The 50,049-nt window shown below is 61.9% G+C and carries 40 protein-coding genes; 27 read left to right on the top strand and 13 right to left on the bottom strand.

Features of this window, described 5'->3' with window-relative positions; all coding sequences use genetic code 11:
- Both VIM98_RS06065 and VIM98_RS06060 read right to left on the bottom strand, forming a co-directional pair.
- Nucleotides 1-1,704, bottom strand: a 1,704-nt coding sequence (locus VIM98_RS06065; RefSeq protein ID WP_331992201.1) for a S53 family serine peptidase, incomplete at its 3' end; no start/stop codon positions are given.
- A gap of 320 nt (nucleotides 1,705-2,024) precedes the next feature.
- Nucleotides 2,025-2,774 (bottom strand): SDR family oxidoreductase, encoded by a 750-nt coding sequence (locus VIM98_RS06060; protein WP_331992200.1) that lies wholly within the window; start codon nucleotides 2,772-2,774, stop codon nucleotides 2,025-2,027.
- 96 nt (nucleotides 2,775-2,870) lie between these two features.
- On the opposite strand from VIM98_RS06060, the gene VIM98_RS06055 reads away from it, so the two are divergent.
- A complete protein-coding gene (locus VIM98_RS06055; protein ID WP_331992199.1) occupies nucleotides 2,871-3,788 on the top strand; it encodes a LysR family transcriptional regulator in 918 nt (305 codons plus the stop codon).
- 26 nt (nucleotides 3,789-3,814) lie between these two features.
- On the opposite strand, the gene VIM98_RS06050 is transcribed toward VIM98_RS06055, so the two are convergent.
- Nucleotides 3,815-4,546, bottom strand: a complete 732-nt coding sequence (locus tag VIM98_RS06050; protein ID WP_331992198.1) for a YdcF family protein — start codon at nucleotides 4,544-4,546, stop codon at nucleotides 3,815-3,817.
- A gap of 184 nt (nucleotides 4,547-4,730) precedes the next feature.
- On the opposite strand from VIM98_RS06050, the gene VIM98_RS06045 reads away from it, so the two are divergent.
- From VIM98_RS06045 to VIM98_RS05995, 11 genes are all read left to right on the top strand, one after another.
- The gene (locus tag VIM98_RS06045) at nucleotides 4,731-5,357 is read left to right on the top strand and encodes an XrtA/PEP-CTERM system exopolysaccharide export protein (RefSeq protein ID WP_331992197.1); all 627 of its coding nucleotides are present in this window, start codon (nucleotides 4,731-4,733) and stop codon (nucleotides 5,355-5,357) included.
- A gap of 54 nt (nucleotides 5,358-5,411) precedes the next feature.
- A complete protein-coding gene (locus tag VIM98_RS06040) occupies nucleotides 5,412-6,950 on the top strand; it encodes an XrtA system polysaccharide chain length determinant (RefSeq protein ID WP_331992196.1) in 1,539 nt (512 codons plus the stop codon).
- A complete protein-coding gene (locus VIM98_RS06035; RefSeq protein ID WP_331992195.1) occupies nucleotides 6,947-7,729 on the top strand; it encodes a polysaccharide biosynthesis protein in 783 nt (260 codons plus the stop codon). The genes VIM98_RS06040 and VIM98_RS06035 overlap by 4 nt, the downstream gene beginning before the upstream one ends.
- Nucleotides 7,730-7,779: 50 nt before the next feature.
- Entirely contained in the window at nucleotides 7,780-9,114 is a 1,335-nt protein-coding gene (locus VIM98_RS06030) for an outer membrane beta-barrel protein (protein ID WP_331992194.1), read from the top strand.
- Nucleotides 9,115-9,128: 14 nt separating this feature from the next.
- Nucleotides 9,129-9,887, top strand: a complete 759-nt coding sequence (locus tag VIM98_RS06025) for a serine aminopeptidase domain-containing protein (RefSeq protein WP_331992193.1) — start codon at nucleotides 9,129-9,131, stop codon at nucleotides 9,885-9,887.
- 132 nt (nucleotides 9,888-10,019) lie between these two features.
- Nucleotides 10,020-10,850: an alpha/beta fold hydrolase gene (locus VIM98_RS06020; RefSeq protein ID WP_331992192.1), complete on the top strand. Its 831-nt coding sequence runs from the start codon at nucleotides 10,020-10,022 to the stop codon at nucleotides 10,848-10,850.
- Nucleotides 10,847-11,848 carry a UDP-glucose 4-epimerase GalE gene (gene galE, locus VIM98_RS06015; RefSeq protein ID WP_331992191.1) on the top strand — a complete coding sequence of 334 codons (1,002 nt, stop codon included), beginning with the start codon at nucleotides 10,847-10,849 and terminating at the stop codon, nucleotides 11,846-11,848. The genes VIM98_RS06020 and galE overlap by 4 nt, the downstream gene beginning before the upstream one ends.
- A 26-nt stretch (nucleotides 11,849-11,874) precedes the next feature.
- The gene (locus VIM98_RS06010; RefSeq protein ID WP_331992190.1) at nucleotides 11,875-13,512 is read left to right on the top strand and encodes a hypothetical protein; all 1,638 of its coding nucleotides are present in this window, start codon (nucleotides 11,875-11,877) and stop codon (nucleotides 13,510-13,512) included.
- Nucleotides 13,509-15,056: an oligosaccharide flippase family protein gene (locus tag VIM98_RS06005; RefSeq protein ID WP_331992189.1), complete on the top strand. Its 1,548-nt coding sequence runs from the start codon at nucleotides 13,509-13,511 to the stop codon at nucleotides 15,054-15,056. Before VIM98_RS06010 ends, VIM98_RS06005 begins: the two co-directional genes overlap by 4 nt.
- Nucleotides 15,053-16,183 carry a GNAT family N-acetyltransferase gene (locus VIM98_RS06000; protein ID WP_331992188.1) on the top strand — a complete coding sequence of 377 codons (1,131 nt, stop codon included), beginning with the start codon at nucleotides 15,053-15,055 and terminating at the stop codon, nucleotides 16,181-16,183. The genes VIM98_RS06005 and VIM98_RS06000 overlap by 4 nt, the downstream gene beginning before the upstream one ends.
- Before the next feature lie 85 nt (nucleotides 16,184-16,268).
- Nucleotides 16,269-16,451: a hypothetical protein gene (locus VIM98_RS05995; RefSeq protein ID WP_331992187.1), complete on the top strand. Its 183-nt coding sequence runs from the start codon at nucleotides 16,269-16,271 to the stop codon at nucleotides 16,449-16,451.
- Nucleotides 16,452-16,660: 209 nt separating this feature from the next.
- Here VIM98_RS05995 and glgX read toward each other — a convergent pair whose 3' ends face one another.
- The 8 genes from glgX to VIM98_RS05955 form a co-directional block, all read right to left on the bottom strand.
- A complete protein-coding gene (glgX, locus tag VIM98_RS05990) occupies nucleotides 16,661-18,871 on the bottom strand; it encodes a glycogen debranching protein GlgX (RefSeq protein WP_331992186.1) in 2,211 nt (736 codons plus the stop codon).
- Nucleotides 18,861-19,049, bottom strand: a complete 189-nt coding sequence (locus VIM98_RS05985; RefSeq protein ID WP_331992185.1) for a DUF2934 domain-containing protein — start codon at nucleotides 19,047-19,049, stop codon at nucleotides 18,861-18,863. Before VIM98_RS05985 ends, glgX begins: the two co-directional genes overlap by 11 nt.
- Nucleotides 19,046-21,634, bottom strand: a complete 2,589-nt coding sequence (gene treY, locus VIM98_RS05980) for a malto-oligosyltrehalose synthase (protein WP_331992184.1) — start codon at nucleotides 21,632-21,634, stop codon at nucleotides 19,046-19,048. The genes VIM98_RS05985 and treY overlap by 4 nt, the downstream gene beginning before the upstream one ends.
- Complete coding sequence (gene malQ / locus VIM98_RS05975; protein ID WP_331992183.1) at nucleotides 21,627-23,573, bottom strand: 4-alpha-glucanotransferase; 1,947 nt, start codon at nucleotides 23,571-23,573, stop codon at nucleotides 21,627-21,629. The genes treY and malQ overlap by 8 nt, the downstream gene beginning before the upstream one ends.
- On the bottom strand, nucleotides 23,570-25,330 hold the full coding sequence (gene treZ, locus VIM98_RS05970) for a malto-oligosyltrehalose trehalohydrolase (protein WP_331992182.1): 1,761 nt from the start codon (nucleotides 25,328-25,330) through the stop codon (nucleotides 23,570-23,572). The genes malQ and treZ overlap by 4 nt, the downstream gene beginning before the upstream one ends.
- Nucleotides 25,327-27,513 (bottom strand): 1,4-alpha-glucan branching protein GlgB, encoded by a 2,187-nt coding sequence (gene glgB, locus VIM98_RS05965; protein ID WP_331992181.1) that lies wholly within the window; start codon nucleotides 27,511-27,513, stop codon nucleotides 25,327-25,329. The genes treZ and glgB overlap by 4 nt, the downstream gene beginning before the upstream one ends.
- A gap of 31 nt (nucleotides 27,514-27,544) precedes the next feature.
- A complete protein-coding gene (glgA, locus tag VIM98_RS05960) occupies nucleotides 27,545-28,984 on the bottom strand; it encodes a glycogen synthase GlgA (RefSeq protein ID WP_331992180.1) in 1,440 nt (479 codons plus the stop codon).
- 494 nt (nucleotides 28,985-29,478) lie between these two features.
- On the bottom strand, nucleotides 29,479-29,847 hold the full coding sequence (locus VIM98_RS05955) for a response regulator (protein ID WP_331992179.1): 369 nt from the start codon (nucleotides 29,845-29,847) through the stop codon (nucleotides 29,479-29,481).
- An 87-nt stretch (nucleotides 29,848-29,934) separates the two neighbouring features.
- Between VIM98_RS05955 and VIM98_RS05950 the strand changes: the two genes are divergently transcribed.
- The 8 genes from VIM98_RS05950 to VIM98_RS05915 all read left to right on the top strand — a co-directional run bounded on the left by VIM98_RS05950 (nucleotide 29,935) and on the right by VIM98_RS05915 (nucleotide 39,298).
- Complete coding sequence (locus tag VIM98_RS05950; protein WP_331992178.1) at nucleotides 29,935-30,390, top strand: response regulator; 456 nt, start codon at nucleotides 29,935-29,937, stop codon at nucleotides 30,388-30,390.
- A 3-nt stretch (nucleotides 30,391-30,393) separates the two neighbouring features.
- Nucleotides 30,394-31,959 carry a PAS domain S-box protein gene (locus VIM98_RS05945; RefSeq protein ID WP_331992177.1) on the top strand — a complete coding sequence of 522 codons (1,566 nt, stop codon included), beginning with the start codon at nucleotides 30,394-30,396 and terminating at the stop codon, nucleotides 31,957-31,959.
- 132 nt (nucleotides 31,960-32,091) lie between these two features.
- Nucleotides 32,092-32,268 (top strand): hypothetical protein, encoded by a 177-nt coding sequence (locus VIM98_RS05940; protein ID WP_331992176.1) that lies wholly within the window; start codon nucleotides 32,092-32,094, stop codon nucleotides 32,266-32,268.
- Nucleotides 32,269-32,347: 79 nt separating this feature from the next.
- Nucleotides 32,348-32,578, top strand: a complete 231-nt coding sequence (locus VIM98_RS05935) for a hypothetical protein (RefSeq protein WP_331992175.1) — start codon at nucleotides 32,348-32,350, stop codon at nucleotides 32,576-32,578.
- A 170-nt stretch (nucleotides 32,579-32,748) separates the two neighbouring features.
- Nucleotides 32,749-34,551 (top strand): assimilatory sulfite reductase (NADPH) flavoprotein subunit, encoded by a 1,803-nt coding sequence (locus VIM98_RS05930; RefSeq protein WP_331992174.1) that lies wholly within the window; start codon nucleotides 32,749-32,751, stop codon nucleotides 34,549-34,551.
- A gap of 4 nt (nucleotides 34,552-34,555) precedes the next feature.
- Entirely contained in the window at nucleotides 34,556-36,220 is a 1,665-nt protein-coding gene (cysI, locus tag VIM98_RS05925) for an assimilatory sulfite reductase (NADPH) hemoprotein subunit (protein ID WP_331992173.1), read from the top strand.
- A 69-nt stretch (nucleotides 36,221-36,289) separates the two neighbouring features.
- On the top strand, nucleotides 36,290-37,702 hold the full coding sequence (locus tag VIM98_RS05920) for a hypothetical protein (RefSeq protein WP_331992172.1): 1,413 nt from the start codon (nucleotides 36,290-36,292) through the stop codon (nucleotides 37,700-37,702).
- Between the two features lie 45 nt (nucleotides 37,703-37,747).
- On the top strand, nucleotides 37,748-39,298 hold the full coding sequence (locus VIM98_RS05915; RefSeq protein ID WP_331992171.1) for a hypothetical protein: 1,551 nt from the start codon (nucleotides 37,748-37,750) through the stop codon (nucleotides 39,296-39,298).
- 55 nt (nucleotides 39,299-39,353) lie between these two features.
- Here VIM98_RS05915 and VIM98_RS05910 read toward each other — a convergent pair whose 3' ends face one another.
- Nucleotides 39,354-40,349 carry a LysR substrate-binding domain-containing protein gene (locus tag VIM98_RS05910; protein WP_331992170.1) on the bottom strand — a complete coding sequence of 332 codons (996 nt, stop codon included), beginning with the start codon at nucleotides 40,347-40,349 and terminating at the stop codon, nucleotides 39,354-39,356.
- A 291-nt stretch (nucleotides 40,350-40,640) separates the two neighbouring features.
- Here VIM98_RS05910 and cysG point away from each other — a divergent pair, with 291 nt between their 5' ends.
- The 6 genes from cysG to VIM98_RS05880 all read left to right on the top strand — a co-directional run bounded on the left by cysG (nucleotide 40,641) and on the right by VIM98_RS05880 (nucleotide 48,049).
- Nucleotides 40,641-42,089, top strand: a complete 1,449-nt coding sequence (gene cysG / locus VIM98_RS05905) for a siroheme synthase CysG (protein WP_331992169.1) — start codon at nucleotides 40,641-40,643, stop codon at nucleotides 42,087-42,089.
- A 30-nt stretch (nucleotides 42,090-42,119) separates the two neighbouring features.
- Nucleotides 42,120-43,058: a cysteine synthase A gene (cysK, locus tag VIM98_RS05900; protein WP_331992168.1), complete on the top strand. Its 939-nt coding sequence runs from the start codon at nucleotides 42,120-42,122 to the stop codon at nucleotides 43,056-43,058.
- Between the two features lie 112 nt (nucleotides 43,059-43,170).
- The gene (locus VIM98_RS05895; protein ID WP_331992167.1) at nucleotides 43,171-43,506 is read left to right on the top strand and encodes a hypothetical protein; all 336 of its coding nucleotides are present in this window, start codon (nucleotides 43,171-43,173) and stop codon (nucleotides 43,504-43,506) included.
- 72 nt (nucleotides 43,507-43,578) lie between these two features.
- The gene (locus VIM98_RS05890) at nucleotides 43,579-45,093 is read left to right on the top strand and encodes an efflux transporter outer membrane subunit (RefSeq protein ID WP_331992166.1); all 1,515 of its coding nucleotides are present in this window, start codon (nucleotides 43,579-43,581) and stop codon (nucleotides 45,091-45,093) included.
- Nucleotides 45,090-46,508 carry an efflux RND transporter periplasmic adaptor subunit gene (locus tag VIM98_RS05885; RefSeq protein WP_331992165.1) on the top strand — a complete coding sequence of 473 codons (1,419 nt, stop codon included), beginning with the start codon at nucleotides 45,090-45,092 and terminating at the stop codon, nucleotides 46,506-46,508. The genes VIM98_RS05890 and VIM98_RS05885 overlap by 4 nt, the downstream gene beginning before the upstream one ends.
- A 2-nt stretch (nucleotides 46,509-46,510) precedes the next feature.
- Nucleotides 46,511-48,049, top strand: coding sequence for a DHA2 family efflux MFS transporter permease subunit (locus VIM98_RS05880; RefSeq protein ID WP_331992164.1), 1,539 nt, complete (start codon nucleotides 46,511-46,513; stop codon nucleotides 48,047-48,049).
- Between the two features lie 3 nt (nucleotides 48,050-48,052).
- Here VIM98_RS05880 and VIM98_RS05875 read toward each other — a convergent pair whose 3' ends face one another.
- The gene (locus tag VIM98_RS05875; RefSeq protein ID WP_331992163.1) at nucleotides 48,053-48,664 is read right to left on the bottom strand and encodes an alpha-ketoglutarate-dependent dioxygenase AlkB; all 612 of its coding nucleotides are present in this window, start codon (nucleotides 48,662-48,664) and stop codon (nucleotides 48,053-48,055) included.
- Between the two features lie 93 nt (nucleotides 48,665-48,757).
- Between VIM98_RS05875 and VIM98_RS05870 the strand changes: the two genes are divergently transcribed.
- Nucleotides 48,758-49,984, top strand: a complete 1,227-nt coding sequence (locus tag VIM98_RS05870) for an FAD-dependent oxidoreductase (protein ID WP_331992162.1) — start codon at nucleotides 48,758-48,760, stop codon at nucleotides 49,982-49,984.
- Nucleotides 49,985-50,049 lie beyond the last annotated feature (65 nt).

Raw genomic sequence — 50,049 nt, 5'->3', positions numbered from 1 at the left:
GATGAAGGCAGCCCCGATCGGGCTGCCCCAGCCAGTCACCAGGTCGAAGCCGGCGACCGCATTGAAGGTGGTGCCGCTACCGGACGAAGGCTTGTTGCTGCCGCTGGTGATGTCGTGGAACAAGCTGTGATAGCTGGCGCTCAGTCCCAGCTGGTAGAGCTTGGGATTGACGAAGCCGACCGTGCCATGGCCTGCCGCCACTGACTGCTGATTGGCGAGGGCGAGCAGGCCTGCCCAACGCGGGGCTGCATAGCTGGTACCTGCTACGCCGGTTTCCACCGAGCCCTGGCTGACGGTGATGTTGTCGAAATCGCCTTCCATGGACAGATCCGGGTCGTTACGCAGCGTGGTCGAGCCCTTATTGGTGCTGGTGATTACGCCGGCCGCGCTCTGGTAGGACGGAATCGAATAGCCGGCCTTGCTGTAGAAACCGCCGCCGCTGGCGCCATAGATCCCTTCGAACGTATCGCCCCAGCCGGTCTCCGATACCCAGGCGCCGCCCGCGCCGTTGGTCACCAGCGACGTACCGCCGACATCTAGGATGTTCGGATCGAGCGAGGGCGGATCCCAGGTGCGGGAGTTGTATGAGCCGTCGTCGCCGCTGGCGTTGAGGAAGGTCTGGCCTTGTGCGGCGAATTGCTTATAGATGGGATCGTCCGCGCTGCCGAAGTCGCCACCGCCCCAGGAGCTGCTGATGACCTTGGCGGTGTTGTCGGTCGCCATCTGGTTGAGCACGTCGGTGGCGCTGTCGCCCTCGTAGAACAGCACCTGCGAAAGTCCCGGTGCCATGCCGACCACGTTACCGATGTCGAGCACCTGCTCGCCATCGTCGCAACGCGAGTTGCAGGTGCCGCTGAAGCCGTTCACCAGCACGTTGTGCACCGGTACGGACGATGTCGTGCCCGTCTTGCTATAGAACAGCGCGAGGTCGCTGGCCTTGTAGCCTTCGAAGGAGAAGATCGCCACCGTCTGGCCGGCGCCTGTGAGCGAGCCTGAGCCGTAGTAGGCAGCGCGGATATCGCTGGGCACATAGTTGCCCGACGGACCGGATCCTTCGGCATGGGCCAGCGCCTTGATCTGCTGCATCACGGTGCCGCGGCGCATATGGTTGTGCGGCAGATTGACATCGGTCAGGCCGGTAATCTTCAACAGCGGCACGCCAAGATCGACCGTCGGCTCGCGGTCGGGTGCAAAGAAGCTGCGATCTTCGGTCGGGTGCCTATAATCAGTCAGCTTGATATGTAATGCACGATCGATCGTCTCTACGGGTGCCTGCACGTCGACGAGGCGACGATTAGGCACGATACGGGTGACGGTAAACCCATTGACCTGGGCCCAGCCCACCACTGCGTCGTAATCGGCTTGGGTCGGAGCGAAACGATCGGCAAATTCCTGTGCGCTCAGGTAATGGTGGTAATTAGGACTGTGCGGGTCGTAGATCTGCTGGATGAGGCTGTCCAGTTCGGCTTCGTTGCGTAGCGGCAGATTGAGCGCCAGTTTCTTGACTTGAGCGGTCTGTGTATCGCCCAGGCGTGCGGCTTGGCCGCTGCTTACCGCGTCGGGCACTTGAGTGCGCATGATCCGGTTGATGCCGGTGCCGACATCGGCGGCATGTGCATCGACGCCGACGGCAACGACGGTGGCGAAAATAAAGGCGGGCACGAGCTTGCGGGCCAACACCCGGCGGACAGGGACAAACTTCATATCGGCGACTCTCCAGTAAGTGGGTGAACCTTTCGACCGCTTATGAAAAACCGAATATCGTGCATCCTTGCGACGCGTTGCGGTGGCGCGTCATGCATGCATCGTTTTGAAAGACGAATGCGCGCGTGAAAACCCCACCTGCAGATGCGAATTTTTTGCGTGCCGCAATTGAAGTGTGACGAGCAAACCAAATTGCGCTCCATTTCATTCATCAACTTCTAAATTGCGTAAAGAAGAAAATGAAAAGCCGCAAGCTTTATGAAAGCTCGCGGCTAATGAAAGCGATTTTCCTAACGTAATTTCTTTCTGAAATTTCGAAATCAGAGTTGGCTCATGCCGCCATCGACGATAATCTCGCTGCCGACGATAAACGCCGACTCGCGGGCGGACAGATGCAGCACCGTGCTCGCCAGTTCCTCCGGACTGCCGAAGCGACCGAGGGGCACCTGCGCCTGAATTTGCGCCGCTGTAGCTTCGAGCGTGGCGGCGTCCATACCCAGCTTGCTGTAGAGCGGTGTGCTGATGGGCCCGGGGCTGACCACATTGACGCGAATGCCACGCGGCAACAACTCGGCAGACAATGTCTTGGCGAGCGAAATCAGCGCCGCTTTGCTTGCCGCGTAGACGGAAGAGCCTGGCATGCCGATGTGGGCGTTGATCGAGCCGTTGATCACAATGGCCGCGCCGTCGTTCAAGCGGGGCAGCAGCGCCTGAAGCTGGAAGTAAGCGCCCTTGACGTTGACATCGAAGTTGGCGTCCCAGAGGGTTTCGTCGACTTCGGCGAACGGCGCGAATTTGGCTGCGCCTGCGTTGATAAAGACGGCATCGAGGTCGATGCCGCGTGTGGCCAGCTCATCGGCTAGTGTGCGGGCCGCCGGCAACGAGGCGGCATCGTTGCGCAGAGCGACAGCCGCAGGGCCGAGTTCGGCCTGAGCCTGCGCCAGGGAAGCGGTGTCGCGACCGGTGATGACCACTCGCGCGCCTTCGTCCGCATAGGCTTTGGCGGCGGCCAGGCCGATGCCGCTGTTGCCGCCGGTGACCAGGACGGTTTTGCCGGTAAAACGTTGCATGGGTTGTCTCCTTGGGTTTGGGTTGGACAAAGCTTGCGCCCCGATGGAGGGTTTGCCGTACCATTCTTTCGACGCACTCGTTCGAAAGGTTCGAATATGTTGTCCGATGACGAATTGGCCTTGCTGCAAGCTATCCAGGGCAGTGGCAGCCTCACTCGGGCGGCAGCCCGGCTAGGTAAAGCACCCTCGACCGTTTCGCATGCGGCCCGGCAATTGGAGGCGCGTTTCGATGCTTTGTTGTTCGACCGGCGGCGCTATCGCCTGCAACTGACTCCGGCCGGTCGCCTGTTGGCCGAGGAGGCGGGCAGGCTGGCCCTGGACGTGTCCCGTCTGACCCGACGGGTCAAACAGGTGGCGCATGGCTGGGAGGACCGCTTGTGGATCGTTACCGATGAACTGCTCGAGTACGAACTCCTGTTGCCGGTCATTCGCTCCTTCGACGTACTGGACTCGGGCGTGGCTTTGCGCGTGACTCATGAGGTGCTTGGGGGCACCTGGGAGGCCTTGCTGGACGGGCGCGCCGACCTGGTGATTGGCGCTACCAACGAACCGCCCTCGATGCCGCGCTTGCAATGGTTCGAACTCGGGGTGATCGAGTGGGTATTTGCCGTGTCGCCACGGCATCCACTGGCGAAGGTGACGGAGCCTCTTCAACAGGAGCAGTTGTTGCCCTACCGGGCGGTGGTGGTAGGGGATTCCTCGCGAGCGGCGCGTCATCGCGGGTATGGGGTCTTAGGCGGGCAGGCGACGCTGGCGGTGCCGACCATGCGAGCCAAGATGCTTTCGCAGCGCGAAGGTTTAGGCATCGGTTGGTTGCCGCGCGAAAGAGTAGCGCCGTGGTTACGGAGCGGGGCGCTTGTAGAAAAGAAGATGGCTGAGCGGCGCGAGCCGAATACGCTGTACGTCGGATGGCGTGGGGATCATCAGGGGCGTGCGTTGACATGGTGGGTAGAGCAGCTGCGGCAGCCGAGACTGGCCAAGCGGTTGACGCAGGGAGTCGCCGTTCCGCCCTAGTCGCGAAACTGGTTGCGAAACGTGGCTTATGTCCACCCTCGCCATCGGTAGACCCACAAACCCAGGTGCTCCCGCAGGCATTGTGCGGTCACCGTCAGCGCCGCACGTCGCGGCCACCAGGAGTTCGCGGCGCCGATGTAGCCATCGGGCGTTGGCGCGGCGATGACATTCAGGCCTTGCCGTGCAAAGCTGGCCTGCGCGCGCGGCATGTGAATCCCCGATGTCACCAACAAGATGCTTTGCAGGTTCTTCTGCCTGAGCAGAATCGCAGAATGGACAGCGTTCTCCCGCGTGTTGATGCTGGTATCTTCCACTAATAGCGCTGCAGCCGGCACGCCGCGTCGTGTAAGCCGGTCCGCCATCTTGCTCGCCTGGTCTGCGCCGGACACTAGCAGCACGGTGGCTCGACGCTGGCGAAATAGTTCGAGTCCGAAATCCATGCGAGTAACCGGTGCGTCGGCATCGTCATCGCGCCATGCCGGGTCGTCCGGCAGCTTGCCGCCGCCGAGTACAACGATGGCATCGGCAGTGGGATAGGTCCGTGGTTCGCGCTGGGTATAGCGTTGCTCCAGGCCGCGCTCGAGCCAGTTGGCGAAGGCGGGGGCGGCACATAGTCCCAGCCAAACCATAGCGACCGTCGCGCTGACTACGGCAAGCCGGTAGTGACGCCCTTGCAACAGCAGTGCGCCGGCAACAAGCAGCAGCGCGCTTTGCACGGCGGGGTGGAGCAGGCGGTCGATGTGTTCGACGAAACCCATGGAAATCCAGGCGCTGCGCGATCTTCTTACGGACACCCGATAGTCTCGCAAGGGGTATGCCGCGCCCCTATCCAACCAAAGGCATAGGCAGGCTGGCTGGCTGCTATAGATCGTTTGCGAACGTTTTAGTCAAGGGCCTTTCGTGTAGTGTGAGTCACACTTTCAGACATTGGTGTGACCGCATATGAACATTCTGCGTCGCGTTCTGATGCTGGGGTTGGCCGTGTCGTTGACGGCCTGCGCCACAGGGGGAAGCACAAGCGCACCGCCCAAACCTGCCGACGATGCTCAGGCGGTCAATACCTACCTGATCGGCGTGGACGACCAGTTGCAAATCACCGTCTGGCACAACCCGGACTTGAGCGTCAGCGTCCCGGTGCGTCCTGACGGACGGATCACGGTGCCGCTTATCGGCGACGTGTCCGCCGGCGGCCGCACACCGGAACAGGTTTCGACCGAGATTCGCGACAAACTGCAGGCCTATGTGCGCGATCCGCAAGTGGCCGTGATTCTCACGGCATTGCGCAGTCATGAATACCTGTCGCGCGTACGCGTCACCGGTGCCGTGCGCAGCCCCATTTCGATTCCTTACCGACAAGGCATGACGGTGCTCGATGCCGTGCTTGCCGCCGGCGGTACCACCGAATTTGCCGCGCCCGATCGCACGGAATTGTACCGGCGCGGCGCTAACGGTGCGGATACCACTTCATACGCGGTGCGGCTGGAGAAGATCCTGCAGCAAGGCGATTTGGCAAATAACTATCCGGTTCAGCCGGGTGACGTGATCACAGTGCCGCAGCGGGCGTTCTGACGTTCGGAGCCTTACGCAGACGGATGTCGCACAGGGATGCCCAAGGGGGATGCAATGAGCGGTGAATTGATACCTTTCGGCGGCGCGTTGCCGACGTTGTTGAGTGAAGGCAAACGGCGGCGACTCGCCATGGCCGGCCTGTTCGCGGCCATTGCCTTGACCGCTCTGGTCGTGGGGATGCTGTGGCCTCGCAAGTACGAGGCGTCGACCACGATTCTGGCGCAGGAGAGCAATATCATCGCGCCATTGATGGAAGGTGCGGCTTCGCCGACAGGCAACAAGAACCGTGCGGGTATTGCTCGTGATGTGATCTTCAGCCGTAAGGTGATGGACCAGATCCTGGTCACCGGCGGCTGGATGGCCTTGAAACCGTCGCCCGTCGAGCAGGATCGCCTGATCGAAGGCATCAAGTCGCGCACTAGTGTACAGACCTCGCGCGACAACCTGATCACGATCAGTTACTTCGACTCCGAGCCAAGGCGCGCCTACGAGGTCACCAAAAAGTTCGCACAGTTGTTCATCAGCGAAAGTCTCGCCTCCAAGCAACGCGAGAGCCGCGAGGCTTATGAGTTCATCAACAGCCAGGTCGAGGCGTATCGCACCAAGCTGACGGACGCGGAAGCCAAGCTCAAGGCCTATCGCGACGCCAACGCCGACGCGCGGCCCGGTAGCGAAGCCGATACCAATGCGCGCATCAGTCAGTTGCGCAGCCAGATCGAAAGCACGCGCATGTACATGATGGAGAAGCAGTCGCAGCAGGCGGCGCTATCCGCACAGCTGAACGGCGAATCGGAAGTCAACGCCATCCAGACGGTCGGCGGTGTCTATCAGGCGCAGCTCGCCGATTTGCAGGCTCAGCTTGACCGACTGCTCCTTACGTATACCGATGATTACCCGGACGTCATTCGCATTCGTCACCAGATGCAGGATGTGCGTGCGCAGATGGAGCGTAGCCAGAGCGCACAGCGTGCCGGTACGGCCATGCCTCTGGAGGGCAGCGTGCAGATGAATCCGCTCTACCAGCAGTTGAAGATTCAGCTGGCGGGAGCGCGCGGCGATGCCTCGGGTGCGGCCGCGCGCATCGCGGCCAGTGAATCGATGTTGCAGTCCGAGCTGGAGCGCAGCAAACGCATTGCCAATTCGGAAAACGTCACTGCCGAGTTGACCCGCGACTACACGGTCAACCGCGATGTCTACCAGGATCTGCTCAAGCGTCGCGAGAATGCACGCGTGTCGATGAACCTGGATGCCGAGCAGCGCGGACTGACATTCCAGATCCAGAATCCCGCCATGGTGCCGCTGGTGCCCACAGGTCTGCGCTTCATGCACTTCAGCCTGGCGGGTATCGCCTTGTCTCTGGCGGTGCCGCTAGGTTTGCTTTTCGCACTGGTGCGCTTCGATCCGCGCGTGCGCTCGGTCTGGCAGCTGGAACAAGGCACCGGTCTGCCGGTGTTGGCCTCCATACCGTTCTATCCGACGCCGCGCGATCGTCGGCGCGATCGTCTGCATAACCTGGTTCTGCTGCTGGTCATTGCCGGTGTGGCTGCGATCTATCTGGTGATGCTCTGGCTGCGTTTGAAGGGGTGGACATGAAGAGCGAAGACGGTGAAAAGATCTTCTCCCATCGCATCAGCGATGTGCTGGAAGCTGCCGCCAACAACATCGAGGCGCGCACATCGGGCAGTCATTCGATCGCTTTGATGAACCAGAAAGGCACGGCGCTTGCGCCGGTGCAACTGGAGGAGCGCCGGCTGATTCACCGCGAGGAGTCGGCGCGAAAGCATTCCGATGCATTCCGCGGCATTCGAACGCGCCTGTTGGAGATGGCCGGTCGGCATAACTTCATTACCTTGATCGTGCCGGTCAGCCCGCATTGCGGCGGCAGTTTCGTAGCGCGCAATCTGGCTGCGGCCTTTGCGTTCGACGAAGCAAAAACCAGCCTGCTGGTCGATTGCAACTTGCGTTATCCCAGCCAGCACAAGGCATTGGGTGTGGCGCCTTCACGCGGCGGCTTGATCGATCTGCTCGAACATCGGGCCGGTGGTATCGAGACCGTGCTCTATCCGACCGGAATTCCGCGTCTGCGGTTGATTCCTGCAGGTACGGCGCGCGAGAACGGTGGCGAATATTTCTCGTCGGCACGCATGCGCATCGTGCTCGACTCGCTGCGCAGTCGTTATGCGGATCGCTACTTGTTCCTGGACGGTCCGGCCATCAAAGGCTCGCCGGACGCGAGGATTTTGTCGGACTTGGCCGATTTTGTGGTGGTAGTCGCAGGCTACGGCCGTGACACGCCTGCATCGATCAGCCAGGCAGTGGCAAATTTCGAGCCAGAAAAACTGGCCGGCGTGGTGTTCAACCAGACGATGTGAAGCGCACGAAATTGCACGAATAAAACTTCCGAGGCTACCGGGAAAGGACGATGCCGGCTCTAAACACGCTTGCCCGAGCACTGCTACTCGCCCTGGTCGCGGCACCCGGTGCGGCATGGGCGGGCAAGCTCGACTACTCGCTGTACGTCGGCGCGGAACACAGCGACAACATTGCTCTGAGCAGCGATAACCCGGTTAGCCAGAATGTGCTGATCCCGGGCATGAATTTCGCTTTTACCCAGCAGGGATCGACCTTCCAGGCCAACGTGCTCGGTACGTTGGAATATCACGATTACCTCGGTGGCCGCTTCGACAACCAGACCCAGGTGCAACTGGCCGGGCAGGGCAACTGGACCGTGTTGCCACAACGTCTGGATTTCGCTGTCGAGGACTACGCTGCAGTGCAGCCGGTCGATTCATTGGCCAGCAATGCACCCGACAACCAGCAACAAACCAATGTGTTATCGGTTGGGCCGACTCTGCACCTGCAGTTCGGTCAGGCAATGCGTGGGCAGGTGGATCTGCGTTACATCAACAGTTACGCGTCCAAGGTCGATGAGTTCAATTCTTCGCGTGGGTTGTTGGCTTTGCGGCTGTTTCGCGATATCAGTCCGACCGATCAGGTATCGGCCAACGCCGAAACCCAGCGCGTTGCCTTCGACAACGCCGATACGGGACCCAACTACACGCGTAACGAGGCGTACCTGCGCTATACCAGCAAGCTGGCGCGGTTCAATGCCGATGTCATGGTGGGCTGGTCGCAGCTGAAGTACAGCCATGCAGGCACCGACTCCAGCCCCATGGTACGTCTCAGTGTCGGTTGGCAGCCGACATTGCGCAGTTCGTTCGCGGTGTCGGGCTCGTATGAGTACGCCGATGCCGCGTTGGACATGATGACGCCGATCGGGCAGGCAAGCATCTCGGATCTTACCGGGGGCACTGGAGGCATCGGGACGGGTATCGGTAGCGGCATTGTCACCGGCAATGCCGTGGTCGATTCGCAGGTGTACTTGCAGCGCCTGTTGGAAGCGACGTATGCATTCAATAGCGAGCGCTGGACCTTTTCGGTAGCGCCGCTATACCGCAAGCTGCACTATCTCAATGATCCGACGTTCGACCAGGTCGGCAAGGGCGGTAGCTTAAGTGCCACTTACCGACTGCGACCGAACATGATGCTTTCGGCGTTCGCCGCGGGCGAGAAGCTCACCTATCAAACGCTCAATCGCACCGACCATACCGTTCGCTTCGGCCTCGATCTGGCCAATCAGTTTACGCCGCACTGGAGCTGGCATGCCTCGGTAACGCGTCAGCGACGCAACAGCAACGTTGCCGGACAGGATTACCGGGAAACCCAGTTATTCTTCAGCGTGGTGTATCGCCGGTGAAAGCGCGCACACCCATGGAACTTCCGTTTCACTTCGGTCCGGGAGGCGAGCTGTTCGGCTTGTTCCATGCCACGGGCATGCCGCCACGCAAAGCGGTTCTACTGTGCCCGCCGCTGGGCCAAGACCAGATCCGCTGCCATCGCCTGTATCGCCAGTTGGCGCATGCACTGGCGGCGGAAGGTGTGGCCGCGTTGCGTTTCGATTACTACGGCAGCGGGGATTCCGCCGGTGCCAGCGAAGAACTCAATTGGCGCCGCTGCATCGCCGATACGGCGTTAGCGGCCGATGAGTTGCGCCGACGCAGCGGTTGTGAGCGGGTGATCGCGTTCGGTGCGCGCCTGGGCGCCTGCATCGCCGTGGAGACTGCTGCGTCGGCGCGCCTTGCCGGCTTGATGATCTGGGATCCGATCGTAGATGGTGCTGGTCATGTCGCGCGGCTGGATGCCATGCAGGAAGCGTTACGGCACGATCCGCATCGCTTCACACGGCCACGTTCGTGTAGCGACATCGCGGCACAGTGGCTGGGTTTCGCAGTGAGCGAGCGCCTGCGCTCTGAGATCGGAGGTTTGCATCTGGTCCCTGTGTCGCTACCCACGCTGGTCCTCGATTCGCAGGGTGCGCCGCGCACACCGGCGTGGCGGGACGCGCCGGATACCAGTTTCGTATCGCTGGATCCCTCCGTACCTTGGGACGACCTGGATCGCCTGGAGGCGGCCATTCTTTCGCACCCGCTTGTGCAGGCGGTGACAGCGCACGTGAGGAGCGCGGCATGAGACCGCGTGCTGCCCCGGCTTCCCGCCTCGCCTCGGTGAATGCCGTGGCCCAGTGCTTCTTGCATGCAACAAGGTGCGGGATCCGGGAACTTGAGGTCGTCTCCGTACGGACCTGGCTTTCGGAGGTCTTCCATGAACACTGAGAAAGCCTTTCGTTTCGGCCGCGCACAACATCTGATCGGTATTGCCGGCTTGCCGCAAAGCGAGCCGGGGACCGTGGGCGTGATTGTGCTCAATGCGGGCATGGTGCATCGCATCGGTCCATTCCGCCTACATGTAGACCTGACCAGGCGCCTGAACGCAGCCGGCTATCCGACATTGCGTTTCGATCTGTCCACACTGGGCGACAGCGGCTCGAGCGGTGAGTCGCAGACCAAGGTGCAGCAGGTCAATGCCGATGTCGGCGATGCAATGCGCCTGCTCGACGAACAAGCCGGCTGCAAGCGTTTTGTGCTCGTGGGGTTATGTTCGGGGGCGCAGAACGTTCACTCGGTAGCCTGTACGGATACGCATGTCGCCGGCGCGGTATTCCTTGACGGTTATGCCTATCGTACGTTCGGCTATCGCTTGCGGCACTATCTCCCGCGGTTGTTCGACCTGAAGCGCTGGCGCCACGCGTTGACACGCGCTCGGCCAGCGGCGGCTCCGCGTGCGGCATCCGAACCGGTATTCGCGGTGGCTCCATCGCCGCGTGATGTCGTACGCGCGGATCTGGCAGGCATGGTCGAGCGAGGCCAGCGCATGTGTCTGATCTACACCGGCGGCATCAGCCACTTCTTCAATCACGCCAGGCAGTTTCGCGAATGTTTCGGCAGCGTGATGAACCATCCTTTTGTCAGCACGCAGTTCCTGCGCGAGGTCGACCACACCTACATCCTTAGCGGCGATCGTAGCCGTCTGATCGAAGGCATCGAGCGCTGGGTGGCGCACCATTTTCCAGTCATGACGGATAAGCGAGTATGAGCAAGGTACTTGTCACCGGCGGGGCCGGTTACATCGGAAGCCATGTCGTGCAGCAGCTGGTCGCACGCGGCGATCGCGTCGTGGTGATCGATAATCTCAGCACCGGTTTTCGCGAAGCGGTGCGCGGTGCCGAGCTGGTGATCGGCAACGTGGGTGACCTGGCCCTGGTGTCGCGCGTGCTTGCCGAGCATCAGGTGGATGCGGCGATGCATTTTGCTGCGCATACGATTGTGCCCGAATCGGTCAGCGACCCGCTCAAGTACTATGGCAACAACACCTGCAATACACGCAATCTGCTGGCCTGTTGCGCCGAAGCGGGCGTGCGGCAGTTCATCTTCTCTTCTACAGCCGCGGTCTACGGCTTGACCGACGATGGCGTTGCCGATGAAGAAACGCCGACGAAGCCGATCAATCCGTATGGCACCTCCAAACTGATGTCCGAGACCATGTTGCGCGATCACTGTGCAACCGGAGCGATGCGCCACGTGATACTGCGCTACTTCAATGTGGCCGGCTGCGATCCGCTGGGAAGGATTGGCCATTCCACGCCACAAGCCACCTTGCTGATCAAGGTGGCGTGCGAGCACGCGGTGGGCAAGCGCCCGAGCCTGGCGGTATTCGGTACTGATTATGACACGCCCGATGGCACCGGCATTCGCGACTTTATCCACGTCGACGATCTGGCAGCGGCGCATCTGCGCGCACTGGATCATCTGCGCGGCGGCGGCGAGTCGCTAACGCTCAATTGCGGTTATGGCCACGGCTACAGTGTGCGCGAGGTGATCGATGCCGTGCAGCGCGTCGGTGGGCGGCCGCTGACGGTCATGGAGCTGCCGCGTCGTCCGGGCGATCTACCCAAGCTGATTGCACGCAGCGATCGCCTTCGCCAGCTCCTGGGCTGGCAGCCGCAGTACGACGATCTGGACTTCATCGTGCGTACGGCGCTGACGTGGGAATGGCAACTTGCGCGCAAGTCGCCCTTGACGTCGGCGGCTTGAATGTCTTCCTTGACATGCATCGGAGCATGATCGTGCTGGCCGGAACGCTGGCGATGGCCATGGTCGCTACAGGCGCCAAAAGCGTTGCAGCACCTGCGGAGACGATACCGACGCAGAGTATCGTGCTGCATCGTAACGCCGGTAGCGATCCGGATGTACGAGTCACTGTCGGCATTCCCCTGCCGCCGGGCGCTTTACGCGATCCGAAACAGGTGCGTATTCTGGACGATCGCGGCGTCGAGATACCTGCGGCGGTACAGACAACCCTGCGCTGGTACGCGAAGGACGGCAGCGTGCGTGCAGTGCGCGCGCAATTTCGTACGCGGATGGACGGCCGGGACAAGACGTTCTATTTCGCCTTGGGTCGACCGCGCGAGCACGATCTTGCCGCTTGGCCGTACTCGGATGGCCTGGTCAATGGCGAGGCCGGCTTTCGCGTGCCGGCGGTACTGGCCACGCTTACGCCGACATGGCTCTGCGACTCGCTGGTGGCGGGTCCACAGCTGCCAGCAGCGGCGAAGGAGCCGTACGCGAACTATGTATCTGCGCAGTTCCGCTGGGCGCGCAAGCTGCCTGTGGCCGATCCTACTGCCTGGCTGTTCGATCGCCCATCGACGCTCTACAAGGCCTATGTCCGAACAGGGCGCTTCGACTACCTGCAGGCGGCCGATCTGAGCTATCGCTTCTACATGAAATATATCCGTCGCGACGGTCTGCCGGTCAGCCCCTCCTGTGCCGGCGGTTGGACGTTTGGCGACAAGCCATGCGATGTGAAGTACGTGTATGTCGAGCCGGTTTTGTTGGCGCTGGCGTTGACCGGCGACGATACCCAGCACGATGCCGTCACCATCGACAAGATGATGACCCTATGGGAGAACGGCGGTTGGAATCGCCGCCCGGGCCCTTATCGGCATCCGTCCGACTATTTCACCGAGCGCCTGGCCGGACTTGGTCTGCTTCAGACGGTCAGCGCCTATGAGTTGACCGGCGACCGCCGTTATATGACGCGCATCGAAGAGCGCGTGTCCTGGCTCTACATGCACCAGCGCAACAATCCCGATGGCATGGGTGACGATGGTTCCTGGCGCAACAGCTGGAACCTGCACGAGAACGATGCCTGGGATCCGGCCACCGACGTGCGGGGAAGTTCGCCGTGGATGAGCGAGAACATCATCGATGGCCTCTGGCATGCGTGGTTGGTGACTGGCGACGTACGTATTCCGCCGATGATCGCCAGCTTTGGCCAGTATATGGAACGTTATGGGTGGATCGATATAGCGTTGCTGGCCCCATCGCACGATTGGCGCAATCCGTGCTCGGGCGGCAACGGCCAGATTGCGTGGTACTGGTCGTCGGCACATGCGGAGCGAAAATCCCTTGTGGCTATCCAGGAGAGCGATGGCTGGTACAGCGACGCACATAACGTGGAGTTGGGTTTTGCGGTCGCCGCGGCGTACTACTTCGAGCCCGATCCAAAGCAGAGTGCGGCGCTGAAGCGCCGTTTCGAGGCATTGTCGAGCTCCTATACGCCGGCTTGCGCGGCACTGGACGACACCCTGCGCCGGTTCAATTGGAACAATCGTGGCAGCGCCGTGGCGCAGTGGATGATTCGTCAAGCACCTGGGAGCGGACTTTCCGCCTCTGTGGCAAGGGGCCAGCCATGAACCGACGCCTGGCAGTGCTGCGTAGCGTCACCATTGTCTCTGTCTCGAGCTATATCGAGTATGCGCTCGGCTTAGTCGTGAGCATCTGGATCGCACGTGCCTTGGGGCCGGCCGATTTCGGCCGTTACGCGTTTACCGTATGGCTTTGCAGCTGGATGATTACGTGTTGCAACCATGCGCTGACCACGTCGTCGACCAAATTTATCGCCGAGGCCGACGGTGCCGGCAGGGCTGATGTGGCCGCATACATCGGTGGACGGCTAAGTCGTTTGCAACATTGGAGTTCGGCCGCCGTGCTGGCCGTGTTCTTGCTGGCCGTCCTGGCGATTCGACCGGAGGAGTGGCATGGGTATCTGTTGCCGGTAACCACGCTCGTGATGGTCGCGACGCTGGCGAAGGCCAATTACGGCATGCTGGTGGCTATCGAGAAAGGACAAGAGCACTTCGAGCCCGAGGCGATCGCGGTCGTCGGTGCCGGCGTCATTGGCTTGCTGTTGGTGATCGGTGCGACGATAGCCCAAGCGGGCCTGCTGGCTTTTATAGCCTTGTTTGCGGTCGCGTCGCTGCTTTTGAACCTGATCAATCGATTGGCGTATCGTCGTTATTGCGCGCCATATCGATCGGGGCCGGTGCCGGAGGAAATGCGCGGCAGGTTGTCGCGTCATTTGCGACTGACGGCGGTGCTCGTGCTGCTGGGGTCGTTCAAGGCCGGTACGCTCGAAGTATTTCTCCTGAATATCTTCGCCGGCTCGACCGCGGTCGGTTTCTTCGCTATCGCAGTGACGTTGACGCGCGGTGCGGTGCAGCTGTTTTCGGTCGGATTGACCAGCACCTTGCTGCCCTATATGGCCAAATCCTATGGCGAGCACGGTCATGAGCGCACCGCGCAATTTCTCGCCGAAGCTACCCGGTTCTATTGGGCAGTGGGCTTGATGATCGCCGGACTCGGTTTCGTGACGACGCCAGATATCGTCACTCTGATGTACGGCCGCCGCTACAGCGATGCGATTCCGGCCATCGAGGCGTTCCTGGTATTGGCCGGACTGCTGTTGATCGGCAATAGCATCAGTGCGTTCCAGACCGTGGTAGATCGCCAGGCCGACCGTGTTCGCGTTACGGTGATTTCCCTGTTGGCCAACGGCATCTTCGGTTTACTGCTGGTGCCTCCTTTGGGGTTGGCCGGCGCAGTGCTGGCTTATGCGGCAACGCGTTTGACGGAACTTGGCGTCGCCATCTTCTACTTGCGTCGTGCGACGCGCGATGGCCTGCCGGTGGCGGCCATGCTGCGCTTGTTCGCCGTCGGAGCGGTCGCCACGCTGGCGGCATGGCTGGTGACGATATGGACCCCGAGTTTTTACGGTTTCCTGCCTGGTTGCGTCGTGTTTGTCGCGCTATTCGTGCCGGGCAGCATATGGGTGAGGTACTGGAGTGGGGACGACCTGCGGCTGTTGGGAAATCTCATTGGCCGACTAGGGCCGCCAGGTCGCATGCTGGTCCGGGGGCTGGACTGGTTGCAGCGACCGGCGGCACGGAGCGTGCCATGACTGCGCCCCAGGAGGCTCGCTTGTCCTGCTCGGTGATCGGTTGCGCCATCGCCCTTGCCGAATCGAGGACCGAGCTGGTGCGCCTCGCCGAAACACCCGGCGCGGCATGCAGCATCGTGCAGCACCCGGATTGGCTGGCGTTCGAGCTGGCCTGGCGAGGGCCAACGACGATGCTGTATCTGGTACTGGCTAGTAATGGACTGGGGCAGGTGATCGGCTATGCGCCTTTCTTGGCCGAAGCCGTGCACAACGTGCGCCTGTCGCTTGGGTCGCGCCGCGTGCTGCTCTACCGCGGCAAAGTGTTGCGCATGCTCGGCGACGGTGTGGTAGCCCTGCCGGCGGACCGTGAATTGGCCGAGCAACTGATTGCCGGCGCCCTGCAGCGCGATGGCGACATCCGGGTCGTCCGCATCCAGGAGAGCGATCTCCCTAACAGCCTGGCGCGAGCGATGGGGCAGGGGCAGCGTCCGTTCGCCACCGTGAGCATGAATCTGGTCGAGCAGGTCGCCCGGAGCATCGCGCCGCAAGCCTCGTCCGCCGCCTATCTGGCGCAACTGGACGGAAAGCGCCGTAACGATCTGACGCGACGGCTGCGTAATGTCTACAAGAAGCTCGGTGGACAAACGGTGTTGCGCATTTTTAACGAACCCGATCAAGTAGTCGAGTACACGGCGCTGATGAATCGTGTCTATGCGCGTAGTTGGCATGCCGAAGTATTGCCGATCGATTGGGAGATGCCGGAGCGGCGTGCTTTGTTTCGTCGGCTGGCCGAGGATCGGCATTGGATCGGTCATCTGTTGATGCGGGGAGAGCGGCCGGTTGCCTACGTGCACGGTTATATCCTCGGTGCTCGCTACGTGCTCGACGATACGGGCTACGACGAGGAGTTTGCCTCGCTCGGCATCGGCTCGGCGCTGGTATTCGAGACGGTGCTGGATCTGCTCGATCGATATCCGGGCGTCACGATAGATTTCGGCTATGGCGATAACCAATACAAGCGCGTATTGGCGGATCGTCAGCGCGAATGCGGTTCGCTATATCTGGCGCGGGGTATGTGGCCGCGTCTGGGATTGAGCGTGGTGTCGCTTGTCAGGTGGGGATACAGGCAAGCAAAACGTTGGCGCTAGGTCAGCGACAGTGCATAAATTTCTTTGTGCGAGGCGTTATACTCCTCCTTATTAGCTTTATTGCTATCGAACAAGGAGGTAAGTCATGACAGCCATGAAGCACGGTGCGGCGATGGTGCTGGCAGTGGCATGGAGTGCCTCACACCAGGCCGAGGCTGCGGACGCGGTCTCCGAACCAAGCTGGTGGTACGTGCGGGCGAAGTGTTGCCCGAACTGGTCGATGGCATACACCAGGGTTACACGGGCGATCAATCGGCGCTGCTGGTGATTTTCTATGCGGGCGTGGAAGGAAAGCCGACAACGGTGATTGAGGGGCATGAGTAGGATCGAGGACTACGAATCCTTCATTTGCGCCCTTTATCCCATAAGGGAGAAGGCAGTAAAGAGAAGTGACGCGGCAGAGAAAAGCCGATAACCAACCGGCTTGCTATCGCTCACTTCTCACCGCTTGCTGCTTATTGGTGGCGCCCCTTGGCCTCAATCGCCACGTTCATCGGCGATACCCATCTCCCCGCGCCGTTTGGCCCTCGCGCGGAAAAAGCTCAATGAACAAGGTGCCAGCGGAAAATCGCTCATCGCTTCATGATGCGATGAAGTGCGTACTTGTGCATCGGTGCTCAGCAGAACCTGCCAATCGCCTAGTCCCTCGACCTGCGGCAGGCTAAATGACGAAGGCTCATGGCCGTTGTGCACGATCAGCAGCAGGCTGATGTCGCCGCCGAGCTGACGAATCCCGGTGGGGCGAGCGCGGCCATCGAGCAGCATGCCCAGGCAATGGCGGCTGGGATCTTGCCAATCGCTTTCCTCCATCATTGCGCCATCGGGTGTGAGCCAGCTGACGTCTCGAATCTGGAACGGCTCCTCCGGTTCGCCTTTGAGGAATCGATTACGCCGGAGCAGCGGGAAGCGATGGCGTAGCTTGATCAGGCGGCGCACGAAATCTGTCAGATCGCTGGCGCGTGAAGCGACTTGCCAGTCCAGCCAGGTCAGCTCGTTATCCTGGCAATAGGCGTTGTTGTTACCTTGTTGGGTTCGCGCGAACTCGTCGCCGGCCAGCAGCATTGGCGTGCCTTGGGAAAGCAGCAGGGTTGCAAGCATATTGCGCATCTGCCGACTGCGCAGGGCGCGGATCCGAGGATCCTTGCTGGGACCTTCCTCGCCATGGTTCCAGCTCAAGTTATTGTCCGTGCCGTCGCGATTATCTTCGCCATTGGCTTCGTTGTGCTTATGGTCGTAGCTCACCAGATCGTTCAAAGTGAAGCCGTCGTGAGCGGTAATGAAGTTGACCGAGGCATAAGGGCGGCGCCCGCGGCGCTCGAAGAGGTCCGCCGAACCGGTGAGGCGAGTGGCAAGTTCGGCCAACTTGCCCTCATCGCCGCGCCAGAATGCACGCGCGTTATCGCGGAAGCGGTCGTTCCATTCGGCCCAGCCGGGCGGAAAGCCGCCGACCTGATAGCCCCCAGGACCGAGATCCCAAGGCTCGGCAATCAGTTTGAGCTGACTCAAGGTCGGATCTTGTGCGCAGGCATCGAGGAAGCCGCTGCTTTCATCGAAGCCATGCAGTTCGCGCCCGAGGATGGTGGCGAGGTCGAAACGGAAGCCGTCCACGCCCATGTCAGTGGCCCAGTAGCGTAAGGAGTCGGTGACCAACTGCAGGACGCGAGCGTGATTGAGGTTGAGCGTGTTACCGGTGCCGGTGTCGTTGATGTAATGGCGGCGGTCGTCGGCAAGTCGATAATAGTTGGCGTTATCGATGCCTCGCATCGATAACGTAGGCCCCAGCTCATTGCCCTCGGCAGTGTGGTTGTAGACGACATCGAGCAAGACCTCCAGGCCGCCGTCGTGTAGATGCGCGACCATCTCCTTGAACTCGTCGATACTTCCGGTGGCCATATAGCGCGGATGCGGCGCAAAAAAGGCTTGTGTGTTGTAACCCCAGTAGTTGCGCAGCCCTTGCTCGAGCAGATGCTTGTCGTCCACAAAAGCGTGCACCGGCATCAATTCGACAGTGCTGACACCAAGCGAACGTATATAGTCGATGATTTCCTGCGTAGCCAGTCCAGCAAAGCTGCCGCGGAACTCGGGCGCGACACGTGGGTGACGCATGGTATAGCCACGTACATGCGTTTCGTAGATGATGGTGCGGTCCCACGGGGTGTGCGGGCGCATGTGGCGCCCCCAAGTGAATGCCGGGTCGATCACCCGTGCCTTGGGTACGTACGGTGCGCTGTCGCGTTCGTCGAAGCTGAGATCACCATCGGGATGGCCGATGACATAGCCGAATAGCGCATCGTGCCAGGTCAGCTCGCCGACGATCTGCTTGGCGTAGGGGTCGAGCAACAGTTTGTTCGGATTGAAGCGATGACCGGCATCGGGCTCGTAGGGTCCGTGGACGCGATAGCCGTAGATTTGCCCAGGACGCGCATCGGGCAGGTAGCCATGCCAGATTTCATCGGTAAGCTCAGGAAGTGCGATGCGCTCGGTTTCGCGATGTTCGTCATCGAAGAGACACAACTCCACTTTGCTCGCGTTGGCAGAAAACAGCGCGAAATTGACACCCAGGCCGTCCCAGGTCGCCCCGAGAGGAAACGGCGCGCCTTCGCGGACGCGCGACGGCCGGCGCGCCGGGTGCGGCGCGGCGTCATTGACGTCGATCGGCGCGGTGCCGGAGGGGGCCTCAGTCGCCATCGTCCTCTGGCCTATCATGGTCGCGCTTGCGTTCTTCTTCGGCGCGTTCGCTTGCTTCGATCAGGCGAGTGGCCATTTGCCAATGGCGCATCTGCTGGCCCTGCGGACGACCTTCGGACTCCCAGATGCGATGGGCCAGTTCGCGTATACGTTCTTCCCGTTCGGAGGGGTCGCTCATCGTAGTGCCTGTGAGCCTGCCAGCAACACGGTCACCGGCCAGGCCGCCCATAGATTCGATAACTGCCATGTCTGTTCCGTCATTGAAGGTAACGTTTGATTTGTCAGTACATTGACAAGATCGTGTTGCCGGATGTTTTCGCTCGCAAGCACGGTAGCGTCGCCCCAGCACGCAGCCGGCACCCGGGGTTCGGTGGCCTGGGCCAGCCAGCCAGCGCACAGACGCGGTACCGCCACTAGCAGGTGCTGGCCGCGATAGTGCCGCTCGAACGCCAGCGCATGGCCGATCGCCGCGCCCGTGACGCGACAAGGTCGATAGTCGCCATGCCGCATGAGTTCGGGCGCGCGCCGGCGAAGTGCAAGCAAGGCGGCAATGAGCGCCTGCTTGATAGACCCGCTGCGGAAATCGGCCAGCAATGCGGTCACCTCGGTCACGGCACCGAGACGGGCATTGCGCGCGGCGTAGTCGGGATTGCGCCGATTGTCCGGATCGACCAGGGATTGATCCCAGAATTCGGTGCCCTGATAGAGATCGGGCACGCCGGGTGCAGTCAGACGCAAGGTGGTCATGGCCAAGCCATTAAGTGCGCCGGGAGCGTCGAGCCTATGCGCCGCATGGCCGATCTCTTGGCGCAAACCCGCCAAGGCCGGATCGCCGAACAGGCGTCGCACCAAGGCCTGCGCGCGTGCTTCATAGCGTATATCGGGCGTCGTCCAGCAAGTACGCAGGCGGGCTTCCCGAAGCGCCTTGATCCACCAGGTTTCCAGGCGCTCGCCGTAAGCGGCTAACGCCTCGTCGTCGTCCGTCAAATGCAGTGGCCAAGCTGCCAGCACGATCTGCAGCAGCATGAGCATGTCGGCGACGTCGGGACCGGGGGCTTGTCGCTGCAGTTCCTCGATCCAGCGACCGAAGCACGCCGTCCAACGCGACGGGTCCTCGCTCAACAGAGCCAGCCTGGCACGAGTATCTTCGCCACGTTTGTGATCGTGCGTGGCAGTGGCCGACAAGCTGGTCGCAAAGCGCGTGGCACGTTGTTCCATGGCGCGATGGAAGCCATCGACCGACAGCGCGAACTGTTCCGGATCGCTACCGACTTCATTGCGCGACAGCAGTACGCCGTAGCGATAGAACGCGGTGTCTTCGGCAGCCTTGGCATTGAGCGGCGCGGCAAGTTGTTCCAGGCGTTGGCGTGCGCGGCGAAGGCAGCGACGCTGTGGCGGCTTCAGCGTTTGCAGATCTACTTCCAGCAATTGCTTGCGCAGCCACGCGCGAGCGTCGCGGTCATCGGGACTGGCTTCTGCATCGGCGAGCTCGAAAGCTTGAAGTAAAGCGTGGCGGTCGGCGCGTGATGGCTTGCCAGGGCCAAGATAGGTGCGGTAAACGGCTAGTCGCTCGAGCAATTGCCCGATGGCGCGTTCGACCGCGGCAACGGTCAGATCGCCGTACTCGGGCAGTTCGGCCAGGTACCGGCGCCATTGCCTGGTACAGCGTTCCAGGTCGGTTCGCAGACCGGCGTCCAGCCATTCTCGCCGGGCTTGCTGCTCTTCGTGCCGGAACGACGTGCCGCGGTTGGTGAGGCGTTGCCAATAACGCGCCAGGGCATGCTGCCCGGCGGTATCGTGCAAGAGCGCACCGACACGATCCATGAAGTCGTAGCCGGTGCTGCCATCGACCGGCCACGTGGCCGATAGCGTCTCCTGGCTGGCAAGAATCTTCTCGACATAGAGATATAACGGCGCGTTGCTGCCGCGTACGCGTCGCGCTTCGTCCATTGCGCGCCGTAGCCGACGCAAGTACCAGCGCGGTCGCGCGATGCCGTCGATATGGTCGATGCGCAGCCCGTCGATGAGGCCTTGCGCGAGCAGGCGAAGGGGAAGGGCATGCACAGCCTCGAACACATCGGCGCTGTTCATCGCCAGCGCTACCAGGCCGTCGATATCGAAAAAACGGCGATAGTTGATCGCGTCCCGGCTGCTGCGCCACCAGGCCAGGCGATAGTGCTGCATGTCGAGCACTCGTTGCAGCGTGCCGGGCATCAGGCCATCGTCACGCAGCCATTGCCGGCTTTGTGGTGAAAGCGGGAGACGCAGTTCGCCATAGGCGAGTTCCCAGGTGCCGAAAACGTCTTGACGCAACGAAAGTTCGCCACGCGACAGCAAGGCGTCGAGTCGATCGCCCAGGATCGGTAGCCACAACCGGCCATCGGTATCGGGCGCGTCCCACTCGATATCGAAATAATCCGCGTAGCGGCTGCCACGGCCGTGTTCGAGCACGTCGCGCCACCATGGATTGGCCGTATCGGCCGCCATGTGGTTGGGCACGATGTCCAGGATGGCACCCATGCCGTGGCGATGCAGCGCCTCGGCCAATGCCATGAAGGCAGCTTCGCCACCGAGCTCGGGGTTGATCGTGCCGGGATCGATAACGTCATAACCATGGGTCGATCCGGTACGCGCGGAAGCAATCGGCGAGAGATAGAGATGACTGATGCCCAGGCGTGCGAAGTAAGGGACCTGCGCGGCAGCCGCATGCAGGTCGAAGCCGCGATGCAGTTGCAAACGCGCTGTGCCGAGCAGCTCAGTCATGCCGGACGCTCCGGCGTTGCCGATCGACCCACCGCAGCATCGCGGCTAACTGGGGTCGATCCCAATGCGCGCGCAAACGCCAGTTCGGATGCTCGCGCAGGGTGCCGGGCAGGTTCACCTGCTGCTTGCTACCGAGCGCGTCCTCCAATGGTATGAGGGCCAGCGGCGAGGGAGACTGTGCCACGGCCCGCACGGCGGCGCGTAGCGGAGTGGTTGTACCGCCAGCCATCGTCATGCGATCGAGTGCGACAACGTCGCGGCGGCGCGCGGCGATACGGCTGCGACGCATGCGTTCGGGCCAATGTTGAATGCGTGCGAGCGCCTCGATATCGCGAGCCTCGCGCCATCCGGCCAGCGGTGGAAGGTCGTGCGTGCTGCTCATCGCGACCGCGCTCGACCGCCAGCGCCCCGGCGGCAGAAAGCGCCCCTGAGCATTGCGCGCAAACGGCAGTACATCCAGGCCCAGCACGCCACGCCCGGCCAGCCGCGCACGCAAGCCGGCCGGTACCGTGCCCAGGTCCTCACCGATCACGACGCAGCGGTGTCGCCAGGATTCGAGCGCCAACAGGCGCAACATGTCCTCTAGCGGATAGCGTACATAGGCACCTTCGCTGGCGTCTGCGCCATCGGGTACCAGCCACAAACGCGACCAGCCCAGGATGTGGTCGATCCGGATACCGCCACCACGTGCCATGCAGGCACGCAGGAGCTCGATGAGAGGGCGGTATCCGCTGCGTAACAGGCCTTGCGGCGAATACGTGCCGATACCCCAAGCCTGGCCGTGCGGATTGAAAGCATCGGCGGGCGCACCCAGCGAGGCGCCGCGTATTGTCAGCCCGGCGTGTTGCCAGGCTTCGCTACCACCGGGAATGAACCCGACTGCCAGATCCCAGCACAGGCCGAGTCGCTGGCCGGCCCGGGCCAGGTCGTCTCGCGTCCGTAGCCAGCATGTATTGGCGAGCCACTGCAGGAACAGTTCGAAATCCATACACGCGGCATGTTGGCTTGCAAAGGCAGTCACGGTGGCCGGGTCCGGATGGTTCCAGGCCGCGCCCCAATGTTGCCAACTCGTGTGTTCGCCACGTTCGATAGCGAGCGCCTGCCGGGCGGCGAAGACCGCATGCAATCGCAGCGACTCGCCGGATTGCGCTGCAAATTGTTTCCAGCGCCCATCCTTGCGTCCCCAACGTTCGAACAGGGTCTGCATGGCACGACGGCGCATGGCGTACTGCTGGGGCCAGTCCAGCTGTCTGCGGCGCCCGGCTCGAAGCCATGCCGTACTCATGCCGCTATGTGCCAGCGCATCGCGCCATGCGTCGGTGCCGACGACCTGGCTGGGCTCGATCTGCATCCAGTCGAGCATGCCGCGATGCGAAGGCGCATAGGGGCTGAAGTCATCGATAACGGGTGGACTCGCATGCAAGGGACTCAATGCGACCGCATCGCCTCCGGCCTGGGCAATGCGCAGGCCGAGTGCGGCGACATCGGCGCTCGTCCCCAGGCCACCGCTTTTACCCACCAGGCTGTATACCTGGGCGGCGAGGCCCCACATCGCCGGCTGCGCTTGTGCCGCCAGATCGCCTGGCATGAAACAGCGTAAGGGAGCCACTACCAGCATGCGTTCCGTTCTTCCGTCGCGCAGGCGGTAGTAACCCGGTTGCTGCGGCGCGCGCAACCGGGTGCGGCGTCCGGCCAGTAACGGAACGGCACGATCCTGCTCGTCGAAACAGTGCACACGCGTACCATCGGTGCCGGTTGGCAAGTCGTCTCCCATATCGACGATCGTGCAAGGTGCGGTATCCGTCTCCGACGTGGATAGACAATCGGCCAGGGCTTCGAGGGTGGCATGATTGACGTGCTGTTTGCGGCCCTGGGTGTCCGTCCATTGCTGTTGCAGTCCGACGGCTGCCGCACGCTCACGCACCGTCAAACCTTTCACTCGGCGCCTCCGATCCAGGCTGCCAGGCTATTGGGCGGCAAGTCGCCATCGAACGGCCGCGATTCGGCCTCAGGTGCCTCGACATGGAGAAGCTGAGCGCCGGCCGGCGCCATGCAAGCCACGGCGTCGGCTCCGACATTGAAGCCGAGCGTCCAGAGCCGACCATCTGCGAGCTGCCATTGCGCGCGCAGTGCCGATTTGCCTAGCCGTGCACAGGCGACGGCGCGAGTACCACGCAAGTGGGGTATCAAATGTTGTTTGCGCACGCCGAGCAAGGCGCCGAACCATGTACGCGTGGCTAACGCGAGCGCCGTGTCCGAGCCTCGTGGGCGGGATGCATCGAATGTCGCTGCCGCATTGGGGTCTGGAATACGTTCTCGCTGCGCGGGATGGCTGAAGCCGGCAAAGTGCGCAAACTCACGTCGGCGCCCTTCGCGCACCTGTGCGGCCAACTCGCCAGGATGGCTGGTGAAATAGAAAAACGGCGTGTCGCATGCCCATTCGTCCCCCATAAAGAACAAGGGAATCATCGGGCACAGCGCGACCAGCGCGGTGGCTACCTTCCAGCGTGGCAACGGCAACAGGGACGCCAGGCGGTCGCCCAGGGGACGGTTGCCGACCTGGTCGTGGTTTTGCATAAAAAACACGAACGACGTCGGTGGCAGATGTGCGCTCGGTTGGCCGCGGCGCACGCCACGCCGATCGCGCTGCCCCTGAAAAGCGAAGCCTTCGGCCAGCACGCGCTGCAATGCCGCAGTCGGATCGCCGGCGTAGTCGGCGTAGTAGCCCTCCGTCTCGCCGGTCAGCAGTACATGCAATGCGTTGTGCCCGTCGTCGTTCCATTGCGCGACATAATCGTCACGCAAGAGGCGTGCGTCGTTGTGTTCGTTCTCCAGGATGAGATGGATACGACGCTCCGGATCCACGCCGCGGCGTATCGCATCGGCGAGGCGCTCGAGAAAACCGCGTGGACGGATGGCATGGACAGCGTCCAATCGCAGTCCATCGAAGCGGTAGTCGTTGAGCCACATCAAGGCATTGTCGATAAAAAAACGGCGAACCTGGCGGCGCCGGAAATCGATAGCCGGTCCCCACGGTGTCGGTGTATCGGAGCGGAAAAAATCTTCGGCATAGGTCGCCAGGTAATTGCCGTAGGGGCCGAAATGGTTGTAGACCACGTCCAGTAACACCATCAGGCCCAGGCCGTGTGCATCGTCAATCAACGCCTTGAGTGCCTCGACCGAGCCATACGACGCGTCGGGCGCGTAGGGCAGTACACCGTCGTAGCCCCAGTTGCGGGCACCGGGGAACTCCGCCACCGGCATCAATTGAATGGCGGTATACCCGGCATCGAGTAGCGCGGGCAGCGCCGCGCGCACGCCGTCGAAGCCACCTAGCAGGCCGACATGCAGTTCGCAGACGATCGCTTCTTCCCAAGACCTTCCACGCCAAGCGTCATGGCGCCAGCGATAAGCATCCGGATCGACGACGATGCTGGCACCGTCGATATCGCCGGTTTGGGCGCATGATGCTGGATCGGGCACGCGCTGGTTATCGATCTCATAGCGATAGCGCGTGCCAGCCGCGAGTGGCGCGGTAGCTTCCCAGTCACCGTCGCCCAGGGCTTGCATGGGATATGCGGCATCGTCGGTCACGACGGCAATTTTGTTCGCGTCCGGAGCCCACAGGCGGAACAAGGTATCGCCATCGCCCATCGGTTGGGCACCGTAGCGGCGCCGGTCGATCCTTCGACTCATTCGCCCTCCGCGCGCAAGATCAGCGTGGCGAGCGGCGGCAATTGCAGGTTCAGCGATTGGCAATGCCCGTGTCGTGGATCGGGCGTAGCGAACACCATGCCGCCATTTCCGACATTCGAGCCGCCATAGAAGCTGCTGTCGGTGTTACAGAGCTCGCGCCAGGCACCGCCAACGGGCACGCCGACGCGAAAATCGTGCCGTGGCTGGGGCGTGAAATTGCATACCGCCAGGATGGGCTGGCTGCGATCGTGGCCGTAGCGCAGGAAGGCGTAGACCGATTGCGCGGCATCGTTCACCATGATCCATTCAAAGCCTTCGGTACGGTGATCGGCTTGGTGCAGCGCCGGCTCGTGAACCAGGATACGGTTGAGATCGGCGACCAGTCGGCGCACACCTTCATGGAAGGGATCGTTCAATTGCGCCCAATTCAACGAAGCGTCGTGGTTCCACTCGCTCCAGCAACCCCATTCGCCGCCCATGAATAGCAACTTCTTGCCAGGGTGTGCCCACATCAGGCCGAAATAGGCGCGCAAGTTGGCAAACCGTTGCCAATGATCGCCCGGCATGCGCTGCAGGAGAGAGCCTTTGCCATGCACGACTTCATCGTGCGATAACGCCAGGATGAACCGCTCGGCGAATGCGTAAGTCATGCCGAAGGTCAGGTCGTGATGGTGATGCGAGCGATAGATCGGATCGCGGCGCATATAGCCGAGGCTGTCGTGCATCCAGCCCATATTCCATTTGTAGTGGAAGCCCAGGCCACCATGCTCGACCGGCGCGGTGACGCCAGGCCAGGCGGTCGACTCTTCCGCAATCACTAGCGCCCCTGGACAGTGCTCTTCTACCTGGCGATTCAACTCGCGCAGAAACTCGACGGCCTCCAGGTTCTCGCGGCCGCCATAGTGATTGGGGATCCATTCGCCTTCGGCACGGCTGTAATCGCGATAGAGCATGCTGGCGACCGCGTCGACGCGCAGTCCATCCAGATGGAAGCGTTGCAGCCATTCCAGCGCATTGCCGATAAGATACTGTGCGACTTCGCGACGGCCGAAGTTGAAGATCAGCGTATGCCAGTCGCGATGGAAACCTTCGCGCGGATCGGCATGTTCGTACAGCGCCGTACCGTCGAAGCGTTGCAGCCCATGTGGATCGTTGGGGAAGTGCGCGCTTACCCAGTCGACGATGACGCCGATGCCGGCGACGTGGCAGGAATCGACAAAACGAGCGAAAGCTTCGGGACGGCCCAGGCGCGCGGTCGGTGCATAGATGCCCAACGGCTGATAACCCCAGGATCCACCGAACGGGTGCTCGCTGATCGGCAGCAGTTCGATATGCGTAAAGCCCATGTCCAGCACATACGGAATCAATTGCCTCGACAGTTCGTCCCAGTTGAGCGGGCGGTTGTCGGCACCGTAGCGCCAGGAGGGGGCGTGGACCTCGTAGATCGACAACGGCGCTTCGATGCGCTGGGTGTGCGCGCGGCCCTCCATCCAGGCCGCGTCGTGCCAGGACACCTTGAGTTCGGCGGGCACGATCGAAGCCGATGCGGGCGGCAATTCCATCTGCCGGGCATACGGGTCGGCCTTGAGCGGTAGCGAATGCCCGTGCGCATCGACGATCTCGTACTTGTAATGTGCGCCGGCAGCCACGGCCGGAATGAAGATCTCCCACACACCCGCGGTATGCCGCAAGCGCATTGGGTGGCGGCGTCCGTCCCAGCGATTGAAATCGCCGACAACCGACACGTGTGCGGCATTGGGCGCCCATACCGCAAAGCGCACGCCGTCGATACCGTCGATGCGCATAGGGTGAGCGCCCATAGCTTCCGCCGGCCGATCAAGGCTGCCCCGATGGAATGCTTGCAGGATGGTTTCATCGAGCAGGGCGCCGAAGGCATACGCATCGGGTTGCCGTTCGATACCCCAGGGCCATTGGGCGACGACGAGATAGCGGCCTGGATCGTCACCGCCCTGAGTTATGAACAGGCCTTCGGCGACACGTTTGGCCTCGCCCCAGTGCGAGCCATCGTTGCGCTGGATCGTCACGGCGACAGCGCCTGGCAGGTTGACTCGTACGATCCATCCGTCGGCTGTACGGTGCGGTCCCAGCAGTGCAAACGGATCGGCGTGGCGCCCCTGGGCCAACAGGGCCCATTGACTGCGGTCATGACCGACATCGGCCATCGGTGGGTGTTCCCGCGGCGAGCCCATGGCGTCAAGCCGCTGCGCGTGTCGGAGCGGCCAGGGCGTAGAGCGAGGCGTACTGTCGGGCCGGACCGCTCCAGTCGTGCCGTTCGAGCATGGCTGCGCGGCGCATGGCGCTTAGCAGTGCGGGCTCTTCGAAGATCCGGAAGGCGCGCTGCAGGGATTGGCGCAGGCCAGCTACCGTCGGCTGCTGGAATAACAGCCCAGTGACGCCGTCTTCGATTGTATCGATCAGTCCGCCAGTGGCATGCGCGATAGGTAGGCTGCCATATGCCTGGGCGTACATCTGGCTGAGGCCGCAGGGTTCGAACCGCGATGGCATCAGCAAAAAATCCGAACCGCCGAACATGCGTCGCGCCATGGCGTCGTCGAACCCGATGTGTGCGCCGACCTTGCCGGGAAAGCGCCGAGCCAGCCGCGCCACGTCACGCTCCATCGTCACGTCGCCGCAGCCGATGACAGCCAGTTGCCCACCCGCTGCGACGATTTGCGGTGCGGCATCGCAGACCATATCGATACCTTTCTGGTGCACCAGGCGCGCGACGAAGGCGAACAGTGGTCCCCTCGATGCGTCCAGGCCGAATTCCGTGCGCATCCGCTCGGATGTCGCCACACGCGTCGCCATCCGGTCGGCGGAGAAAGGTTCGGCCAGTGCTGGATCGACTGCTGGGTTCCAGGTCGGGTCGATACCGTTGAGAATGCCGGTCAGGCGCCCTTGCACGGCCTTCTTTTCCAGCAGGTTGTGCAGGCCCATGCCGTGAGCAGGTAGAACGATCTGATGTGCATAGCTCTCGCTCACGGCGGTGACGTAGTCGGCATGAACCAGGCCTGCCCGCAGGAAGGACATGTAACCATGGAACTCCATCTCCGTGGCATGGCGAGGTATGCCCAGGGCGGGGCGCATCGTTTGTTGGAACAGCCCCTGATAGGCGAGATTGTGCAAAGTGAGCACCGTCGGCGTCGCATGACCGTGCCAGCGGGCATAGCAGGCAGCCAGGGCGGTCGGCCAATCGTTCAGATGCAACACGTCCGGATGCCAGTCGAGTCCGGCCTGACCGGCGGCGATCTGCGCGGCGGCATAGGAGAGGGTGGCAAACCGCACGGCGTTGTCGGACCAATCGCCGCCGATCGGACTGACGTAGGGCGACGATCCCTCGCGCTCGAACAGCGCGGGCTGGTGCACGACATAGACCGTAAGCCCATCGTCGGTCTGCAGGCGACCGATCAGAGTTTCGGGCAGTCCGGCGAACGCGTGAGTGCTTCCCTCCCAGACAATCGAGCGCGCCTTGGCCAGCACACAGGGATATGCGGGGATAAGCACCCGAATGTCCTGCGTGGCACGCAGCGCGCGTGGCAACGCCGCGGCTACATCTCCCAAGCCGCCGGTCTTGACGAAATCGGTCATCTCGGTAGTGACAAATAGAGCGCTGCGTGCCGGTGCTGGCAACATGCGTTCGCTGCGACGATGCAAAGAAGCCGGCGCGGATCCATCGCGACTGGACGCGTGTCCTTGGCGCCTTCGTGTCTGGGAATTGCCGGGCTCGACTATCGCCGTCATTGTCGCTGTATGCCTCGCATCGGATCGCACGCGGCAAGGCAGGGATCCCGGCCGTGTACATCGAGAAAAAGAGATCAGCGAGACCGGATATTGGCTGCGCTTGCAGCCAATGTAGATGGGTGTCAATCAAGCGAGTGTATAAGGGAGCGTTAAAGATTGTGAGGAATGAGCACCAAAAAGATTTCGACGAGATGTCCGATCATTGACAATGCGGGCGGCGTCGACTCCCGATCTACGAATGACGATCCGTTGTAAGGCGTACATTCTTGTAGCTTTAGGACTCAGGCTTTTACTGTCGCTCCAGCGTAAGCCGGCGCTGGACAACGATGAGAGGCTCTTAGAGGTTTCCAGCGGTCGCGAAAAGTCGCGATCCAAGCCGGCAAGGCTCAATGCATCATCGACCGAGCGGACTCTAGCGCCTCGATCAGACTTTTGCGTCCATACGGTTTCATCAGGAATTGCGCTCGCTCCAAATGATGACGCCGTCCGGCAAAGGCTTCCGGATCGCCGGACACGATAATGAACGCACCGCTCCAGCCGCTGGCAGCGATATCGTGTGCTACACGCAGTCCATCGACGCCGTTGCCGAGGTTGACATCGGCCAGTACGACATCGATGTCGTCATTCTCGGCCAGCAATTGCATGGCTGTCGCGGGGGTCTGGGCGGCGTAATGACGGTAGCCGTAGGCGGTCAGAAGTGCGGTGGTGACATCCAGTATGCTCGGTTCATCGTCGATCACCAGAATGGAACTCATAGGCCGGTCATCCGAGTTATCTTGCAGATCGTATACATTGGCTAGATATTCATGACGTCAGCGTGAAAACTCCTGATTTTTCTAGGAATGATTTTCGGTGCCGTTGTCGTCACAAGACCGTCACCAGCCCTGGGGTGCACTTTCGCAAGTTACTGGCGCGTTGAGGTTTGTGTGGAAGAGGTATTATTAGTCGAGGACGATGTAGATGTCATGGAAGTCACCAGCCTGTTGCTGGAAGACGCCGGATATCAGGTATGGCAAGCGAAGAACGCCGCCCAAGCGTTGCGGCTCGTTGGTGAGCATCCGCACATTGGCGCGGTATTTACCGACGTCAACTTGCGCGACGGGCTCAACGGTATCGAATTGGCTTATGAATTGCGCTCCCGCGGGGTCGATGCCTCCGTGATAGTCGTTTCAGGCGACCTCGGCTGGGCCGATACGCCGCTCAAGGACGATATGCGTTTTTTACCCAAGCCATTCGGCCGCCAGACCTTGTTGACGGTGGTCGAGGAAGCGTGCGCCAGGACCAAGAAGCAGCGATGAGCTATGCCCTTAAGTCAAGATAACTTACTTGGCTTGCTGTCGCCGGCCACGGTCGTGGAGACGGATGAAGCACAAGTGGCAGCGAGCTATCAACTGCTTGTGCAGTCCGTGGTCGACTACGCGATCTATATGCTCGATCCCGACGGCTACATCACGAGCTGGAACAGCGGTGCGCGCCAGATCAAGGGGTATGAAGCCGCGGAGGTGCTGGGCAGGCATTTTTCGATGTTTTATACCGAAGAAGATCGGCTGCGGGGCATGCCTGCCATTGCACTGGCGAAGGCGGCCGAAGAGGGTCGCTTCAATGGCGAGGCCTGGCGCGTGCGGCGCGACGGCAGCAGTTTCCGAGCGCTGGTCGCGATCGATGCGATACGAGCTCCGGACGGTCAACTGCTCGGCTTTGCCAAGGTTACGCGCGATGTAACCGACCGCTGGGAGGCCCAGGCACGATTAGAGGAGAGCGAGCGCCGCTATCGGTTATTCGTCGAAAGCGTGCCCGACTATGCCTTGTGCATGCTCGACGCCGAAGGGCACATTCGCGATTGGAACCCCGGCGCGGTGCGCCTCACTGGCTATGGAGCCGGAGAAATCCTCGGCGCCGGCCTGGCCAGGCTGTTTCCCGGTTCGGAGGCCGCCCACAGCGGGGAGGTGGATCGCATTATAGGTATCGCCACCGCAGTTGGCCGCTACGAGGCGGATCATTGGAACCGGCGCAAGGACGGCAACTGTTTCATGGCACATATTCAGCTGCGTGCGCTGCGCGATAGCCTGGGAGCGTTGCATGGCTTTGCCTATATCGTGCAGGACGTCAGCGAGCAGCGCGCGACCGAGTCCGAGCTGGAAGAAATGCGCGCGCAGTTGTTCCAGTCGCAGAAGCTCGATGCGCTCGGTCAATTGACCGGTGGCGTCGCGCACGATTTCAACAATATCCTGCAGGCGCTCACGAGCGGCCTGGAGGTCGCGCAGATACGCCTGCGGCGCGGCCAAGTCGAGCAGGCGGACGAGCAATTGGACAAAGCCATGAGCTCGGTCGAACGTGCCATGCATCTGACTCGCCGTCTGCTGGCATTCGCCCGCCGGCAGCCGCTGATCCCGACGTTGGTGGACGTCAATCGGCTAGTGGTGTCGATGACCGAGTTGCTGGAGCGCACTGTAGGCAAGCGGATACATATCGCCATTCACCTGGATGAGGTGCCCGTGCATGTCTTGTGCGATGCCAATCAATTGGAAACGGCCCTCTTGAACCTGGTGATCAACGGCCGCGATGCCATGCCCAATGGCGGGTTGCTGCAGATTTCCACGCGTGCGGCGGCATCGGAGAAAGATGGCAAGGTCTATGCGTCCCTGGTCGTAGAGGACAATGGCATCGGCATGACTCGCGAGATGGCTGCGCGCGCGTTCGATCCCTTCTTTACGACCAAGCCCATGGGGCAGGGCACCGGGCTTGGGTTATCCATGATTCATGGATTTGTGAAACAGTCGCACGGCTTTGTGAGACTGCACTCGCAGCTGGGTAAAGGCACCCGGGTGGAACTGGACCTGCCGGCCTGGCAGTCCACCGAAGCATAGGATTCACGTTTGTAGAAGAGCCTGTTGATGGCCGCTGCGCGCCGCCTTTCAATGGGAGCGATCAGGCTGCCGGGGCGGCTGCGGTCTTGCGTGGCGTCGCAGCTGCGTGCAACCTAGCGGAGGATCGGGAATATGAACGAGCAGAAACGTAACGCGGGCGGCAGCATGAACGACCAGCAGCAACGCAAGCATGCTCAACCGAACCAGGACCAGCAACAAAGCAAGAAGGCCGGCCCGAAAGACAATCAGCAACAAGGGCAGCAACAGGGTCGTCCGAGCGATCAGAGTCATAAGAATCGGGATCATTAGTCCCGGACACGGCACCGCGGCGCATCCGCGCCGCGGCGTCTCCGCGTAAGTTGCGCACGCAATACCTAAGGAGAACTCCATGAATCGTTTGACCCTTTGTATCGTGACCGCAGGTGTCGCCCTGGCCTTGGGTGGTTGCCAGAAGCACGACAGCGACCAGATGCAACCGGGAGCGGGCTCCACTGCGGCAACGCCGCCGGCGGCTTCGACAGCACCGACCACACCGCCGCCGAGCGCGCCGGCCACTACGCCGGCTCCCGCCAGCACTGCGGGCACGCCACCGGCTTCGGCCGGCACCGCCGGCCACTAAGTCGGCTGCGCGACGAGGACCGCGGCGCGTTCGTCGCCGCGGCTCCTTTGTTGCATTTGTCGAGCACATGAAGGGCATGCATAAGCTCATGCCCATAAGTCCTTTTACCCTCTTGCAGGGCTAGCGATACCTTTGGAAGTCGAGCCGTAAAGACATCCAAAGGTGGCAATGTGAACGCGGTTTCCCGGCCCGACACGACCGTATCGGGCCTCGACGAAGATAAGCTGGTGTTGCTGCAGGAGTTGGTGCGCGGCTTGAGTCCGGCACAGCTTTACGCCGTGGCCGCCCATAGCGCGGCCCTGGCGGAACAGCGTCCGGCGGTGGGGCGAAGCCTCGCCGCGGTGGCTCCGGCAAGCAAGCCGCCGGCGACGGTGCTTTACGGCAGCCAGACCGGTAACGCCAAGCGATTGGCCGAGCGCCTGATGCGGCAACTGGAAAGCGAAGGGCTGCCGGCCCGACTGGTCAGAGCCGATGCCTACCGTTCGCGGGACTTGGCACAAGAGCGTTTGCTCTTCGTTGTCATCAGCACCCAGGGCGATGGCGAGCCACCGGACGACGCGCGCGGCCTGTTCGATTTCCTGACCGGCAAGCGTGCCCCGGCGTTATCGCAATTAAGTTTCGCTGTACTGGGCTTGGGCGATTCGAGTTATCCGGAGTTCTGCGCGATCGGGCGGGCTATCGACGCCCGCTTGGCCGAGCTGGGCGCCAGTCGCCTGTTCGCTGCCGGCGAGGCAGATCTGGACATCGACGAGGTTGCCGCCCCCTGGCTGGACGAAGCCCTGGTCCGGGCACGTGAGCAACTCTCGGTCGCGTCGCACGCCCCGGCATCGATACACGCGTTGCCAGTCGCCACGGTGTCTACGTATACGCGTGAAACGCCGTTTGCCGCAGCCGTGCTGGCCAATCAGCGCATCGTTGCCCGCGATAGCGAGCGCGAGGTCAGGCATCTAGAGATATCCCTGGCCGGTTCCGGCCTCCGCTATCAGCCGGGCGATGCACTTGGCATCTGGCCGGAGCATTCGCCTGCCGATGTGGCTGCCTGGCTTGAGGTGCTCGGGCTGGATGCGGAAGCGCCGGCAAACCGTGCCGGTCGTGAGCTGCCGCTGTCGCGTTGGCTGTCGACGGAATTGGAGCTGACCCGTCTGAGCCGGCCGTTCGTCGCTGCGCTTGCGTTGGCCGACAGCGACCTCGCCGAGGCGTTGGCGCCGGGAAACCAGGCCGCGCTGAGCAGCCTCCTGCGCGAGTATCGCCCGCTGGACCTGCTGCATCGTTATCGACCGCGTTGGAGCGCACAACAACTGGTCGATGCGTTGCGCGTGCAGACGCCGCGCCTGTACTCCATCGCTTCCAGTCCGCTGGCGGTGGGCGAGGAAGAAGCGCATTTGACGGTGACCGTTGTCGATTTCATTGCGCATGGCTTATCCCATCGCGGCGCCGCCTCGGGTTTCCTTGCCGACGGAGGCGAAGGGTTGGCTCCCCGCGTATTCGTCGAATCCAACGAGCGGTTCCGCCTGCCTGAGGATCCATCACGCGACATCGTCATGATCGGACCGGGGACCGGAGTGGCGCCGTTTCGTGCGTTCGTGCAGGAGCGGCGCGAAAGAGGCGCATCCGGAAGGCAGTGGCTGTTCTTCGGTAACCGGCACTCGCGTAGCGATTTCCTCTACCAGACCGAGTGGCAGGAGGCGTTGCGTGACGGCAGCCTGCATCGGCTGGATCTGGCGTTCTCGCGCGACCAGCGCGAAAAGATCTATGTACAGCATCGGCTGCGGGAGTGTGGCGCCGAACTTTATGACTGGTTGAGCGCCGGCGCCTATCTCTACGTGTGCGGCGATGCCGAGGCGATGGCCAAGGACGTTCATGCGACCCTGATCGATATCGCCCAGGTCCACGGTGGCCGCAGCCCCGAGGGCGCGCGGGAGTGGCTGGACGATCTTCTTAAACAGGGCCGTTATGCCCGCGACGTGTACTGAGGCCATGAGCGACTATCCCTCCGAATTCGAACGCATCAAAGGCGAAAGTCGCAACCTGCGCGGCAGTATCGCTGAAGGACTGCGCGATCCTGTCACCGGTGCGATCGCCGACGACGATACCAAGCTGATCAAGTTTCACGGCAGCTACCAGCAGGACGATCGCGATGTGCGCGAGGAGCGTCGGCGGCAGAAGCTGGAGCCTGCCTACAGTTTCATGCTGCGTGCGCGCCTGCCTGGCGGCGTGGTCACCCCGGAGCAATGGCTGGTATTCGATCGCCTGGCGCGCGAGTACGCCAACGGCACGCTGCGCATCACCAGCCGGCAAACCTTTCAATGGCACGGCATCATCAAGCACAACCTGAAGCCGACCATTGCAGCGATCGATCGCGCGATGGCGACCACGATCGCCGCGTGCGGCGATGTGGCGCGCAATGTGGTCAGCACTGCGCAGCCGGTGGAGAGCGCCGCGCACGCATTGGCCTACACCTGGGCGGTTCGATTGTCGGAGCACTTGGAGCCGAAGACCCGTGCCTATCATGAGATCTGGCTGGACGGTCAGCCCCTGGATGGGCCAGTCGAGCATGAGCCGCTGTATGGGCCGACGTATCTACCGCGGAAGTTCAAGATCGGCATCGCTGTTCCGCCGCTCAATGACGTCGATGTGTTTTCGCAGGATCTCGGGCTGATCGCCATTATCGAACAAGGTGAGCTGCGCGGCTTCAATCTGGCCGTCGGTGGCGGCATGGGAGCGACCCACGGCGATCCGGGTACGTATCCTCGCCTGGGCGACATCATGGGTTTCGTCGTTCCGGACCGGTTACTGGCGGCCGCCGAGGCGATCGTCGCCGTACAGCGCGACTGGGGCGACCGCGTCGAGCGCAAGCATGCGCGACTCAAATACACCATCGATCGGCATGGCCTGCCGGCGTTCAAGGCCGAAGTGGAGCGGCGCCTGGGTAGTGCGCTGGACGCTGCCCGGCCTTATCGCTTCGATCACAATGCCGACCGATTCGGTTGGACCGAGGCGACCGACGGGCGCTGGCAGTTGACCTTGCAGATCGACGCGGGCCGATTGGCCGATGCCGGCGACCGGCGCTGGCTGACCGGCTTGCGCGAAGTAGCACAGGTTCATGAAGGCGGCTTCCGGCTGACCTGCAACCAGAATTTGATCATCGTCGGCGTCAGGGCGGAGCAACGCGCGGCGATCGACGCGCTCGTCGAGCAGTACGGCCTGGATGGCTACAAGACGCATAGTGCGGTGCGCGTGCATGCTTTGGCTTGCGTCGCGTTGCCGACATGCGGCCTGGCCATGGCCGAGGCCGAGCGTTATCTCCCCGATTTCGTCGACAAGCTGGAAACCTTGCTGGACCGTCATGGTTTGCGCGACGCGCCGATCCACTTGCGCCTGTCCGGGTGCCCGAACGGCTGCTCGCGTCCCTATCTGGGGGAAATCGCTCTGATCGGTCGCGCACCGGGACGCTACGATTTGCGACTGGGGGCCGATGCGCGTGGACAGCGGCTCAATCGCCCCTACCGGATCAATGTCGACGAAGAGGCGATCCTGACTGCGCTGGATCCGCTTTTGGCGAGCTATGCCGCCGAGCGGGTCGAGGGTGAGCGTTTCGGCGATTTCCTCGAGCGTCGTGCCTTGCTCGTGCTGGATCCCTGATCGCCGGCACACGCGCCGTCACGGGCGTTGTCGTAAGCTCCGCCCCGGGGTACGGGCAGGGGAAGGCCTATGTGGAGCAACGGTCCACCGAAGAAACCGGGCACGAATTCGAACTCGCTGACCAGCGACTGGGATCGGCTGGGCTCCGAAAAGAGAAAAGAAAACAGCAAATTACCTAATCGTTTGCAGAAACCACTGAATTGGTGGGGCGAGCAGCAACGGTTTGCGTCGGGCGCCGAGTATCAGGAGTCCGATCCCAAAGTTTATCGCTTTGCCGCCAAGGTGCTCGATGCGGCTGGGTACGAGTTCCTGCAAGTCCAGCGCAGCGAGGGTGGCGAAAAACGCGTCGCTTATCGATTTGGAGGCTTGGTCGACGACGCGAAGAAACGCTCCTTCGCGATCGAACCGGCATTCAGCCATCGTGGCCCGACGGGCCAGGAGCAGCGCAGTGTCCGCGCCGAAGTCGCCAAGGCTAAGGCCTTGGCCGAGGAATCCGGTCAGGACCCAAGCAGGGCGGCGGCAGAAGTTTGGCACGGCAAGACATTCCCCGATCTGGTCGTGAGAAAAGGCGATCGATCGCGCCCCATCGACGTCGAGCTGAAGGTGCCGAAGCCTTATGGCAACAGTGCACCGATACAGGGGCTGAAGGATCTGTTCGAAGGCAACCTTGGGGGCGATCGCTTCTTCGGTAAGGAATTCGCGGGCCGCAATGCCATTGCACAAGGACAGCATGAACAACGCCTGCTCATCGATCTCAATGCTTCCAATCTTTCAAAAAAAGATGCCTTGAAGTATTTCAGGTCGGCGCATGAAGAGCATGGCGGCGCCTTCAAGTTCGAGTCGTTGCAGTTCATTCATCGCGAGGATGGACAGTTGAAGCTGTCTGCTGCCTATCAAACCAAAGATGGCTTCAGCAAAGCCGGCAAAATTCGCGAAACCGATTTTCATCCCGAAAGAGATCGTTCCGGGCCAACGATGGCGGAGTTCTTCAATCCGGGGCCGGCAAGGCGCAACAGCTCGGTGCAACCTGTCGCTCCGAGCTTGCCCGATGCGGTGCCATCCCTGGCGCCTCGCTCGCCTGATGTACCTGTTCACCGCGCATCCTCGCCGCCGCGGGTGCAAGAGGATGCCTCTCCGCCTACCAGAAAGCGCGGTGCCACGACGCCAGCAAGCCAGGATCTGTTGCCGCGGCAGCACGCGCCACAGTTTGCTCCCATCCTGCCGCCTTCGCATCAAGGCACGCCGCCGTCGGTACCGGGCGCTTTTCCTGTCTTGCAGGCACCGTCACGCGTTCCGGGGCCGGATGAGTCGGCATTAAAGAAGCAACGTCCCGAGGCGCCAAAGCTCGATGGAAGAACGAGTGCCGGCAAGCTGCAAAAAGCCTCGCAGGTCAAAGGGGTGCAATCGGTAGCCAACTTTTTCGGCAAGCCGGGTGGGCGCGGACCAGGGCCAGGGCCCGGTACTGGTGGGGTCGGCGTCTGAACAAAAAGCATGCGATGACTATGGGCCGGTTAGAAGAGACAGGCAATGGAAAGAAAAAAAGCGGGTAAGGCGAAATCTGGTGGTTCGGCGCAGGAGCGCACATGGGGCGAACTGGGCAAAGCGCAGCGGCAACAAAACAGCGCGCTGCCCAATCGCCTGGAACTGTCGCTGGACTGGTGGGCCAAACAGCCGCAATTTCAGGCTGAAAAAAACTACGCCGAACGGGATCCGCACGTTTATCGTTTCGCCGCCAAGGCGCTGGATGCTGCAGGCTATCAATTCCTGCAAATCGATCGTGCACATGGACAGAGGAACGTCGTCGATCGGTACGGTGGCCTGGTAGACCCGAAAAGCCGGAAACGCTCCTTTGCGATTGAGCCGGGTTATAGACAAGGCCAGCTGACGGGACAGGAGCAGCGCGCTCACCAGGGCAATTTCGTTGATACGACATTTCCCGATCTGGTAGTCAAAAAGCCCAGTAGCGACAGGCCTATCGGTATCGAGCTCAAAGTGGCAAAAAGATATGGCTACGATGCGCCGAGCCAGTCATTGAAGAATCTCTTCGAAGGTACTTACGGCGGAGCCGACAAGTACTTCCAGGGGGAATTCCACCGTCGTACGACGGTGACGCCGACTCACGAAAGGCGTTTGCTTGTCGATGTGAACACATCAGGGCTTTCAAAGCGTGAGGCGCTGGAATATTTCCGGGTGGAGCATGGCTCTCATGGCGATCAATTCCATTTCGATTCGCTGCAATTCATCCATCGCAAAAAAGGGAACCTCAAGCTCTCCTCTGCGTACCAGACCGCAGACGGTTTCAGCAAAAGCGGAAAAATCCGCGAGGGCGGATTTAATTCCAGCCGATCGAGCCTGGTCGGGCGTGGATCTATTGCAAACGCATTCGCCCAGGTTGCGCCCAGGCAGAGCGCGCCGGCGCAGTTGCCGGCTCCCCTTGTGACGAACACCACGACTTCAACGACTCCCTCGCTGCAATTGCCGCCTCTGACACCAGGATCGTTCCAGGCTTTGGCCACGCCGCCGGGCGCGTTTACCCCTCCGTCTCTTAACGATTCCAGCGATCGAAAAAGGAAACGCGCCTCGAGTTCCGGCAGCCAGGACTCGGCGCCCTCTACACCTGTCCAGCAGCCTCAAGCTCCCACTTCGCCGCGTCTGGACTCGGGGCCGGAGAAAAAGAAGCCCAAGCTCGTCCCGAGACAGCAGGATGTATCGAGGCATAGCTCCCCTGTACGAAATACGCCGCCGTCCAGTCCGCGCCATGGCTGGTCCGGCGATGACTCATCGCCGCCTTCGTCGCCCGTCTCCCGATCTTTTTCAAACCTGCAGGGGCCGCCCTCGCCGACATTCCCCGTGATTACGCCGGCACCGGTGCGGCCCAAGCCGCAAGGTACCTCGCTCAAGACCAAGAAAGACGGTACGCCCGACAAGCGTTCGTCGGGTTATAGAAAGCAAGAGGAAAACAAGAAAGCCGCGAAGGGCACTCCCAACCTTTTCGGCTATTTCAAAACCAACCAGGGCCCAGGGCCGGGCCCCGGACCCGGTTCAGGTCAGGGCGGCGGTATCACGGTGCGCAAGTAACAAGAGACACGGGATGTCGTTGGGATAAAGGGGGGCGCCCTTCGGGAAGAAGCCTTCAGATAGCGGCATCCGCCTCCACCGGCCGCTCGCGCCAGTGCGGTACGGCCGCACCTTCGCCCAGGTGCGCACCTGTGGCCAGCGCGCGCGTAATGTCGCGGCGATCCAGCTGCGGTGCAAAGCGCTCGATAAATTCCAGCACGTATTCGCGCAATACGCTTTCACGGCGCAAGACAATCCACGTCGTGCAACGCGCAAACAAATGATCGGCAGCCAATGCACGCAGATCGTCCGTATCGTGCGGCAGCACAGCCATTTCGGCGAGGATCCCGATACCCAGCCCGGCGCGCACATAAGCCTTGATCAAATCGGCATCGCCTGCAGTGATGGCGATTTGCGGATGCAGACCGGCGGCATCGAAGGCGCGGCGCAGCGAGGATTCCGGTTTTTGCGAGGAGTCATAGCTGATCAGGGACTCTGCGGCCAGATCGTCGAGGGTCAATTCCCGGCGTAGGGCGGCCAGCGCATGCGCTCGCGGCGCCAGCACCACCCGATTCCAGCGATAAGCAGGCAGAGCGATGCCGGTGGCGGGCGGCGCGCCTGAGGTGCTGACGATCGCCATATCGACCTCACCGCCATCGAGCAGGGCCAGCGCATCGCTTTCGCGCCCGGGCTGCAAATGTACGCCAACCTGCGGATACACGCGGTTGAGCGCAGCGATAGCCTCGGTCAACACGAAACGAGCCTGTGTATGCGTCGTGGCGATACGCAAATCGCCGCGCGCTTCGTTGCGCAGGTTGGCGGCGATGGAGCGGATATTGGCAGCCTCGGCCAGGATGACGCGCGCACGCTCCAGGACATGGCCGCCGGCATGCGTGATGGCTTCCAGGCTCTTGCCCTTGCGGGTAAATAACTGGAAGCCCAGTTCGTCTTCAAGCTGCTTGAGTTGCTTGCTCAGGCCGGGCTGAGTGGCATGCACGCGCTCGGCCGCAAGGGTGATGTTAAGTCCGGCGTCGGCGATGGCGACCAGAAAGCGAAGTTGGGTGAGGGTCATAAGAGGCGACTCGCGGCGGAAGGAATGTCATGGGGGCACGGCGTGAGCGTGAACCCATACATCGCCAGGCGCTGCGCTGCCCGGCTTGCTGGCGCGAACCGGAGGGAAGGGCGGCGGCGAGAATGAGGGTGGGGATCATGAACAGACGTCTATACATCCATTTAATGGAATCGTCAAATTTTTTGGCGTGTTTCATAACGCCCGGATATATGGCTTCCGTCACAAATCATTTCCGTATAGCGGCTGGCGGTCTGTAGCTTCATACGATGGAAGCGTGAAGGCCCAGGTTTCATGAAGCTCTATCCCATATTTGCCGATCTGCGTGGCCGCACCGTGCTGGTAGTAGGCGGCGGTGGCGTCGCCGAACGCAAGGCGATGGCACTGCTGGAGGCCCATGCCCGCGTGCGCGTCGTCGCGCCGGTGCTCAACGATGGCCTGGCCGCACTGGCGGAGGCCGGACGTATTGCCGTGCATCGCGGCGGGTTCGAGGAGGGGCAGGCTCAGGACGCATGGCTCATTATTGCCGCGACGGCCGATCGTGCGTTGAACGCGCGCATTGCCGAGCTGGGCGAGCGGCGGCGTGTGTTTGTCAACGTTGTGGACGATGCTGAGCTGTCGCAATTTCATGTACCCGCCGTGATCGATCGCGGCCCCGTCACGGTGGCTATTTCCAGTGGTGGCGCGGCACCGATGGTGTCGCGCTTGCTGCGCGAGCGCCTGGAAAGCTGGCTGGATCACAGTTGGGGGCCCCTGGCGGCCCTGTTGGGGCATATGCGCGGCGCGATCGCGGCGCGTTACCGCGAGCCGGGCGCGCGGCGGCGATTCTACGAGCGCCTGCTTCGTGGCCCCCTCTTGGATCGGCTGCGCGCCGGTCGCGACGCCGAGGCGGCGCAGTGTGTGCGGGACGCGATGGCAAGCAAGCAGCCAGCCGCAGCAGGCGTTGTGGTTCTCGTCGGCGCCGGTCCGGGCGACCCCGGCCTGTTGACGTTGCATGGCTTGCGCGCGCTCAATGAGGCGGATGTCATTCTCCACGACCGCCTGGTCAGCGAAGAGGTGCTTGCGTTGGCACGTCGCGATGCCGAACGTGTCGCTGTGGGCAAGGAGGCGGGCAATCATCATGCGACGCAAGAGGCGATTCATGCATTGATGCTGCGCTATGCCCGGGAGGGCAAGCATGTGGTCCGCCTCAAGGGCGGAGATCCGTTCGTATTCGGGCGCGGCGGCGAAGAACTGGAGTTCCTGCGTGCGCACGGCATTGCCTATCGAGTGGTGCCGGGTATCACCGCGGCTCTGGCCTGCGCCGCTTATGCCGGCGTGCCACTGACCCATCGAGAGCATGCTTCCACAGTGCGTCTGGTTACTGCCCATGGCCAGGTATCGGGCGGTTCGCCCGATTGGCAGGCCTGGGCGCGCGAACGCGAAACACTGGCCGTTTACATGGGCGTAAGCGAGCTCGGGCAATTGCAGGCGCGGCTGATCGAGCATGGGCGCGCGGGTCATACGCCTTTTGCGCTAGTGGAAAACGGCTCGCGCATGGGGCAACGTGTGGTGACCGGCCGGCTGGACCAGCTCGATACGCTGGCTCACGCGCATGCCGTACGCTCCCCGGCGTTGGCGATCATCGGCGAAGTGGCGGCCTTGGCTGGCAGCCTGGCATGGTTCGGCGCGCCGCCGCTTGGTACCGATGAAGCATCGCTTTGCCCTCCCGCGCCGGTAATATCGTTGGCGGCTCAGGCCTGAATACCCCATTCTCCGACAGAAGAACCCACCATGATCTACGAAAGCATCGTCGATACGATCGGATTCACTCCCGTCGTCAAGCTGCATCGCGTAGCGCCAAAGCATGTCGAACTCTATGCCAAGGTCGAGGCATTCAATCCAGCCGGCTCCGTCAAGGATCGCCTTGCGCTGGCCATCATTCTCGACGCCGAAAAGAGCGGGGCGCTCAAGCCCGGACAGACGGTGATCGAGGCGACCTCGGGCAATACCGGTGTGGCGCTCGCCGCGGTCTGCGCGGCGCGCGGCTATCCCTTTGTCGCCATCATGACGGAGACTTTCTCGATCGAGCGGCGCAAGTTGATCCGCGCCTATGGTGGCAAGGTAGTCCTTACGCCGGCGGCCGAGCGCGGCTCGGGCATGGTTCGCAAGGCCGCCGAGCTTGCCGCCGAACGCGGCTGGTTTCTCGCGAGGCAATTTGAGAATCCTGCCAATCCCGCCTATCACCGCCAGACCACGGCGGCGGAAATCCTGCGCGATTTCGCCGGGCGGCGGCTCGATTACTTTGTCACCGGCTGGGGAACCGGCGGCACGCTGACGGGTGTGGGTGAAGTGTTGAAGGTCGCAAGACCGGAAGTGCGCATCGTGGCGAGCGAGCCGGCCGGTGCGGCGCTGCTGAGCGGCAAGGAGTGGCAGCCGCACAAGATACAGGGCTGGACGCCTGATTTCGTTCCGAAAGTGCTCAATCGCGGCGTCGCCGATACCGTCCTGCCGGTAGACGATGTGTTGGCGCGCGATACGGCTCGACGCCTGGCGAAGGAAGAAGGCATTTTCGTTGGCTTGTCCTCGGGTGCCACTGTGGCCGCGGCACTGCAGGCTGCCGAGGACGCGCCGGAAGGTTCTGTGCTGCTTGCCATGCTACCCGATACGGGCGAGCGCTATTTGTCCACTTTCCTGTTCGAAGGCGTGAACGAGGGCAGCGACGAGATCTAACGCGTGATGATCGCGTGCAAGCGGCTCGTGCAGCCGCTTGCACGCTTTTTTGCCGTCATGACGACCCGAAGTGGTCGAAAGTCGTCTTTACGCCCAGCGAGAGACGACGATCATGACGAAACCAACACAAGACAGGCATGCATCGAGGCACACTGGCACTTCCGATACCGGAAAGGCAAAGAATGCCGCGCCAAGCCAGCCGAAAAATGCGCCGGAACGTGTGCCGGGACAATCCGTTCCTGTGGAGCAGCGCACCAGTCCGCAAAAAGTAAGCGACCCCGGCAACAGCGCCGACAAGCAACGCGAGCACGTCGCGGATGCAGAGCGCTCGATAGATGACGACGATCGTGTCGCTGGCCGCACGACAGGCGATGGCGACTTCATAGCTCCCGGCCAGAAGCATCCTATGTCCGACACCGAGCTTCCCGATGACGAGGAAGGCCGCTAGCAGTTCGTACCTGCAGGCCTACGCGTTTGGGCTCGACTTGCCCTGCGTGTTTGCCGCCGTCGAAGAGAAGCGATGAGAGGTTTTTATCGAACGCCGCTCATGCGGCCGCAGCTGGTGTACCCATGGCTCGCATGTGCCGTGCTCGCCGTTACGGGATGCGCGCCCCCAGTGCGGCCTCCAACGTTCGTGCCTCGCAATGAAGCACCCTTGGCGGGCCTGCCGGTAGGAAAGGCCGGCTGGCCGCAGCCGGGTTGGTGGAAGCGCTACGGCGATGCTCAGCTGGATCGCTTGGTCGATCTGGCGATGCGCGATTCGCCGGACCTCGAGCAGGCTCAGGCACGCTATCTTGCCGCGTTGCGCGCGGTCGACATGCAGCGAGCACAGCTCAACCCGCAGGTCCAAGGCCTGCTCAATGGCGCGCATGGCTATAGCGACGTCGATCTGCACGGGCAGGCACCAGGTACATCGGGCTCGGCCCAGGGCATCAGCGTGAACCCGGGCCGTAGCTGGAGCAACACGGGTGTGGCCGGAGCGCTGCTGCGTTGGGACTTAGATATCTGGGGCAAGCAGAAAGCCGCGGTTGCGGCAGCGGCCGGCCAGGCGAATGCCGCGAAGGCAGAGCGGGCGACCGTCGCCAATTCATTGCAGTACAACGTGGCTGTCACCTACGTCGACTGGTTGACGTTGCAATCGCGTGTGGCTTTAGCCCGTGACGCCGAGCGAACGGCCGTCCTTTATAGCGAGCTGGCTGCCAAACGCGTGCGAGCGGGGCTCGACGATCCGCAAACGCTCGATACCGCGCAGGCGCAATTGGCCCAGCTCCGGCGAACGACCGTGATGCTGGAAGGGGCTGCCGCTCTGGATATCGCGCAGCTTGCTGCCCTGACAGGCATCTCGCCCCAGAAGCTCGGCGAGCTCTCGCCACGTGCTTTGCCGCAGCCCGACGCTGAGCCGCCGCCGGATGCCCGGCTTGGGCTGATTGCGCGACGGCCCGACATTGTGGCGGCACGCTGGCAGATCGAAGCGGCGTCGCGCTCTATCGATCAGGCACGTGCTGCGTACTATCCCGACGTCAGCCTGGTCGCATTGGCGGCCTACCTGCGGATCTATCCGGACCTGGGGTCGGGCACGCGCATCGGCGCAACCGTCGGCAACGTCGGGCCGTCAGTGCAGTTGCCGCTCTTTTCCGGTGGCCGATTGCGTGCTCAGCTCGAGGCCAGCCAGGCACAGCTCGATAACGCCGTGGCCGCATATAACCGTGCTGTGGTGCAGGCTGCACACGATGTGGCCCAGCAAGTGTTGTCATTGCAGCAGCTCAATAGCGCACGTCAGCAGCAGGATCGGGAGCTTGCCGCACGCGAGCAGCTAGCCGCCCGAGCCGATAAGCGTCGTCGGCAAGGCATCGATGACGATCGTCCTTACCTGGCCAGCCTGCTTCAGGTCGATCAGCAACACGACAGCCAACTGCAACTCCAAGGACAAATGCTGGCAGCCGATCTTTCATTGATCCATGCCCTGGGTGGCGGTTATCGAGCAGAAAACCTTTCCATACCGCCCACCACCGTGGCAAAGGACGATATCCCATGACCGATCGCCGCGATGTCCCGGATATGTCGAACGAAAGCGACGAGCCGCGCGAGTACCGATACCGCTACAAGTATCTGCGCAAATATCAAGATGCACCGCCCGAGAGCGAAGAAAGCAAAGACGAGGAGGAGACACAAGACGGTCAGCGCCAGGAAGAGTCGCGCGACAGCTTAGGAGACAGGGAAGACAAACAAGATAAAGGGGGAGATAAAAAGAAACCATCGCCCGGCGAACGGCGCAAGCAGAAGCGCAAGCGCATTATCGTGCTATCGATCATCGCCGCTGTCTTCATTTTGGCGGCATTGATTTGGTTGTTGTTGTACATCTTTGTCTTCAGCCAGCGCGAGACGACCGACGACGCTTATGTGCGCGGCGACATGGTCACGATTTCATCGCGTATCCCAGGTACGGTGGTGGAGATCGCGGTCGAAGAAACCGAGCGCGTCCATGCCGGTCAGGTGTTGCTTCGTCTGGATCCAGCGGACGCACGGGTCAGCCTGATGAATGCCGAGGGCCAGTTGGCGCAGGCGGTGCGCGAGGCACAGCAGCGCATCCAGCAAGCCGCTCAGGCCGACGCCGCCGTCACGCAGCGACGGGCCCAGTACGAAACTGAGAGGGATAATTATCGACGCCGTCATCCACTGGTCGAGCAGCATGCGGTAGCTCCCGAAGAGGCGGAAACCACCGAGCGCCAGATGCAGGCGGCTGGCGCGGCGCTGGAACAAGCGCAACGCGAAGCAGCTGCGGCGCATGCGCAGGTCGACGGGACCGATGTGCACGATTTTCCCGCGGTGATACAGGCTCGCGCGCAGTTTCGTAACGCATGGATCAACAACAACCGCAATGCTATCGTTTCGCCGATCGATGGTTACGCGGCAAGACGGCAGGTGCAGGTCGGTCAGCGCGTGCAACCCGGACAAGATTTGTTGACCGTCGTGCCGCTGTCCGATCTTTGGGTGGATGCCAATTTCAAAGAAACGCAGCTGCAGAACCTTCGCATCGGCCAGCCGGTGGAAATCACCACTGATATCTATTCGGGGGTGATCTACCATGGTCGAGTGGTGGGCTTGAATGCAGGTACCGGCTCGGCGTTCTCGCTGTTGCCTGCGGAGAATGCCACCGGCAATTGGATCAAGGTCGTCCAGCGCTTACCCGTGCGTATCGGCCTAGACCCCAGGGAGTTGACCAGGCACCCATTACGTATCGGTCTGTCTACCTACGTCAACGCCGACACCCATAACCGCGATGGCCTCGTGTTGTCGGAACGGATACGCAATCACCCACTGGCCAGTACGGCCGTATACGAACGCGAGGTCAATGAGGCGGACCGAAGGGCCGAAGCGATCATTGCCCGCAATACGGTCAGCCTGCCGGCGATCGTACGTGCCGATGGCAAGCCGCAACGCAGCCATTGATCATGGCGAACGCGATTGCGGCCAAAGAACCTTTGCGTGGCGCGGCGCTGGTCGCTTTGACCGCGGGAGTGGCACTGGCGACATTTATGGAAGTGCTGGACATTTCCATTGTCAACGTGTCGGTCTATACCATCGCCGGCAATCTCGGGGTTTCGCGTACCGAGGGTACCATGGCGATCAGCGCCTACTCGATGGCCAGCGCCGTCATGCAACCTTTGACGGGATGGTTGGCGCGGCGCTTCGGCGAGGTGCGCACGTTCGGTTTTTCCGTGCTGCTTTTTATCATCTGCTCCGCCGCGTGCGGCCTGTCGACCACGATGCCCATGCTGATCGTGTTCCGGTTGCTCCAGGGCGCAGTATCCGGCCCCATGGTTCCGTTGTCGCAAACCCTGTTGCTCAATAACTATCCCGCTGCGCGGCGGCCTCTGGCACTTTCGCTTTGGGCGATGACGGTCGTGGTCGCGCCGGTATTCGGCCCGATACTCGGCGGTTGGATTACCGACAACTACCATTGGTCCTGGATCTTTTTTATCAATATCCCGGTAGGTCTATTCGCACTGCTGATCACCTATATGCTGCTTCGCAACCGCGAAAGCAAGACAGTCCGATTGCCGGTAGATGGCGTCGGCCTGTTTCTTCTGGCAGTCGGCATCGGCTGCCTTCAGTTCATGCTGGATAACGGCAATGACTATGACTGGTTTTCTTCCAGGATGATCCTGGCGCTCGGGCTCGTTGCTGTTGTGTGTCTCACCTTCCTGGTGGCTTGGGAACTGATGCACGATCATCCCGTGGTCAATCTCGGTCTGTTCCGCAGCCGCAATTTCGCCGTCGGTGTGTTTTGCCTGTCTCTGGGGATGTTCGCTTTCTTTGGCGGGACAGTGGTGCTGCCCACCTGGGTACAGGAGGTCATGGGTTATAACGCGACCTGGGCCGGTTTCACCGTGGCTCCGATAGGGCTGCCGGCCATACTGTTGTCCCCGCTGGTCGGTGCTTTTCAGAACAGGTTCGATCTACGCATTCTCAACACTACCGCTTTCGCGATCTTCGCGGCGTGTTCGTTCTGGATGGCGGGGTTCGATACCCAGGCGTCGTACCTGCATCTGGCCATGCCACGCATGGTCATGGGCATAGGGGTGGCGCTGTTCTTCGTTCCCGTTAATCAAATCATTCTGGCCGGATTGCCGGACAATGAAGTGGCGAGCGCATCCGGCTTGGCCAATTTCTTCCGCACCCTGGCCAGCAGCGTGGCTACGGCGGTAAGCACCACGATGTATACCCATCGCAGCATTTATCATCACGCCGTGCTGGCTGAACACACGGGCAGGGGTGCGGCGGCGACGACCGAATACCTGGATCGGTTCCAGCAGTTGGGGCTGCAAAACAGCTCCGACTATGCCGCGCTTAACCGAATTGTAGACATGCAGGCCGGAACGTTGGCTATCAACGATGTGTTCTGGTGTTTCGGTTTGATTTTCGGTGTGGCAATGGTGGCGATATGGTTCGCGCGGCCGCCGTTCGCCAGCGGCGGTCCGGGGCACTGAGCCTTAGGGCCGGCCCGCGCCCCAGGTGCCTTCGGCCGGGCGTACACGGAAGGCGAGGCTGATTCTAGGTCCCATGACCTGGCTTGTTTTCGGGATGCCATGGTCGTAATGGAATTGGCACGTCCAGTCCATGCTGAGCAGGCTGCCGGCCTGGAGGGGCAGGACGATTCGGCGGTGTGGCGGTTGCTTGCCGCGGATGACCATGTCGCGCGTTGCACCCAACGACAACAGCACGACGGGCATTCCCGATACCATCTGCTGCAACTTGTCATTGTGCGGCGCGACACTGTCTCGCCCGTCACGATAAAGGTTCATTCCAATGCTGTTGAATGGCGCGTCGTAGTGTCTCCGTACGACTTCGAGTGCGCTTTGCAGAGTGGCAGAAAGGGAGGGATCGGCGGTGGACACATGAGCCATCAGGCGCGGTACATCGACCTCGCGCTCGTACATCAAGCGCCGATTGGCTTGCCAGTCGACGTTGGCGATCAGCTCATCGAACCATGCAGTTGCCGTAGCCGGATCGATGGCGTCGGGAAGATACTCGACCCGCCCAGTAGCGTCGTCGATAAGTGCTTCGCCGCGTCCCTGCGAGGCAAACAGCGAGAATTGGCTCATGTGTCGTAAGGGTAGAGGGTCGAGGCACGAACCTCGTTAGACTTCCACTTTATATGCGGTGTGGTTCAATAAAACCAATCCCGGAGAATCCCCATGCAGCCGACGACAGATACCACCATTCAGGCGCAATGCTGCATTTCCGGCGGTGGCCCGGCGGGTATGATGCTGGGCTATTTACTCGCTCGGGGCGGGGTGGAGACCGTAGTGCTGGAGAAACATGCGGATTTTCTGCGTGATTTCCGCGGTGACACGGTGCATCCCTCGACATTGGAGCTTATGCACGAGCTGGGCTTGCTCGATGCCTTCCTGGCCCTGCCACACCAGAAGCTGGAAAAGATCGCCGGCTGGTTCGGCAGGCATCGGGTGGAAGTTGCCGATTTCACCGGCCTGAATGTGCGTTGTCCCTATATCGCCTTTATGCCTCAATGGGATTTTCTCAATTTCCTGGCCGAGCAGGCTCGGCACCTGCCGACGTTTCACCTGCAGATGCAGACGGAAGCGATAGGTTTGCTGCGGAATAATGGCCGCGTCGCCGGTGTGCGCGTACGCGATGCCGCCGGTGAGCGGGAGATTCGCGCCCCTCTTACCGTGGCGGCCGATGGGCGACACTCGCGACTGCGCGACGAAGCTGGGCTGAAGCTGCACGACACCGGCGCAGCCATCGACGTGCTGTGGTTCCGCGTCCGGCGGGACCGGGAACGTTTCAGTGATTCGTTCACGCATGTCGGGGCCGGACAGATCATGGTCATGCTCGATCGCGGCGATTACTGGCAATGTGCTTATGTGATTCCCAAAGGCGCGGCTGCACGGATACGCGAACGAGGGATCGAGAGTTTCCGCAGGGAAGTGGCGTCGCTGGCTGAGGAACTGACGGCGCATGTCGGCGATATCGGCAGTTGGGACGATGTCAAGCTGTTGGAAGTCCAGGTCAACCGCCTGGAGCAATGGAGCCTGCCGGGGCTGCTATGTATCGGCGATGCCGCGCACGCCATGTCGCCCGTCGGCGGTGTGGGTGTCAATCTGGCAGTACAGGACGCAGTCGCTACGGCGAATTTGCTGGGGCCCAAGTTACAGAGCAGCAGCCTGGATGACGAGGATCTGGAGCAGGTTCAGCGCCGGCGGATGTTTCCGACGCGAGTGACACAGGCTTTTCAGGTCGGTGTGCAGAACCGCATTCTCGATCCGGTACTGAGCGGTGCAAACGCCGAGCTGGAGCCACCGCTGCCGCTGCGCTTGTTGAGCAAGTTTCCGAGCCTGCGTGGCCTGGCAGCCAGGGCTGTCGGGCTGGGCATTCGACCAGAGCATGTGCAGTGGCCCTGAGCAAAAGGCGGAAGGCCTTGAAAAGCCGCCTATTGTGCACCGCGCGGCATGACAGGTAACGGCGG

Source organism: Dyella sp. (assembly GCF_036568765.1).
Taxonomy (GTDB): Bacteria; Pseudomonadota; Gammaproteobacteria; order Xanthomonadales; family Rhodanobacteraceae; genus GSA-30.
Note: the sequence above shows the minus strand (reverse complement) of the source record. Positions and strands in the feature narration are given on the sequence as shown.

Coding starts and splice junctions, on each gene's coding strand:
- VIM98_RS05940 (WP_331992176.1), top strand. CDS start 32,092: ATGAACGAGCAGAAACGTAACGCGGGCGGCAGCATGAACGACCAGCAG.
- treY (WP_331992184.1), bottom strand. CDS start 21,634: ATGACTGAGCTGCTCGGCACAGCGCGTTTGCAACTGCATCGCGGCTTC.
- VIM98_RS06010 (WP_331992190.1), top strand. CDS start 11,875: ATGATCGTGCTGGCCGGAACGCTGGCGATGGCCATGGTCGCTACAGGC.
- cysK (WP_331992168.1), top strand. CDS start 42,120: ATGATCTACGAAAGCATCGTCGATACGATCGGATTCACTCCCGTCGTC.
- VIM98_RS06005 (WP_331992189.1), top strand. CDS start 13,509: ATGAACCGACGCCTGGCAGTGCTGCGTAGCGTCACCATTGTCTCTGTC.
- VIM98_RS05955 (WP_331992179.1), bottom strand. CDS start 29,847: ATGAGTTCCATTCTGGTGATCGACGATGAACCGAGCATACTGGATGTC.
- glgX (WP_331992186.1), bottom strand. CDS start 18,871: ATGGCGACTGAGGCCCCCTCCGGCACCGCGCCGATCGACGTCAATGAC.
- VIM98_RS05950 (WP_331992178.1), top strand. CDS start 29,935: ATGATTTTCGGTGCCGTTGTCGTCACAAGACCGTCACCAGCCCTGGGG.
- VIM98_RS05885 (WP_331992165.1), top strand. CDS start 45,090: ATGACCGATCGCCGCGATGTCCCGGATATGTCGAACGAAAGCGACGAG.
- VIM98_RS06035 (WP_331992195.1), top strand. CDS start 6,947: ATGAAGAGCGAAGACGGTGAAAAGATCTTCTCCCATCGCATCAGCGAT.
- glgA (WP_331992180.1), bottom strand. CDS start 28,984: ATGTTGCCAGCACCGGCACGCAGCGCTCTATTTGTCACTACCGAGATG.
- VIM98_RS06055 (WP_331992199.1), top strand. CDS start 2,871: ATGTTGTCCGATGACGAATTGGCCTTGCTGCAAGCTATCCAGGGCAGT.
- VIM98_RS05910 (WP_331992170.1), bottom strand. CDS start 40,349: ATGACCCTCACCCAACTTCGCTTTCTGGTCGCCATCGCCGACGCCGGA.
- VIM98_RS05935 (WP_331992175.1), top strand. CDS start 32,348: ATGAATCGTTTGACCCTTTGTATCGTGACCGCAGGTGTCGCCCTGGCC.
- glgB (WP_331992181.1), bottom strand. CDS start 27,513: ATGGCCGATGTCGGTCATGACCGCAGTCAATGGGCCCTGTTGGCCCAG.
- VIM98_RS05895 (WP_331992167.1), top strand. CDS start 43,171: ATGACGAAACCAACACAAGACAGGCATGCATCGAGGCACACTGGCACT.
- VIM98_RS06020 (WP_331992192.1), top strand. CDS start 10,020: ATGAACACTGAGAAAGCCTTTCGTTTCGGCCGCGCACAACATCTGATC.
- cysI (WP_331992173.1), top strand. CDS start 34,556: ATGAGCGACTATCCCTCCGAATTCGAACGCATCAAAGGCGAAAGTCGC.
- VIM98_RS05890 (WP_331992166.1), top strand. CDS start 43,579: ATGAGAGGTTTTTATCGAACGCCGCTCATGCGGCCGCAGCTGGTGTAC.
- VIM98_RS05985 (WP_331992185.1), bottom strand. CDS start 19,049: ATGAGCGACCCCTCCGAACGGGAAGAACGTATACGCGAACTGGCCCAT.
- galE (WP_331992191.1), top strand. CDS start 10,847: ATGAGCAAGGTACTTGTCACCGGCGGGGCCGGTTACATCGGAAGCCAT.
- VIM98_RS05915 (WP_331992171.1), top strand. CDS start 37,748: ATGGAAAGAAAAAAAGCGGGTAAGGCGAAATCTGGTGGTTCGGCGCAG.
- VIM98_RS05945 (WP_331992177.1), top strand. CDS start 30,394: ATGCCCTTAAGTCAAGATAACTTACTTGGCTTGCTGTCGCCGGCCACG.
- VIM98_RS06030 (WP_331992194.1), top strand. CDS start 7,780: ATGCCGGCTCTAAACACGCTTGCCCGAGCACTGCTACTCGCCCTGGTC.
- VIM98_RS06000 (WP_331992188.1), top strand. CDS start 15,053: ATGACTGCGCCCCAGGAGGCTCGCTTGTCCTGCTCGGTGATCGGTTGC.
- VIM98_RS05870 (WP_331992162.1), top strand. CDS start 48,758: ATGCAGCCGACGACAGATACCACCATTCAGGCGCAATGCTGCATTTCC.
- VIM98_RS06060 (WP_331992200.1), bottom strand. CDS start 2,774: ATGCAACGTTTTACCGGCAAAACCGTCCTGGTCACCGGCGGCAACAGC.
- VIM98_RS05875 (WP_331992163.1), bottom strand. CDS start 48,664: ATGAGCCAATTCTCGCTGTTTGCCTCGCAGGGACGCGGCGAAGCACTT.
- VIM98_RS06045 (WP_331992197.1), top strand. CDS start 4,731: ATGAACATTCTGCGTCGCGTTCTGATGCTGGGGTTGGCCGTGTCGTTG.
- cysG (WP_331992169.1), top strand. CDS start 40,641: ATGAAGCTCTATCCCATATTTGCCGATCTGCGTGGCCGCACCGTGCTG.
- VIM98_RS06040 (WP_331992196.1), top strand. CDS start 5,412: ATGAGCGGTGAATTGATACCTTTCGGCGGCGCGTTGCCGACGTTGTTG.
- VIM98_RS05995 (WP_331992187.1), top strand. CDS start 16,269: ATGACAGCCATGAAGCACGGTGCGGCGATGGTGCTGGCAGTGGCATGG.
- VIM98_RS05880 (WP_331992164.1), top strand. CDS start 46,511: ATGGCGAACGCGATTGCGGCCAAAGAACCTTTGCGTGGCGCGGCGCTG.
- VIM98_RS06050 (WP_331992198.1), bottom strand. CDS start 4,546: ATGGGTTTCGTCGAACACATCGACCGCCTGCTCCACCCCGCCGTGCAA.
- VIM98_RS06025 (WP_331992193.1), top strand. CDS start 9,129: ATGGAACTTCCGTTTCACTTCGGTCCGGGAGGCGAGCTGTTCGGCTTG.
- treZ (WP_331992182.1), bottom strand. CDS start 25,330: ATGAGTCGAAGGATCGACCGGCGCCGCTACGGTGCCCAACCGATGGGC.
- VIM98_RS05920 (WP_331992172.1), top strand. CDS start 36,290: ATGTGGAGCAACGGTCCACCGAAGAAACCGGGCACGAATTCGAACTCG.